The sequence below is a fragment of the Candidatus Nitrosocosmicus oleophilus genome (assembly GCF_000802205.1).
Taxonomy (GTDB): domain Archaea; phylum Thermoproteota; class Nitrososphaeria; order Nitrososphaerales; family Nitrososphaeraceae; genus Nitrosocosmicus; species Nitrosocosmicus oleophilus.
On sequence record NZ_CP012850.1, the window covers coordinates 2,595,217 to 2,652,887 of the forward strand.

At 33.3% G+C, this 57,671-nt stretch carries 49 protein-coding genes, 1 tRNA gene and 2 pseudogenes (1 of these 52 running past the window's edge); 26 read left to right on the forward strand and 26 right to left on the reverse strand.

Going from position 1 to position 57,671, the window contains the following annotated elements; genetic code table 11:
• From NMY3_RS12475 to NMY3_RS12495, 6 genes are all read right to left on the reverse strand, one after another.
• Window positions 1-5: the start of a CAP family protein gene (locus NMY3_RS12475; protein ID WP_196816175.1), read on the reverse strand. The gene continues 784 nt to the left of window position 1, outside the view; the window shows 5 of its 789 coding nt (coding positions 1-5); it begins with the start codon at window positions 3-5; its stop codon lies beyond the left edge, outside the window.
• Between the two features lie 176 nt (window positions 6-181).
• Window positions 182-478, reverse strand: a complete 297-nt coding sequence (locus NMY3_RS16725) for a hypothetical protein (protein WP_231100054.1) — start codon at window positions 476-478, stop codon at window positions 182-184.
• Between the two features lie 201 nt (window positions 479-679).
• Window positions 680-922 (reverse strand): hypothetical protein, encoded by a 243-nt coding sequence (locus NMY3_RS12480; protein WP_196816176.1) that lies wholly within the window; start codon window positions 920-922, stop codon window positions 680-682.
• A 515-nt stretch (window positions 923-1,437) separates the two neighbouring features.
• Window positions 1,438-1,511: transfer RNA gene (locus NMY3_RS12485), tRNA-Ile, on the reverse strand.
• 54 nt (window positions 1,512-1,565) lie between these two features.
• Window positions 1,566-2,216 (reverse strand): TenA family transcriptional regulator, encoded by a 651-nt coding sequence (locus NMY3_RS12490; protein WP_196816177.1) that lies wholly within the window; start codon window positions 2,214-2,216, stop codon window positions 1,566-1,568.
• 154 nt (window positions 2,217-2,370) lie between these two features.
• Window positions 2,371-2,634: a hypothetical protein gene (locus NMY3_RS12495; RefSeq protein WP_196816178.1), complete on the reverse strand. Its 264-nt coding sequence runs from the start codon at window positions 2,632-2,634 to the stop codon at window positions 2,371-2,373.
• 103 nt (window positions 2,635-2,737) lie between these two features.
• Here NMY3_RS12495 and NMY3_RS12500 point away from each other — a divergent pair, with 103 nt between their 5' ends.
• The 5 genes from NMY3_RS12500 (at window position 2,738) to NMY3_RS12520 (ending at window position 4,659) form a co-directional block, all read left to right on the forward strand.
• A complete protein-coding gene (locus NMY3_RS12500) occupies window positions 2,738-2,980 on the forward strand; it encodes a hypothetical protein (RefSeq protein ID WP_196816179.1) in 243 nt (80 codons plus the stop codon).
• A gap of 131 nt (window positions 2,981-3,111) precedes the next feature.
• A complete protein-coding gene (locus NMY3_RS17100) occupies window positions 3,112-3,360 on the forward strand; it encodes a DUF7521 family protein (RefSeq protein WP_425319410.1) in 249 nt (82 codons plus the stop codon).
• Window positions 3,357-3,704, forward strand: coding sequence for a helix-turn-helix transcriptional regulator (locus tag NMY3_RS12510; RefSeq protein WP_196816181.1), 348 nt, complete (start codon window positions 3,357-3,359; stop codon window positions 3,702-3,704). Before NMY3_RS17100 ends, NMY3_RS12510 begins: the two co-directional genes overlap by 4 nt.
• A gap of 96 nt (window positions 3,705-3,800) precedes the next feature.
• Window positions 3,801-4,175, forward strand: coding sequence for a hypothetical protein (locus tag NMY3_RS12515; protein ID WP_196816182.1), 375 nt, complete (start codon window positions 3,801-3,803; stop codon window positions 4,173-4,175).
• 37 nt (window positions 4,176-4,212) lie between these two features.
• Window positions 4,213-4,659, forward strand: a complete 447-nt coding sequence (locus NMY3_RS12520; RefSeq protein WP_231100055.1) for a hypothetical protein — start codon at window positions 4,213-4,215, stop codon at window positions 4,657-4,659.
• Between the two features lie 136 nt (window positions 4,660-4,795).
• Here the strand turns inward: NMY3_RS12520 and NMY3_RS12525 are convergent, their stop codons facing one another.
• Window positions 4,796-6,271 carry a patatin-like phospholipase family protein gene (locus NMY3_RS12525; RefSeq protein ID WP_196816184.1) on the reverse strand — a complete coding sequence of 492 codons (1,476 nt, stop codon included), beginning with the start codon at window positions 6,269-6,271 and terminating at the stop codon, window positions 4,796-4,798.
• 267 nt (window positions 6,272-6,538) lie between these two features.
• Between NMY3_RS12525 and NMY3_RS12530 the strand changes: the two genes are divergently transcribed.
• On the forward strand, window positions 6,539-7,057 hold the full coding sequence (locus tag NMY3_RS12530; RefSeq protein WP_196816185.1) for a hypothetical protein: 519 nt from the start codon (window positions 6,539-6,541) through the stop codon (window positions 7,055-7,057).
• 292 nt (window positions 7,058-7,349) lie between these two features.
• Here the strand turns inward: NMY3_RS12530 and NMY3_RS12535 are convergent, their stop codons facing one another.
• Window positions 7,350-7,856 (reverse strand): hypothetical protein, encoded by a 507-nt coding sequence (locus NMY3_RS12535; protein WP_196816186.1) that lies wholly within the window; start codon window positions 7,854-7,856, stop codon window positions 7,350-7,352.
• An 838-nt stretch (window positions 7,857-8,694) separates the two neighbouring features.
• Here NMY3_RS12535 and NMY3_RS12540 point away from each other — a divergent pair.
• From NMY3_RS12540 to NMY3_RS12555, 4 genes are all read left to right on the forward strand, one after another.
• Window positions 8,695-10,002: an MFS transporter gene (locus NMY3_RS12540; RefSeq protein ID WP_196816187.1), complete on the forward strand. Its 1,308-nt coding sequence runs from the start codon at window positions 8,695-8,697 to the stop codon at window positions 10,000-10,002.
• Window positions 10,003-10,439: 437 nt separating this feature from the next.
• Entirely contained in the window at window positions 10,440-11,975 is a 1,536-nt protein-coding gene (locus NMY3_RS12545; RefSeq protein WP_196816188.1) for an acyl-CoA carboxylase subunit beta, read from the forward strand.
• Window positions 11,976-12,101: 126 nt separating this feature from the next.
• On the forward strand, window positions 12,102-13,625 hold the full coding sequence (locus NMY3_RS12550; protein WP_257719983.1) for an acetyl-CoA carboxylase biotin carboxylase subunit: 1,524 nt from the start codon (window positions 12,102-12,104) through the stop codon (window positions 13,623-13,625).
• Window positions 13,622-14,077, forward strand: coding sequence for an acetyl-CoA carboxylase biotin carboxyl carrier protein subunit (locus NMY3_RS12555; protein WP_196816190.1), 456 nt, complete (start codon window positions 13,622-13,624; stop codon window positions 14,075-14,077). The genes NMY3_RS12550 and NMY3_RS12555 overlap by 4 nt, the downstream gene beginning before the upstream one ends.
• Before the next feature lie 256 nt (window positions 14,078-14,333).
• On the opposite strand, the gene NMY3_RS12560 is transcribed toward NMY3_RS12555, so the two are convergent.
• Together NMY3_RS12560 and NMY3_RS12565 are read right to left on the reverse strand one after the other, a co-directional pair.
• Window positions 14,334-14,999 carry a hypothetical protein gene (locus NMY3_RS12560; RefSeq protein WP_196816191.1) on the reverse strand — a complete coding sequence of 222 codons (666 nt, stop codon included), beginning with the start codon at window positions 14,997-14,999 and terminating at the stop codon, window positions 14,334-14,336.
• Window positions 14,954-16,711 (reverse strand): multicopper oxidase domain-containing protein, encoded by a 1,758-nt coding sequence (locus NMY3_RS12565; protein WP_196816192.1) that lies wholly within the window; start codon window positions 16,709-16,711, stop codon window positions 14,954-14,956. The genes NMY3_RS12560 and NMY3_RS12565 overlap by 46 nt, the downstream gene beginning before the upstream one ends.
• A 405-nt stretch (window positions 16,712-17,116) precedes the next feature.
• On the opposite strand from NMY3_RS12565, the gene NMY3_RS12570 reads away from it, so the two are divergent.
• The 3 genes from NMY3_RS12570 to NMY3_RS12580 all read left to right on the forward strand — a co-directional run bounded on the left by NMY3_RS12570 (window position 17,117) and on the right by NMY3_RS12580 (window position 21,289).
• A complete protein-coding gene (locus tag NMY3_RS12570) occupies window positions 17,117-18,016 on the forward strand; it encodes an NmrA family NAD(P)-binding protein (RefSeq protein WP_196816193.1) in 900 nt (299 codons plus the stop codon).
• A 271-nt stretch (window positions 18,017-18,287) separates the two neighbouring features.
• The gene (locus tag NMY3_RS12575) at window positions 18,288-18,824 is read left to right on the forward strand and encodes a hypothetical protein (protein WP_196816194.1); all 537 of its coding nucleotides are present in this window, start codon (window positions 18,288-18,290) and stop codon (window positions 18,822-18,824) included.
• 278 nt (window positions 18,825-19,102) lie between these two features.
• Window positions 19,103-21,289, forward strand: coding sequence for a sensor histidine kinase (locus tag NMY3_RS12580; protein ID WP_196816195.1), 2,187 nt, complete (start codon window positions 19,103-19,105; stop codon window positions 21,287-21,289).
• Between the two features lie 671 nt (window positions 21,290-21,960).
• Here NMY3_RS12580 and NMY3_RS12585 read toward each other — a convergent pair.
• On the reverse strand, window positions 21,961-22,380 hold the full coding sequence (locus NMY3_RS12585; protein WP_196816196.1) for a hypothetical protein: 420 nt from the start codon (window positions 22,378-22,380) through the stop codon (window positions 21,961-21,963).
• Between the two features lie 330 nt (window positions 22,381-22,710).
• Window positions 22,711-22,896, reverse strand: coding sequence for a hypothetical protein (locus NMY3_RS12590; RefSeq protein ID WP_196816197.1), 186 nt, complete (start codon window positions 22,894-22,896; stop codon window positions 22,711-22,713).
• A 708-nt stretch (window positions 22,897-23,604) separates the two neighbouring features.
• Between NMY3_RS12590 and NMY3_RS12595 the strand changes: the two genes are divergently transcribed.
• Both NMY3_RS12595 and NMY3_RS12600 read left to right on the forward strand, forming a co-directional pair.
• Entirely contained in the window at window positions 23,605-23,814 is a 210-nt protein-coding gene (locus tag NMY3_RS12595) for a hypothetical protein (protein WP_196816198.1), read from the forward strand.
• Window positions 23,815-24,531: 717 nt separating this feature from the next.
• On the forward strand, window positions 24,532-25,041 hold the full coding sequence (locus tag NMY3_RS12600) for a pyridoxamine 5'-phosphate oxidase family protein (RefSeq protein WP_196816199.1): 510 nt from the start codon (window positions 24,532-24,534) through the stop codon (window positions 25,039-25,041).
• Window positions 25,042-25,801: 760 nt separating this feature from the next.
• Here the strand turns inward: NMY3_RS12600 and NMY3_RS12605 are convergent.
• Window positions 25,802-26,092 (reverse strand): hypothetical protein, encoded by a 291-nt coding sequence (locus NMY3_RS12605; RefSeq protein ID WP_196816200.1) that lies wholly within the window; start codon window positions 26,090-26,092, stop codon window positions 25,802-25,804.
• Between the two features lie 198 nt (window positions 26,093-26,290).
• Here NMY3_RS12605 and NMY3_RS12610 point away from each other — a divergent pair, with 198 nt between their 5' ends.
• Window positions 26,291-26,749, forward strand: coding sequence for a universal stress protein (locus NMY3_RS12610; protein WP_196816201.1), 459 nt, complete (start codon window positions 26,291-26,293; stop codon window positions 26,747-26,749).
• 120 nt (window positions 26,750-26,869) lie between these two features.
• Here the strand turns inward: NMY3_RS12610 and NMY3_RS12615 are convergent, their stop codons facing one another.
• Window positions 26,870-27,208 carry a hypothetical protein gene (locus NMY3_RS12615; protein WP_231100056.1) on the reverse strand — a complete coding sequence of 113 codons (339 nt, stop codon included), beginning with the start codon at window positions 27,206-27,208 and terminating at the stop codon, window positions 26,870-26,872.
• 279 nt (window positions 27,209-27,487) lie between these two features.
• Complete coding sequence (locus NMY3_RS12620; RefSeq protein WP_231100057.1) at window positions 27,488-28,318, reverse strand: DUF6920 family protein; 831 nt, start codon at window positions 28,316-28,318, stop codon at window positions 27,488-27,490.
• A gap of 2,164 nt (window positions 28,319-30,482) precedes the next feature.
• Here NMY3_RS12620 and mgtA point away from each other — a divergent pair.
• Window positions 30,483-33,101, forward strand: a complete 2,619-nt coding sequence (mgtA, locus tag NMY3_RS12625; RefSeq protein ID WP_196816204.1) for a magnesium-translocating P-type ATPase — start codon at window positions 30,483-30,485, stop codon at window positions 33,099-33,101.
• 469 nt (window positions 33,102-33,570) lie between these two features.
• On the opposite strand, the gene NMY3_RS12630 is transcribed toward mgtA, so the two are convergent.
• The 6 genes from NMY3_RS12630 to NMY3_RS12655 form a co-directional block, all read right to left on the reverse strand.
• Window positions 33,571-33,765: a hypothetical protein gene (locus NMY3_RS12630; protein ID WP_196816205.1), complete on the reverse strand. Its 195-nt coding sequence runs from the start codon at window positions 33,763-33,765 to the stop codon at window positions 33,571-33,573.
• Window positions 33,766-34,206: 441 nt separating this feature from the next.
• Window positions 34,207-34,623 (reverse strand): universal stress protein, encoded by a 417-nt coding sequence (locus NMY3_RS12635; RefSeq protein WP_196818564.1) that lies wholly within the window; start codon window positions 34,621-34,623, stop codon window positions 34,207-34,209.
• 22 nt (window positions 34,624-34,645) lie between these two features.
• The gene (locus tag NMY3_RS12640; RefSeq protein WP_196816206.1) at window positions 34,646-36,166 is read right to left on the reverse strand and encodes an alpha/beta fold hydrolase; all 1,521 of its coding nucleotides are present in this window, start codon (window positions 36,164-36,166) and stop codon (window positions 34,646-34,648) included.
• Window positions 36,167-36,280: 114 nt separating this feature from the next.
• The gene (locus NMY3_RS12645) at window positions 36,281-36,748 is read right to left on the reverse strand and encodes a CBS domain-containing protein (protein WP_196816207.1); all 468 of its coding nucleotides are present in this window, start codon (window positions 36,746-36,748) and stop codon (window positions 36,281-36,283) included.
• 1,213 nt (window positions 36,749-37,961) lie between these two features.
• The gene (locus tag NMY3_RS12650; protein WP_196816208.1) at window positions 37,962-38,828 is read right to left on the reverse strand and encodes a glycosyltransferase; all 867 of its coding nucleotides are present in this window, start codon (window positions 38,826-38,828) and stop codon (window positions 37,962-37,964) included.
• A gap of 217 nt (window positions 38,829-39,045) precedes the next feature.
• Complete coding sequence (locus NMY3_RS12655; RefSeq protein ID WP_196816209.1) at window positions 39,046-39,441, reverse strand: hypothetical protein; 396 nt, start codon at window positions 39,439-39,441, stop codon at window positions 39,046-39,048.
• Between the two features lie 1,896 nt (window positions 39,442-41,337).
• On the opposite strand from NMY3_RS12655, the gene fbp reads away from it, so the two are divergent.
• The 9 genes and pseudogenes from fbp to hsp20 all read left to right on the forward strand — a co-directional run bounded on the left by fbp (window position 41,338) and on the right by hsp20 (window position 51,586).
• Window positions 41,338-42,423, forward strand: a complete 1,086-nt coding sequence (fbp, locus tag NMY3_RS12660; protein WP_196816210.1) for a fructose-1,6-bisphosphate aldolase/phosphatase — start codon at window positions 41,338-41,340, stop codon at window positions 42,421-42,423.
• A gap of 75 nt (window positions 42,424-42,498) precedes the next feature.
• A complete protein-coding gene (locus NMY3_RS12665; RefSeq protein WP_196816211.1) occupies window positions 42,499-43,188 on the forward strand; it encodes a phosphoribosyltransferase in 690 nt (229 codons plus the stop codon).
• Window positions 43,189-43,465: 277 nt separating this feature from the next.
• Window positions 43,466-43,714, forward strand: a complete 249-nt coding sequence (locus NMY3_RS12670) for a hypothetical protein (RefSeq protein ID WP_196816212.1) — start codon at window positions 43,466-43,468, stop codon at window positions 43,712-43,714.
• 227 nt (window positions 43,715-43,941) lie between these two features.
• A pseudogene (locus NMY3_RS12675) lies at window positions 43,942-45,312 on the forward strand (erythromycin esterase family protein).
• A gap of 422 nt (window positions 45,313-45,734) precedes the next feature.
• Window positions 45,735-46,313, forward strand: coding sequence for a cysteine hydrolase family protein (locus NMY3_RS12685; RefSeq protein ID WP_196816215.1), 579 nt, complete (start codon window positions 45,735-45,737; stop codon window positions 46,311-46,313).
• 294 nt (window positions 46,314-46,607) lie between these two features.
• Window positions 46,608-47,576: a glycoside hydrolase family 130 protein gene (locus NMY3_RS12690; protein ID WP_196816216.1), complete on the forward strand. Its 969-nt coding sequence runs from the start codon at window positions 46,608-46,610 to the stop codon at window positions 47,574-47,576.
• 982 nt (window positions 47,577-48,558) lie between these two features.
• Complete coding sequence (locus NMY3_RS12695) at window positions 48,559-49,029, forward strand: universal stress protein (RefSeq protein WP_196816217.1); 471 nt, start codon at window positions 48,559-48,561, stop codon at window positions 49,027-49,029.
• 211 nt (window positions 49,030-49,240) lie between these two features.
• Window positions 49,241-50,527 (forward strand): glycosyltransferase, encoded by a 1,287-nt coding sequence (locus tag NMY3_RS12700; RefSeq protein WP_196816218.1) that lies wholly within the window; start codon window positions 49,241-49,243, stop codon window positions 50,525-50,527.
• A 525-nt stretch (window positions 50,528-51,052) separates the two neighbouring features.
• The gene (gene hsp20 / locus NMY3_RS12705) at window positions 51,053-51,586 is read left to right on the forward strand and encodes an archaeal heat shock protein Hsp20 (protein WP_320410467.1); all 534 of its coding nucleotides are present in this window, start codon (window positions 51,053-51,055) and stop codon (window positions 51,584-51,586) included.
• 32 nt (window positions 51,587-51,618) lie between these two features.
• On the opposite strand, the pseudogene NMY3_RS16730 reads toward hsp20, so the two are convergent.
• From NMY3_RS16730 to NMY3_RS12740, 5 genes and pseudogenes are all read right to left on the reverse strand, one after another.
• Window positions 51,619-52,194, reverse strand: a pseudogene (locus NMY3_RS16730) (putative PEP-binding protein).
• Window positions 52,157-52,495: a hypothetical protein gene (locus NMY3_RS12725; RefSeq protein WP_196816222.1), complete on the reverse strand. Its 339-nt coding sequence runs from the start codon at window positions 52,493-52,495 to the stop codon at window positions 52,157-52,159. Before NMY3_RS12725 ends, NMY3_RS16730 begins: the two are co-directional and overlap by 38 nt.
• A 297-nt stretch (window positions 52,496-52,792) precedes the next feature.
• On the reverse strand, window positions 52,793-53,956 hold the full coding sequence (locus NMY3_RS12730; RefSeq protein WP_196816223.1) for a site-2 protease family protein: 1,164 nt from the start codon (window positions 53,954-53,956) through the stop codon (window positions 52,793-52,795).
• Window positions 53,957-54,838: 882 nt separating this feature from the next.
• Complete coding sequence (locus tag NMY3_RS12735) at window positions 54,839-55,744, reverse strand: cupredoxin domain-containing protein (RefSeq protein ID WP_231100060.1); 906 nt, start codon at window positions 55,742-55,744, stop codon at window positions 54,839-54,841.
• Between the two features lie 433 nt (window positions 55,745-56,177).
• Window positions 56,178-56,639, reverse strand: coding sequence for a PPOX class F420-dependent oxidoreductase (locus tag NMY3_RS12740; protein ID WP_196816225.1), 462 nt, complete (start codon window positions 56,637-56,639; stop codon window positions 56,178-56,180).
• Window positions 56,640-57,671: the final 1,032 nt, after the last annotated feature.

A 57,671-nucleotide genomic window follows, 5' to 3' on the forward strand; every position in this document is an offset into this window, starting at 1 on the left:
TTCATTGTTGCCACTGCCTTGACATTATATATAAAGCCATTGTTACATGAAAAGGCCAAAGTATAAAATTCTAAATGTATGAAAATTTGAGTTTTCTTATCAATACCTTATCAAGTAATTAATTCAATTGATTTTGACTATCTTGATAGTCCCATTTTAGAGATTTGGTCAAAGTGTTAGCTTAAGATGAGGCTATAGTTACTATGATGATGGAGGATGATCCACAAGAAAGTAATACAATTTTGGACCAAATATTTAGTTCATTAAAAATGTCTAGATTTAAAATAAGGTTCAAGTAATAATGATCAAGATTTACTAATTTGTGACTTACTATTACAGGGGTTATTGTTTTTTTAAATGTAACAGCTTGTCTTCTTGAGTAAGGCGCCGGTGGAGGGATTTGAACCATTGGTTTATAGTAATGCTGCACAATACCTGTATCGTGTGACACGAATATAGAAATATTTATGGATTTCATGACCTTTTGAGTTTCAGTTTCAAAGAACTTTCAGAAGCCATCTAACTCTTTGAAACAATATCTATTGCCGCACTTTGTATTTTCCCTTACCCCTTGAACCTTCCAGATATCGTTTATCAACATTCTAATTCTATCAACCCCAGACTTCGTTGGATGTTTTGCGAGTCCCAAGTAATTACCGTATCTTTTGCTTTTTATTTGTCATAAATTACGCATAATCCAAGAATCGTATATTATATTTTCTCCAAATGATTGACGAAAATCCATCCAGTCTTTAATAGCAAGGTACGCTTCATTAGTAATGAATGATGCATAATATTTACTGGTCTCGATATCGAGAACTTTAATTCTTACTGCAATGATAGAATCATTAAGAATAATAGGTATTATGTCGCCCCATTTAAGATAACTCCAAGATCCGACTCGTCTTCTGGAAGAAATCATAGTTAAAACTATCGGCTCGATTCGTCGATCTGGATACTCTAATAATCTCCTAATTCCTTCTCGTGTAGGTAGACGGTCAATTGAGCATCGCTTTCTCGAAGTATCCCCTTTTTATATTATCTTCCAGTTGAATACCACTCCATTCATTTCGCAATAAAATTTTACAGGTTTTAAATAATTCCTAATCATCTCCACAGATATCTCTTCATCCTTGACTCTTTGGTTCTGGATTGTAAAGAATCTTAATAATCCGTTTTCAACACAATGTCGCCTATTCTTTTGATTCATTTCATAAAGGGTAATGGATTGGGATTCAATCGAATCACCTTGTATATCAAGGGAATTGAGAAATACTTGTAGAGTTTTAGGCTATTGACGTTGCGATCCTTTGGCTCGTAGAGCATAAACAAATTTTTGATACGAATTAAATGTTAAACTTGAATAGAAATATATCGAAGTTGAAATCATCCTTGCATCTACGATAGCCTGGGCCTTAAAAAAGAAGAGATCTCAAATGGGCCCAAGGGGGTTTGAACCCCTGACCTACCGGTTATGAGCCGGTCGCTCTACCAGGCTAAGCTATGGGCCCATTCATTTTAGTTTAAAAATGAAATGAGTGTATAAAGGTTTTGTTTATAACTAATTATGCCTCAAGATCTTGTCCTACATATTTGCTATAAACCGAATCTAATAGATTATTCTGGGCGGCCAAAGAAATTTTGACAGCATTTAGTATTGTTTGGTGTTTGTCTTCAGAGCAATCGTTTAATATATTCTCCCAAACTTTGGCATGATAAATATCAACTTCCTTGTGAATAGTGAAGTAGCGATGAGAATCATCGTCAACTTTATTGTAAAATTCTATAAGCCCTTTGCTCTTAGTTTCACTGATCTTAGGTAATTCTTTTTCAAAAGCATAAAGACTTGCAACTCCCTCTTCGAAAGACGATTTAGAAATTTCTAGTAGACTATCTACAGCTTTTCTCGTCGAGGTTTCTCCAGGATACTCGTTCAATTCCTCTGATCTTACATTTAATGACGATGCAAACTCAATCCACGGTTCAATATGGTCTCTTTCTTCTTGTAAATTGCTCCTGATCAGATTATCATACTTTTCACTCTTGTTATTGATGAGTGTGTTCTCAACAAGTTGTGGCACATTTTTTACAAGTTGATAATATTCTTTTGAATAGCCAGCCAAATGATCTAAAGTAAGCTTACCTTCTTGCCACATCTGGTAAAACTTATGCTTCAACAAACTACCTTTTTCAATCTCAGCATTAATTTGATCCATTAAAAGAGTCATACATTCTATTTTTGACATTTTCCAATAATAAACATTGTGCCTTTGCTATCGTGTGCATAATTTTTAGTGCGGAATTATACATAAATCCATATATGTATAATCTATTCGCTAACTAGATAATAGCCTTAGTGTAATTATAGAGTTATTCAGTTTGTTCTATTATCTCCAGGATAATTTTCTTTCTCTCTATTTCAGCATGCATTTTAAACTCTTGCATTTTTAATCTGTAGTAGACCGCAAATTTCATGAGGTATAGAGAATATAAATGAGGATGTCTCTTCGCAATTCTTCTAACTTTTTTAGTAAATTGAAAGAGTTTAGTTCCCTTTGGAGAATTAATAAATAATTCATCCGATTTTTCTTTTACCTTTGTTTTGGAAAGGTTAGTAGAGCCCTTTTTTGTCATTATCGTAAACGAACCATCAAATAATTACTTGATGTTTAATAACAAAGAATCTAGCTATTTACAAAGTTAGTTCTCTATTTTGATTCTATAGCTTTTTGTCTTGATGGCTAATTACGTAAAGAATTTTGATAATGCCACAGGCTCAAAAGATGCTGGAAATATTCCAACAAATGCAATTGATGTTTATGAACAAACTAGATTCAGCTCTAATGAAGCTGTAGCATATTGGGAAGGAAGTTTCAAAACAGAAGTTATAGGAATTGCAGCAATTGATTTAGGATTATATAGGGCTAAGGAAAGAAAAACACCTATTAATTATACGAGCAACCAGGTCCTTAATCACTAATGTATTACTAATCATATATTAGAAATTTATGATAGTTTGGAGCACGAAAAATTAACTGTGTCTTCATTTTTTTCATTATAACATTTAAATCATAATTACATTTCCAGTTATCAGGTAAAGTTATGGAAGTAATGAATCTCATTATATTAATCCATGTTATACTAGGATTCATTCTCGTTTATTTTGCCATTCGGGCTTATAAGAGGAGTAGGTATGTCCCAATGATCTATCTTGCAGCTGGTTTCTTACTAATAACAATAGGAGATACAATAATCGGTGACTCACTAGTTTTTGCGGATGAAAAAAGTAAAGAGATGATAGAAGAAATAGTAGAAATATTTGGGTTTGTATTAGTAATAATTGCCGTGTTAAAGAGTTGAGCGCTCCATCACCAGAAGATATCTTATCCTTTTTGACAGATAACACTAGTTTAACTATTTTGAAATTTCTTGATGGAAAAGAATACAGTACTCAACAAATTGCATCTAATTTAGAAATACCCTTATCTTCAGCTTATAGAAAAGTAAACAAGTTAGAACAGCTAAAGATAATAAAAAAAACAAAAATTATCCGTAAAATGGATGGAACTGATGAATCATTCTATACATCTTGGATTGATGAAGTCCAAATAAACTTCAAAAACAATAGAATTACTTGCAAGATCAAAAATAAAGAGCACCAAGATAAAATAGTTCGGTTATGGCAGGGCTTCAGACACAATTAAAGCCTCCCAATCTACTTGTAAATATTCTTCTTGACCATTCTCAATAAATTGGAATGATAAGTAGTTTATTATTCCTAAAATAATAGATGTCCCTAAATGACTAACATATTACAAAACTATAGGAGGGTTGCCTTATTTTCAATTCTGGCCATTGTACCGCTGCTTTTAATTTCAAATAGCGTTATATCTTATGGACAAACCAACACAACAAATGCTACAAATCAAACAAGTACCTCTGGTGGTCCAAATAGCGGACTAATAAAATTGATTGATTCTGGTATCTTAATGATAAAGAGTGGTGACAATGAGGGCGCAAAGAAATCATTGTTGCAAGCTGAATCAGGTTTAGAGGACAAACCAAATGTAAGCGGTGCAGAAAAACACATCGAGGCTTCACTAAAAGCCTTAAAAGATAATGATACAAACGGAGCGTTAACTCATGCTGAAGATGCAAAGAAAGGTTTAGCCTAATCTTATTTTTTTGTTTGGTACTAGCAAAAAATAATTTGTGATAAAAATGAATAGAAATTTATTGATAGTTTATGCTTTATGTGGCATTCTTGTAGCCACAGGAATAGTTTATTTTCTTGTTGCATATGGTGAGTATACCGATTGGGTGGAATTACTAAACTTTGGTATCCATGATGAAACTACTGAAAAGCAGGTTGAAATTACGCTATTCATTACTTCAGGTTTAATCTATTTGGGTCTTGTTTTATGGTTGATAAAAACAAGGTTTATGAAAAAATCGCCATACATAGCAGCTATAGTTGTTTCAGTTGCTTTGATAATAACGTATGCCGCTTCAAGAACAGTGGGTGTGCCAATTGTAGGTGTAGAACTCTATGTTGGAAAACTAGACGTGATTTCAAAAATCATGCAGGTTTTGGTGATTGCGCTATCCATTGTAGCTCTGTACAAGATTAAGAGACCGGTGTATAGTTTTACCAAATAGGCATTTAAACATCATGATGATAATTCATAAGAGTGAAGGTCCTGTCATAAATTGATGGATCCAAGCATTTGAAGATACTTTATTTTATCATCCACAATTTGTTGCCAAACACATTCTGTATTCTCAGTAAGAACTGCTATGTATTAGAGAATTCTCTTCTTACTCTAGCAATTACTTCTTTCATCTGCTCCTTGGTCTCTTTATATCCATCTTGTATTAGCTGTCGAATCGTACTTTCCGAAAAGTCAAATGTCTTATTTGAAATAGTATGAGTATCGTTCTTCCGTTCCAAACGAACAACGAAATCAACATCTACCCTACCCTTTAGTAAATCCTTATAACTTACTTGTTCGCCAGTACCAAGATATATAACCCTAGTTTTTTCCTCCAACATTCTTTTTAATACCTCTTTGCTTGCACCCATTTCTTCTGCTAAACTCATTAAAGACTTTGCGAACATAGCAAAATCGGATAAAAGAATTGCGACATTTTCATCAAACAGCGTTCTGTCATGATATATGATATCATTCTTTCTGTCAACAACCCCATCATAGTCAGTAGGAAGATATTCTTGTTTTGCTGGATGAAGATTTATTATACCATATCTGAGTCTGGGAATTTCATGTTCTAATTTCCTAACTCTGATCCAGTAATCTCTGTGAGCCAAGATGGTTTGCCGTAATGGAGTATTAGCTAGTAGTCCACCATCCCAGAAATAACGCAAGTTGGTAGCGCCATTAGAAGTCGGTTGATTATTATCCTCCATGGTTCGGCTGCCATCTGGGCCTTCTTTTACTAACATACGAGTTTCCACATTCAGTTTGGTATAATCATAATTTACTGGGACGGAACAGCTGGCCAAAACGAAATCCGATTGGATACCATCGTCATATCTTATAACGTGTTCAAATGCCCTAATATCTGAATTCTTTGATAAAGAACCATCGGATCTCACTCTACCATATTTTCCGTATTCTGATTTTCTTGTTCCATCTTCCTTCTCGTAACTATCGAAAACCACCGGAGTAGCCTCTTGTACGTCAACAGCAACTAACAAGAGCCTTGGTTCATTATTTTCAAAGCTTGTAGAGATAGGGAATTTGGCAAACTTTTCCAAGCTGTCTTTTAGTGGTTTACTATCATAAAGATACCAAGTATTTGATGGATCAAAAAACCTATTATCTAACGAAGGTGTTTGGGGTACAAATACGTTAGGGACTCCCTTCATAATAAATTCCTTAGTGCTGTAATATCTTCTTGCAGACTCTCCTGAAGCAATTCGTCTATCCAATCTATGCCAAAAATCCCAATAGTCTTTAAAGTGGGGCATATTATCAACCGTTGACTTAGTAGACAGGTATTCCCAAAATTCTATTAGCCTTTCACCAGATCCTTCCCATGTTTTGTTTTCTTTCACATAGCTTACCAATAAAGCAGCGTTTATCGAACCTATCGAGGTCCCAGAAACTATATGAAATAAAGGCTCTTGGCCTCTCCCCTCTCTTTTTAAATATGCTGAAACATCCTCGTTCATAGCCTTGTATGCGCCTGCTTCATAAGCCCCAAGTGAACCTCCTCCTTGAAATATCAAGGCTCTATTTATACTAGACAATAATGTTAGCGCACTACAAGTATATTTATTACATTGCCATTACTATTACTTGAGACTGAACGTAGCTAGATTGCGAGCGAGTAGATATTACTTTCAGATTGATTGTAAATAATGAATAAGGCACTCATAGTGAATCTGATTAAGAGTCTATATCCGTGATTCCAATTGTTACTCCACAGACGATAGATTTTTGATTCTTTATGTATTTATTAAACATCAATTGGAGATGCAACTAAAATTTATATGATATCCGTCTGAAAAAATACCATGGAATTGCTCAACAAAATTGTAACGCTGATCAAAGAGAAAGAACATGAGATGTTGATAAAAAGGACTGGTAGTGAAATCACATTGAATGGTGCAAAGATAGGAATTTCGGACTTAAATATGGGCCTGGCTAACTTCTCTAATAAATTTATTGAATTTGTGAAAACAAATGAAATTGCAACAACTCTTGATAATTGCCAATATCATCTGAGCAAGATAATTTCAAATATGAAAGATAATGATAATTTTAGGCTAGAATGTCAACGGATTAGACTAATGATAATTCTGGCATTTCATCAACTTGGTTCCATTATAGGGACCACGAAAATGACTTCGGATGAGAGTCTAAAAGAACAATTGACAGAGTGGATGAGACATATGAACGACCTAATCAACCATGCCATATCGGTACTGGAACCAGGACCGAAGTTAGTCACTAAAGGCCCGGTCTATGAGCAAATTATGAAGTATCAAGGTTTAACTGAAAAAGATATGCAAGAGGCAATCGATAATTCATGAATTTTGACTTTGACTCAGTGATTCCATTACCTTTCCCAATTAACTTTATTTGTCCCATATTTCCCCTTTCTTCCTGAATTCCATAAATATGGAAGAAGTAGTTACCCGGGTACTTCCACTTTGCTTCAACTATTGATGCATCCCCTGGTGCTACAGAAATGGTTTGGGAATGAATAGGAGGGTTATTCCATAATCCGAAGGGATAAGTGAGGAAATTCCTGAAAATAGTGCTTTCTTGCTAAATATCTTACCGACCCTAACATATTGGATCAAGATCACTAATGCCAAATACCTATTGTTTCTCTGGACCAAAAACATGAATATATTTAATAATGAAATTTATGACGCCATATGACAATACTGAGGCGACTATAGAAGAGATAGTTGTCGCTTCTACTGGTGAATATTCTAATTCTAGGAGCTTAACCATGAGAATGAAACTAGTCACGTTATTTACAATATCAAATACAGAACTAGCAAATAGCATTTTGAGCAAAACTTGCTTTAATTTTTGAAGATTTAATTTTCCCGTTAATCTTTCTGTATATTTTTGTTTGTTATCAAGGTGAAAGAGAACTGCAAAGACTGACTTGTAAGTTAGATAACCAGTTATTACTGTCAAAGCTGAGTTTAGCACAAAATCGACGGAATATTTAGCTGAAATTTGTGCAACGACTAGACTAATTAAGAAGCCCAAAATCCCTGAAATCAATAAGTTCTTATTTAGGGAAAGGGTATTGTAATATTTCAAATAAGTTTTGTGAAGGAACCTGTAAATTTTATCAACTCTCCATTTCACTTATTATCAAGAATATGCAAAATAATATAAAAGTACATGGAATAATTAATGAATTCAAGATATCTTTATCAAAACCATTTTGAACCATACTGCGGAAAAAGACAAGTTTTTTGTGTGACCGTTACTCTAATATTATGAATTAGGGTTTGACTCATAAGATCACGATATCACGGGCTATTGTGTGGCATCCAAGAGCAATAAATAAAATGATGATCATTTCTCTATTGTTTTGGCATTCCTGAGGAATCATACCAAGTAATTTCAAATATTTATTTTCCATGAGTTCTTCATTCTATTATTTGAATTGCAGTTCTAATAGATCAGGAGGATACGTATCTTTTCAATAGTTGTTACATACTCGTCAAGACTTTTTTCACTTTGATAGTCACTATGACTGTAATGATTTATGATTGAATTATTTGCAGGACCCTGTTTGTTGAAAATTCAAAGTTAATAAGATCATGTCAGACTCTTTCTATTCATTATCTATACTATATTAATCCCAAGTGGTAAGACTTCAATTACTTGTGAGGTGACATTTAACATAGTAGTTAGTGTTACCACAATTTATAATATTCTAGTTGTAACTTTATTTTACAAATACATGTAAGTGCACTTGGTGCTATTTAGGCCAGATCCAATCTATGGTGTATTTAGGTAATTGCAAGTGCGATCAGGAGTTCTGTTAGCCAGATGTTGTGAAGAATTAAAATTTTTAATGTGAATCAAAATGAATGCTAACTTTCTTTTTTAATGTATATTATCATTTATAAGATATTCTGGAAAGATTAACTATTATGAAATATTTTATGCGTCAAATGGATACAGTAATTAATTTATGCATCTAAAGACGGGATTATCTAAGGAACAACAAACAATAGTTTTTGCTTCTTGGTTTGGATGGGCCCTTGATGGTTATGATCTAGTCTTAATGTTATTTGTAATATCCTCAGTCAATCAACTTTTTTTTTCGGACAATTCCGCGATGAGTCTATTAGCGACGTTTGCTACATATATTATAGCCCTAGTCATGCGACCTATCGGAGGCGCCCTATTTGGAAATTTTGGAGATAAATACGGTAGAAAAAAAACCATGATGGTAACAATAGTGGGATTCTCAATTGTAACATTTGCTACCGGTTTACTTCCAACTTGGCAAACTGTCGGGATAGTGGCACCGATTCTGCTTATTTTTTTGAGATTTGTCCAAGGATTATTCGCCGGTGGCGAATGGGCAAGTGGATCTGTAATTACCATGGAAATGGTTCCAAAAAAGACGCGAGGGTTGCTCTCAGGATTTGTTCAAAGTGGATATTCATTTGGATTTGTACTTGCGTCAGTCATGTACCTTTTAGTGCTAAATATTTTTCCAAACGATGAATTTGTTGAAATCGGATGGCGAATTTTATTTTTTACAGGATTAATTCCTGGATTATTAGCACTAATAATCAGAGTAAAGATGGTTGAATCAGAAGTTTGGCTGGAATCGAAAGAACAAAGAAAAGAGATACACAAGACACCATTGAAAAATATATTATCAGATAGGGTGCAACGAAAACGAATTTTTCTTGCGTTAATAATTATGACTGGTCTCATGTATTCTTATTATACATCCATCGGTTTCATGCCCGTATTTTTAGAAAATTATGTGGAAATTAACAAAAATGATGTTGCAATCATAATGATCGAGGTAACGGTTGCAGCACTATTGGGCACGGTATTTACGGGCCTCGTAAGTCAGATTATAGGAAGGATGAAAATAATAACTATTTTTGCTATTGCATCTATACTACTATCTGTACCATTACTTTATGGTCTGTTTATTTCCACAAATATTCATGAAAAAATATTTTTTGCATCCTTATTGATTTTCTTATCCGCTACGGCATTTGGTCCAATGCCTGCATTCCTATCAGAAAGATTTCCAACTGAGATAAGAAATACTGCCTCAGGTCTTGTTTACAATGGCGGCTTAATAATCGGTTCGTGGTCACCTATTGTTGCAATAAGTCTTTTGTCCAACACGAAATCACTCTCACCGATCCTTATCCCACTGGTGCTTGCCCTGAATATTTCAATAGGTGCAATAATCCTTCTAATAGGATCCAGATTAAATCCAGATACTCGGGAAGTGAACCTTAATTGACATGATTAACCTTAATGAATTCGGGACGTATTAATCATTTCAAAAGGAGTGATTTTATAGAAATTTAATCTCATTAAGATCATTCTGGCTGGTGAAAGGAAGTCAATTACGGCAATAGATATATGTACAAGCCTATTTTTTACACTCATCCCAAGCATTTTGACTTTAAGCCTAGACGCCAAATGCAATAATGTGGGAATAACACAAGAAATCCGAATCACCAGGGTTTCAAATTCGACGTATAAACCTGGAAGTTAAGTTTCATGCAAAACAACAACAAAACTTATATAAAGACTATCAGAATTCTTTTTTTTAAATAATTGTTAAATTATCTTATTTCATCTGATTTTGCTCATCCTATAATGTTTTTGCAATTAAGTTATAAGATACCAAAAGGATAACGAAAACTCTTTTTATTAAATTGCATAATTTGGATCATGAATTTTTCTGATTTGGAAGCCAAGAGGATAACGCATCTTCTAGGTGGTGGAAAAGAGAAACTAGAAGAACAAAGAAAAAAGGGTCAATTGACAGCAACTGAAAGAATCAATGCATTATTTGATACAGGCAGTTTTGAGGAAATAGATCCTTTTGTAATTCACAATTGTAATGATTTTGGAATGGAAAATAAAAAAATTCTAGGTGACGGTGTTATAACAGGCTATGGAAGAATAGATTCTCGCTTAGTGTACTCTTTTTGTCATGACTTTACAGTTCTAGGGGGTTCACTCGGTCTTAGTTTTGCGTCAAAGATATGTAAGATAATGGATCATGCATTAAAGCAAGGGGTTCCAATAATAGGTATAAATGATTCTGGAGGCGCAAGAATTCAAGAGGGGGTCGAAAGCCTAGGAGGTTACGCAGACATATTCCACAGAAATGTTAGAGTTTCTGGCATAATTCCTCAAATATCTTTGATAATGGGCCCTTGTGCAGGAGGTGCAGTTTATTCTCCTGCTTTGACTGATTTCATTATAATGACAAAATCAGCATATATGTTTGTCACTGGTCCAGATGTTGTGAGACAGGTCACCAATGAAAATGTTACATCTACAGAACTAGGTGGCGCTTCCATACATAATGAAAAAAGCGGTGTGGCTCATTTTGTTGCAGATGATGAATATGATTGCTTTGAAATATTGAAAAAATTGCTTTCATTTATTCCGTCTAACAATCTGGAATCATCACCAAAAGTCAAATCCACAGATAGTTCCAAGCTTCTGGATGAAAGTCTTGATTCAATTCTTCCTTCCGACTCACATATGTCTTATAGTATGGAAAATGTAATTAGAAAAGTAGTTGATAAAGAAGACTTTTTCGAAGTCCAAAAATTATGGGCTAGAAATATCATAATTGGTTTTGCTAGGTTGGATGGTAACGTTGTGGGTATAGTTGCCAATAACCCAGAAATTTTAGCCGGAGTTCTAGATATAGATTCTTGCAACAAGGCAGCAAGATTTGTAAGATTTTGTGACTGCTTTAACATTCCTATAATTACCTTCGTAGATGTTCCAGGTTTTCTTCCTGGTACAGATCAGGAATGGAGGGGAATAATAAGACATGGTGCAAAGCTGTTATTTGCATTCTCGGAAGCTACTGTACCTAGACTCTCAGTAATCACAAGAAAAGCTTATGGTGGAGCATATGACGTAATGAATAGTAAACATATAGGAGGAGATTATAATTTCGCTTGGCCAAATGCTGAGATCGCTGTTATGGGTGCTGAAAGTGCATGTAATATTATATTTAGAAAAGAATTATCTATTTCTGAAAATAAACACAAAAGAAGATCAGAGTTAGTATCAGATTATGAAAAAAAATTTTCAAATCCATACATTGCAGCTTCTAAAGGTTATATTGACAATGTAATAATGCCTCGAGAGACTCGACAGAAACTCATTTCTGCTCTAAATGCTATTAATAGAAAAAGAGAAGACCTACCAAAAAGAAAGCATGGAAACATGCCCATATAAAATCATAGTTTACTATAATTGATCAACCTATTGGTACAAATGCTGTCGCAACGGAGTCATTAGGTAATATACCAAAATTTTTTTGTATAGAATAATTTTAATTTTACTTTGTGACTTAGTTTCAAAATGGAGAGAATACTTTTAGCCAATAGAGGTGAAATTGTGATAAGAGTAGCCAAGACATGCCGTAAACTAGGCTATTCTCCATGCGGAATATATTCTGATGCTGACAAGGATAGTCTGCATATAAAACACTGTGACAGAGTAGAAAATATCGGGGGAAATTTGCCCAATGAGAGCTATTTGAATATGATGAAGATAATTGATGCGGCAAGAAAAATGGATTGTACATTCATACATCCAGGATATGGTTTTCTTGCTGAAAAATCAGAATTTGCTAATTTGTGTAACAAAGAAGGATTGGTGTTTATTGGCCCTTCTGCTGATGTGTTAAAAATTTCGGGAGACAAAGTGTTAGCTAAAGAGATATTATCACAAGTTGCTACTACTGTAGAGGGTAAAGAAGTATCCGATATAAATGAGGCATTGGAATTTGCAAATGAATTAGGGTATCCGGTAATTATAAAAGCTGCAAGGGGAGGAGGAGGAAGGGGACTTCAAATAATAAATACTCCTCACCAATTGACAAAATTATTAAAGTTCTCTATAAGAGAAGCGTTATTAAGCTTTGGTTCAGGCAGAGTATATATTGAAAAATATGTTCAAAATCCAAGACATATAGAGGTACAGATACTGGGTGATCGTTCTAAAGTGATTCATCTAGGAGAAAGAGAATGTACTATTCAGAGGAGACATCAAAAATTGATCGAAGAAACTCCCTCGCCAGCATTAGATAACGCCGCTAGGGAGAGTTTAATAAAAACTGCCGTTGAAATCATGAAAAAAATTCGATATGATAACGCCGGAACGGTCGAATTTCTATTAAAGAATGGTTCATTTTATTTTATGGAGATAAATTCAAGAATACAAGTAGAACATCCTATAACAGAAGTAGTTACTGGAATTGATATAGTAGAACAACAACTCAACATATCATGTAGAAATGGGATGACACTTGAACAAAATGATATAAAAGCCCGTGGGCACGCTATTGAGTGCAGAATAAATGCCGAACATCCTATAAGCTTTACACCATACCCAGGTTTGGTAAAGGATTATACCCCTCCCATTGATTCACGATCGATTAGGATAGATAGCTCGTTATATGCAGGATATAGCATCCCTCCATTTTATGATTCATTAATTGCCAAAGTAATAGTCAGGGCAGAAAATAGAAAAGAAGCAATTGAAAAAATGAAAAATGCTCTATTATCTTTCAGAATTTCTGGTATACCATCAACTATACCTTTTCATTTATCTGCTTTACATGATGATCGATTTCTAACTGGAAATTACGATACTGCCTTTGTTGAAAAATTGAAATCATACTCACAGAAGGATGGAGAAATTGCAGCTTTGGTATTTGAAAATATGTTGAAAAGACGAGGATCGTCAGATGAGTACTTTAAAGAAGACGAATCAAAACAGGATGATGAGCAGAGCCAACAATGGATTTTAAGCAGATATGAAGAATTTCTTAAGTTACAAGGTAATTATAATCTAGAAAATTCTATGAGATGGGTCAAATGAAGCTAGAGGTTAACGGAACAACTTATGAAGTAAAAATACACGGGGATAAGATTCTCATTAATGAAAAAACTATAGATTTGACCAAAATAAAAGAAAATGAAATTGTTATAGATTCAAAGAAGTTTTATCTTGATTTTTATGAGCGAACGGGAATCGGAATGGAGGGTAAACAACAATCTCTCTTACTCATAAATGGCATGGCATACACGATAGTTAAAATAGATACGGACCAAGAAACCATCAAGGAATTGCGTGCACCCATGAGTGGAAACATAATCGATATTTATGTGCAGCTTGGATCATATGTTCAAAGGGGTGAACCTCTTTTAGTTCTTGAAGCAATGAAAATGCACAATGAAATCAAATCCCCCAGAGATGGAAAAATAATAGATATATTGTTCAATAAACAGCAACCTGTAAAAGCAGGAGAAATAATACTAATATTTGATTAGTACTTGCCATCAGAAATTTTGTATTTTTATGACCAGAACCTGCTATGAAGTTTCTTTATATGTGGATTTCAAATAAAAACAAGAAATTATGTCTGAATATAATTTGGTAATCCTAGCAATATAAGAATGACATCAACTATCTTTAATAATCTGGAAAAGGATAGGTTTTCCATTTATGCTTATAACTCGGTCAATCCGAATGGTAGTTTTTTTGTAGATTTCTTCTACTTTCATATTGTGCCGAATTTTGAATGGATCAACTAATCGACATATTACTATTGTTTGTAACAAAGTGATACGTCAAGGGCGTTTGTAGATCGGTCTTGTCGTTATCCACAGTTGTTATCTCAATATCTATATAATAAATCCCCGGTTCTGAAAACAATGGACCATTAATAATGATTTTACCTGATGGATCTGGAACTAAGGCGTTAGTTAGGACATCAAATGTCCCCCCTACCACAATATGAGAATAACCGTTACTTTTTGCCAAAATCACTAATTCTCCCGCATGGGAATGAAAGAATTCAGACATCTTTGTATTGTTCTGATTAGTAATTGCTATTCTGTAAGTAACATGCTGAATTTTTTCATCTGAATTTTGATCAGTTAAATGCATAATTAGCTGCGCATCTTGGCCCGCAATAAGGTTTTTTGGTTCTATGGTAAAATTCATGACTATATTTCGATCTCCAAGCGTAGCTAGTGGAGGTGGAGCTCCATGATGCTGTGCCGATGTGTAATCACATATTGGCACTATGGCTAGAAAGGTGGAAAGGAAGCCAACTAAAATAGCTATTAGTGGTTTACTTAAATTAGCTCTCAAGTCTAATGAGTCTCCTGTTTGGTCAAATTTAATATCGATGTATACAAGTGTCAATTCACTATGACCTTTGCCGTCATCCAAGGATGCAGTGTACAATAATAATTATATTCTCCCTTGGTATCAAATGTGAATTTGTACATACTGTCGTCTCCATTAATTATTCCTGAGTCAAAAATTCCACTTGGACCTTGGTCTGGGTTTCCAGATGTTACAGTATGCGGCATATTTTGGTCAGTATTGATCCAAGTGACTTGCGTTCCCTCTTCTATCTTGATAGATGAAGGGTCATAGAATATCTTATTCTCTGGACTTGATGAACCTGGACTTATTGAAATTGAAAATTTACTGTTACGGTCTGTCTCATTTTTGAGAAATGGAGCCTTTGCATCATCCAACAACTTGACGCCAGACTCGTCACTAGTAGTTAGTTCAGCTTTAGATTCTTTGTCTTGTACATGAAAACTTTCATTTTCTTGTAAGGTTCCATTATTTCCACCTATTTCTTTAGTTGATCCTATATGATCTTCGTCTATTCCTTTGTGTCCACTAGTAGAAATAACTTCTGGAGATTGTAATTTCTTTTGTAATTCATATTGCCAATCAAACATGCTTACACTCCTGGTTAATGGTTCTGAGAAATTTCTAGATTGATTTGAATTAGTTCCTCTAGAAGTGTCATTACTATTTTGAAATTTCGACTTTCCTTCTGCGCTTTCACTACCTTTCCCAACTACCTTTATTTGTCCCATATTTCCCTTTTCTTCCGGAATTCCATGAGTATGAAAGAAGTAATTACCCGGGTACTTCCACTTTGCTTCCACTATTGATGCATCCCCCGGTGCTACCGAAATTGTTTGGGAATGAATAGGAAGGTTATCCCACAAACCTGAGGGATATGTTACGAATGTAGTGCTATGAAGGTGGAAAGATGCAGGTATCGTAGTGCCCAGATTAATTAAATAGATTCGCATTAAATCATTATGATTAATCTCAAGTGGATGATGCACATACTGATCAGCATAACCGTTTATGAAGTAGTAATCTGCATCAAACCCTACTTGATTTTTGAGGTCATATTCACCCATCACCATAACAAATTCTCTTGCAGGAGCGACTGGTTTATCCTTTGGATCTACTATTAGTGCTCCATACATACCCATTCTAATATGTAAGGAAGTTGGAGGAGCATGACAATGATACATTAGTGCACCTGCGGGTTCGCCGGTAATATTGTACAAATATGTCTGGCCAGGCATTACTTGAGGAAGTACACCATCGTTAATGTCCGCATGATTTCCGTGAAAGTGGATAGTATGTGGTATAGGAGATTTGTTTATGTATTTAATAGTTAAATTCTCCCCTTCAGTTAATCGTATGGTAGGACCTGGAACTGTACCATTATACGTCCATGCTTTAACTCTCTTCCCGGGCGCTATGTCAAGATATACTTCTTCAGTAACAAGAGTTATTTGTCTATGGGATGTGCTTGCTCTATCAGAGGTTAAGGTACTATTTTCTGAATTAATATCTTTCTTAGAATCAGATAAGGGATCCGTTGAATTATTTTCAAAGTTGTTCGTATTCTCTGATAGATGGAATTTAGGTAGCTTAGTTTGGTCATACTCTTGTGCAAATACAAAATTGGTAAAAACCTTGACCACATAAGAAGATGATAGACTTGTTATACTTACAATACAAAGAGAGATTAACAAAAGCAGGAAAATTATGCAAGATTTTTTCCTATATGATTTTTCTTTTTGAAAATTTTTATCATAGGAATGGGGTGAAACATTTGAGATTTTCGACATTATTCAGTTAGATCTCCTTGAAGTTTTATCTACTGTATATCTAGTAGCTTTGGTAGTAGACATTAAAATTTTATGATTGAAGCCAGTATATATTTTTGCCTAATAATGTTATACATTGTATAACAAAAATATTTATACTGTACAGCGTATAGCATCCATCATGATTATAAATAAAGAGAGGGAGTTTAATCATCATGACAAAATTCATTTTCTGACATTATCTCTTCTTGAGGACAGAGCGATACTTAAATACATAAAAAGAGAAATTAACCAAAATCAGGACGAGAAAGAAAATCCTCATCGGCGGTTGATAGGTAAAACATCAAAATATCAGAAAAAAACCTAATGGTTCTTAAGGCGCCATGAAAAAACTGATCACGTCACTTTTGGATCTTCAAGAATAAATTGTCTTCGATCCTAGTTACTGGTACAACTGGAGATATGGGACTCCATCTGGTAAGAATTCTTTCGTTGTATGATTGTGACTTCCACATATCAGTTAAATCTATTAATTGTACAAATAATACTATAAAGAAACAGATAGAGGTTTTTCGAAATCTTGGATTATCAAATTTCATTGAGATGGATCTTGCTGATGTCGATACCATAACCTACCAGAAATTAGATGGCATAGAAAAGATCTTTTTACTAACCCCGATAACATACTCTCTAGAATCTATAAGGAAAATCATAACAGAAGCAAAAAGAGCAAATTCGGTTAAGCACATTATTAAATTATCTTCAATGGCAGCCCCCTTGCACCCACCTACTCCCACAGATGCATTACACAGACAAGCCGAAAAGATAATTGAAGAATCTGGAATAAATTATACTTATCTTAGACCAAATTACTACATGCAAAATTTTATACAGTTAAATGGACTTTCAATAAAAAAGGATAAGAGGTTTTTTCTTCCATTTAGTAATTCAAAGGCAAGTTTTGTAGATGTTAGAGATGTATCTGAGATCGCAGCTAGAATACTTCGGGATACTTCCAATAAACACTACAATACTTCCTATACTATTACCGGTGGTCAATCTTTATCTTGTAATACAATCGCAAAGATTTTTACAATATTACTAGGCGAGCCCATAAAATATATTAACATAACAAAAGAACAGGCCCGGATCCGCATGAAAAAATTAGGAATTCAAAAAAACATTGCCGATAGTTTGTTTGATCTATATGAATTAATTGAAGATGGTCGTTTAAGACGCATTTCTCATACTGTAGAAATGATCCTAGGAAGAAAACCAATAACATTTGAAACCTTTGTACGAGATAATTTAGATGCATTCAAATAAATGTCCAGCACTCATCCGAAATGATTTCTTTACTAGTGTAAATATTTCGTATCATAAATGTTCCAGGATTATGACACCCATCTGTCCCTATCGGAGTTTATTTGATCTCTTTCCAATCTTGGAAATTCGAAAAAACCGTTGTGCATAGAAATGAATAAGATTTGTTTATCAAGCAAAGAACATCTGAATCCAGATAACCAAGTTTTTATTAAAATTGATGAACAAAAATAACAATGCATAATAATGCCTAGCAATGTAAACTACCTATTAGATGTCGAAAAATTCTACCACAAATACAGCCATACGGATCCCGACGGAAATTTATGAGAAAATAGAATTTCAGGCCCTAGCTGAGGATAAAACTGTATCAGGAATAATTAACAATATCCTTAGGAAGTATGTATCATGGGATCAATTCATAAGTGACATAGGATTTGTATTTCTGCAAAAGCCCTTTGTACGAAATATATTTGAACATCTTTCCGATGATGATATAGTGAAAGCAGCCAAGACTTCCTGTTACACCGGCATGAGGGATGCGATTTCCTTTATTCATGGAAAAAACGATATCGAGAGTATCGTTGATGTCTTAAAATTATGGTTTTCTGCATCCAATTTTACTAATAAAATAATTCTGGCTGATGATAACATCGAATTTAGAATACAACATAACCTGGGACATAAAGGTTCTCTTTATATAGGGACACTCATTAGTTCTCTATTTGGTGATCTAAATATGAAATCAAACAAAGCTTTGCTAAAAGAGCATTCCTTAATTATCGGATTCAAGTCCAACTTAAAAAAATAACATATTTAACTTGCTCCAATCTTGATTAAAATCATACTAGGATATTCATAACAATTTTCTATTTGAAACTGTAATTTGAAAAAACTTTTAACGTTATTTCTCGAAGCATACCTCGAAACTGAACTTTTAAGCAAATTGTAGTCGATATATTTCATATAGCCTTTATAGGTATATTGATCAAAAGATCTATGTCGGATTATTTTGTTCGATCCAGAATGAAGATCTTGGAGTTTAAAGATGCATTATTATATAATGCTATAACTATAGCAGTTTGATAATTGAAATCTGATAACGTTACTCGAATTCCCAAATCAGAAATTCTATACGGCTCTGAGAATGCTATGAGAAGGGGAATATCATTCATGAAGACTACTAAAACTAGAATGGATATTGCATTCGACAAGAATGCCCCTTCAATAGTAGTTCAAATCCCTGGTTACCGTGACGGATATAAGGACGTCATAAAACGGGGAGCAAAAATAAGGTGTATAACAGAAGTTACTTATGAAAATACTCGATTTTGTAAAGAATTATTGAATATGGTTACTGAATTGCGACATCTGAATGGGTTAAGTGGAAGGATTGCAGTCAACGAATCCGAATACATGACTACGACTGGACTTCAAACTGCAAAACCAATTACAGAGATAATTTATAGCAATGTTGATGAGGTCGTTGCCCAAGGTCGAGATACCTTTGAATCACTGTGGAGTAATGCCTTCCCCGCAATTCAAAGAATAAGAGAGATTGAAAAAGGGACCGAACCAATTTTTACCAAAATTCTTCAAGACGACAAAGAAATCAGAGATACAATATTTAGAATAATAAGAAAATCCAAATTTCTACTTCTATGCACATCAATAGGTGGTATTCAAATCAGTCATGAACACTTTCTCGACATTAATATAAAAATCCTTCGAGCGTACAATGCAGGAAAACATGATGGTATCAAATGGGTCACATCTATCAATGATAAGAGTGACGTCGATCTTGTTAATTTATTTTCTAAATACGGTATGAAAATAAAACATACTTTAGATAGGCCATCAATCAATTTTGTGATAAGTGATAAATATTTTGCATCTACTACGGAGAAAATGATCAACGGGGAAATGATTTCAAATCTTTTGTTTAGCAACGATCCCGTATACTTGGAGCATTTCTCTACTATTTTTAATAATACCTGGAAAAATTCAATGAATTTAAGAGATAGGACAAAGGAAATAAAAGATGCTAACCTATTTAAAACACAAGTCATATCTGATCCTCAAATTTCATTTAAGATGACAAATCAATTTTACGCTTCTGCTAAAAAAGAAATTTTGATAATATTAACCTCTGTCAATTCATTATTGCAGCTAATTAACTCAGGCAGTTTGGAGAAACTAAATGAATTGGGATCCAGAGGCCTTTCTGTAAAGGTGCTAATAATACAGAGCCATAAAATAGATCATCTAAAGGAAATAAAGTTTGAGTATCCACAAATTGAATTTAGGACACCTCAATTCCACTTTCCTGTAAAAAACAGGATTACTATTGTGGATAGAACTAAAACTATTATACAAAAAATTAAAGATGATTCCAAAACAAAAATCCCGCAGACAGAAGGCATCACCACTTACATAGAAGGCGAATTAACAGCTTGGTCTCATACTGCAATTTTTGATACACTGTGGAAACAATCTGAAACAGTAGATAAGTTAAGGAGAATTAACAAACATCTTCAATCCCATGAAAAAATGCAAAAGGAGTACATAGACATAATTGCACATGAGCTAAGAAGTCCAATTCAACCTATCATAGGACTTACTGAATATGTAAAAGAAAAGCTAAAAGATAAAAAACAAATAGAATTACTTGATTCTGTAATTGCAAGCGGGCAGAAGCTAAACATGTTGACTGAAAGTATTTTAGATGTATCTAGAATAGAAGATCATCTTTTCAGCCTGAAAGAAGAAAATTTGGACCTAAATGAATTATTACAAAGCATAATCAGAGTTTTTAAAAAAATATTGAAAAGAAATGAAAAAGTTATTAAGTTTACTTTTTTTGATTCCAAGAGCCCATTTGTAGTACTTGGCGACAGGAACAGACTGGAACAAGTAATTTCAAATCTGATTCACAATTCAATAAAATCAATTACAAGAAAATATCAGGGGATAGATGGTGGAGAGATATTGATAAAGATGGAAAGAAAAAAACCAGTTTTAAGCATCAATCCAACAAAGAGACAAGAAATCGTCCATATAATAATTGAAGATAATGGTGATGGTATAGAACCAGCATTATTACCCAAGTTATTTACAAAATTTACAAAATCTTCGGATGGAAACGGATTAGGCCTATATATTTCAAGGAAAATTATCGAGGCACATGGAGGAAAGATTTGGGCTGCAAATATGAGGAGTGGAAACGGAGCTAAAATTAGTATTAGCCTGCCACTTTCTACCCAGGTCGCAAATTAAGAGTAAAATCTTCTATTCAAGTGAAGATATGGAAATCATAATCTATACATTTATAAACTGATATCAAATCCGAATCACTATGGTCAAGTTTATTATTCTTGTTTAAATCCTTATCAGAGACCAGAATAGTGCACGTGGTGGTTTAGAAAATTCATCGTCAAATTAACATGTATTGGGACAAAGGTATTTCTAATAATAACTAAGGTTGCTACTGAAATATACTCAGGGTGCGTTAACGTATCATTCAATATCAACGTAGATAAAGCTACAAATGATAATTCCACTAGAATTGTCACAGCAATAGATTTAATATTTCCAGATGATGACAGTCTAACTTGTACTAACAAGGAAGATGGAAAAATCAAATGATAGGGGAATGAGTTCAGTTAGTTAACAATCATTTTCTTAGTAAATACAAGATTCAGTTTGTTATCTTATCAGAGAACTATTATTACACAACATTTCTATCTATCCTATGGTATCACATAGGATTTGTTTTCTCTGGGAAAATTAATGATTAAAGGAGAGTTTGGAATGATTAGTTCCATATATCCTGTTCAAGGAAAATTCTTCAGACTTTGTTTAAATCTTTAAAAACAAGAATTTTTAATGTACTAGGAGTTAACACGATTTACTTGTAAATCCAGTTCAGTATCTGAAAGAGCAAAAATTTATGGTAGGATAACTAGCTCTCCCTTCAGGTTGGGGTCATTTTTCGAATAGAAAGAGTAATTACCTGGAGAAATGTTTGTAGCTAGATATTCCGAAAAACTTCCTGGAGTTATTTCTACTGTAAATATTTTGCCATCCATGGGATCCCCTGTACCATTTCCGTTGGTGAAAGTATGAGTTTCTGTCAAATTATTCAAAACTAATAATTCTTCACCTTGCTTTATGGTGGTTTTCATCGGACTAAATATTGGGCTCCCTTGGTCATCCGAAGTTATCATTATTACTGCAGATATGGGTGTTGAATCCGCTTCTGAATGGCTCCCTTGAGCATAAACCTGAACAGTTGCATAGGAAATAACACCTATGATCGATGATAAGACGATAATAGAAAACAATATCTGTCTTGGTTTTTGGTCCATAAAAATATCTTATTAATTCTCGTATAAAAATCTACAAAGAAGTTGAATGGACTGTTTGGTTTTTACTAAATAAATGGTAGCAGATGATTTAGCTCCTTAAATAATTAGGTTCACAGCATGTAAAGCAGATAAATTCTTGCTAGAAAGTTATTCTTTAGTAAGAATTCACAAGAAGTTCTATCAAAAATAAAAATGGCGGAATTTAACTAAGGCAAATCTGTGGAGATGTCACTTAATGATGAAAGAGTTTCATTCAAATCTTTGTTTGCTGTAGACCATACAATCAGTGTTTGTGTATCTCCTGTGCCTTTTTGACCTCCTCTTAGGTCCTTAAAGTCGTATATGATCTAGTATTATTCCTGCATCATTGTTTTGTTTAACGTAAGTGTCCATATCTTGTGTTGGGGCAATTATGACCCCTATAGTATCTAGGCTGGTAGAGTTTATGGTAGTATTTGACGAAGTAGACGTGAATACAGTCATATGTATATTTTCAAACGTAATAGAACCAGTCATAGTTACACCAGGATCGCCTTCTACTTAATAATTAAATGATCCAGGATTGTTGAAGGTGAATGATATAGAGGGTTGACTATCAATTATTGCGCCTGTATTAAACACCGTATTACTTTATGCGCCTTTAACATCGACCGTACGCTCATGACCAACATCGCCATTAGACCAAAGCACAGTAGTTCCTGCGTTAATAGCCACATTGTCTGGAACCAAATGTTGATCTAAAAAAAGTTTCATTTTCTTCACCTTCTTGATGATGACTTTCATTTGGGATAAGGATTACTAGGGTTTTAATATTGTTAATATTGTTACCTAGTGTCATTGTTTTTTATCGAACATACGATTAGCGTTAATATTTGGTTGTATAATATCAAATGCATTTGTACTATTACCTGACGAATTTTGCTGTGCAGAAACATTATTTGCAAAGATCGATAACATCAGTAACAAACCAAAAATGCACCAATCAAACAGAATATGTGAGTAGTTGATTTGTTGTTGCTAAACATTAAGATTCAAATGGTCTTAACATCAAATAAGATAATGGACTATTTTCACTCAATAAGAATTGTGGATAGAACTATATAATACCATTCTGCCGTGAAAATTCCATCGTTTATACCCTAGCCGTTCTCTATCTTAATTTAGACATATCGTGATAAACCAAAACGATAAAGGTAAAGATAAGAATATATTATAACCCGAGACATGTCTTACACAATCTTTAAGACTGACAATATGGCAAAATGTGCGCATCATTTAGGCTTGATGCTTACATCCAGACAGGTTAATCATGCTTGTCTGGATGCAAAAGCCATATTTTCAGTTTCCTATCAGTTGCTCAGTCCTAATGGTCAATGGATCATTACAAAAATGGGTATGGATTTCACCATGGTTGTTGCTACAAGGAAGAAATAGAGATTTCTGACAAAGTTAATAAAAAAAATTAAGTAGAACAATAATAGTGAGTAGGCTCAAATTTCTGTTGGGATACTAGTAATACCTTTTTCAAATTCCTCCAGGCTTAGTATTTCACAGGTTATAACCGCGTCTATTAACAAACATTGGCTTCGCACTAATTATTACAATGGTGATTTTGATTATAATTTCATGTTCCTGCAGAATACATTCGACTTTAACGTTTTGATGGTTTTGTCTGCAGTAATTTCTATATTGGTTGGAATTCTGTTATTTTTTTGACAAAAAAATAGTTCTAGTTCCTAACAGGTTTTTGTTCAGTCAATTCCTTTGTGTCTTTGGTAGCACTTGTAAATTGACATTATTACATATGAACACTAATGAAAAATTATGGTAACAATCAATATGGCAGCCATGGTAAGAAACCTAATATCTGAGTCTAATTAGTAAAACTGACATTCAAAATACAACTTTTGCTTCAGGGTAACTCGAGAATATTGTATATTCAAATCAAATTGGTAGATCTGCTTAATCTGATTCACATGGTAGTCCTTATAAAAGGATTTAGAAGGTATAGTATACATATGATTTCCAAGAAAATTACTTGAGATATAATACCAAAATCTATTGTTGAGTCTTAAATTCGGAGGCGCTAGAATCTATTAACAGTATGTTTTTAATCATTGAATATCCAATACTCTAATTATGTGGGGCGATTTGGACAAAAATCAGATTGACGGTTTTCTAAAATCAGAATTAATAGGAAGATTAGGTTGTTTTGATGGTAACAAAATGTATGTTGTACCTATAACTTACGCTTATAATAATGGATATATTTATGGGCATACAAAAGATGGCTTAAAAATTCATATGATGCGAAATAATCCAAATGTCTGTTTTGAAATTGATTGGATGAAAGACATGAACAATTGGAAAAGTGTGATTGTTTATGGAACTTTTGAGGAATTAAAAGGGGAAGATGCTAATAACGGATTGGAAATTCTAATGAAATCAATCATGTCTAATTTAGATAGAAAATCCTATCCGACTGAAGCATCTGATCATGAAAATCATGGTATTGAAAATTATGCATTTCAGCACTCATTTTTATCCCCATTCTTACACAATAAGAATAATGAAATTTTTGAAATAGTGGTTTATCGAATAAAAGTGAATGAAGCTACAGGGAAATTCGGAAATAATATAGAATCTACTGCTAATAATTAGAATATGATCTTTATTTAGTTCCAGACTTTGGTGTAGCAAATTTTCCCAGTTTGAATTTTTCAATCTTTGAAATAAAGTCAGTTTAAAACTTAGAAAATTATGAACTTGTGATCGAGATAGTTTCTTCTTAATTATAGTAAGGATATCTCAATCAACCTAATGAAATCTAGCAGCTAGAAGAATTGAATCCATCCCACTAGTAGATAATTATGCTTATATGATTTGAAAATATCAAAAGTTAGCCTTTTACGTAGGCATGACCTATAGTATAGATTGTTAGCGATATGAAAAAGTATTGCTGTAGAGAATTACACCAACTAGAAGATGATTCCTGGGAGAGAGGGTTTGGAGTCAACATAATTGAAAAAAACAAGGTAGAGATATTCTGCATGGATGATGCTGGTTATCCCAAGCGTATAGATGTATATACATTCAATTACTGTCCCTTTTGTGGCAATAAACTGTAATCAAGTCAGTGAAAAAAACCAAAACATATTAAAACTTAACTTATCTCCCACAAGATTCTTCAGATCAATTTTAAATTAATTCCTTGTGCTTTTAATTATGAAATGAAAAGTCAAATTACATTCAATCCTAATGAACTTACTTTGATATCCATCCTTGCAAAATCTTACTATTATTATTGCCCTAGTGAACATAAAAATGTAGATAAATTGTTATTCATTTACTTTATCTATATCCAAAGTCTATACTAGAAATGACCAAACCTAATAGATTTTTAAAAACAGTAAAGACTCTATCAATTCGTAATTGCCTGGGTATTATGACTTTCTAGTGAAGGTAATCCTTTTTTGTAGTTTATAGTTATGTTTTCCCCTTGTTGGTAAGGGCAACTATCAATGGACCTAGGTACGCCATCCGATGGTTCGACTATGCATGTTTCACCTTGTTTAATTTGTACTGTTACACTCTCTTGGATACTTGAACTAAAAAGTTGAGTTAATGAGCCCCCCATAAGCATAAAAACTACGACTACTCCGGCTATGACAAAAAGTACTGCAAGCCATTTGGGAGAAAATTCAAAATCCATGATAATACATATTCTATTGGGCTAAGCTGTAATTATAATGTTCCATTTAACAACTTTACTTTGGTTGATTAACAATGAAACAAAGCAAGCGACAAGGCAAAAACAGTTAAAGTTTCTGTTCTATAAGATATCATTTACAAGTAATGATTTAATACGTTTATTTAACAAATCGTATAGTGGAAATTCAGGACCGTAATAATGATTAAAAACATATTAGTAACAGATGATGGGACAGAGGTTTCAAATAGGGCATTTGAAGTTGCGTCTGAAATTGCTAAACCCTGTGACGCACATGTAACATTGCTTTATGTAGTAGATCTTATCGAGGATCCAAATACCATGATATTTGGCAACAATAAGGACCTTATTGAAAAGGCCAAATTGATGAATCTAAAGACATCAAAGGAAAACCAATGGATTAAAAAAGTACAACAAAATATCAATAAGTTAAACCAACAAAATATAACTTCTGAAAGCATTTGCCTAACTGGAAATGCTGCTGAAAAAATTCTTGAATATGCATCTACTAAGAAGGTAGACATGATTGTTAAGGGTAGTAGTAACAGACTAAAAGGTATTTCGAAAATAAAAGCACTTGGTAGTGTTACTAGAAAGGTATCGGAGTTGGCAGACTGTCCAGTTCTTATAGTGCATTGAACAACCCACTTTTTTGTCAAACCTAATACTAGGTAATAAATAGACTATCGATAACAAATAGTCTAGTTATTGGTTGAATTAATTAAGGGTGAAAGTAGTTGCCATCATCATATACTCTTTCTATTTTCTTCTAACTTCTGGTATCAAATTCAAGATTAGTTCATAAGATGCATACTTTTCTACAAATTCTCCACCTCTCTGTATTTCTCTTGTGTTTGATGAATAATTTGCATGTGTATCATGTGAAAGTCGAACTAGTGTTACGGCATTTAGATCCTCTGGATAAATCGTGATGCAATCAGGACGAGTCTCATTTATCATTTTCATGATTTGTTCATAATTACAACAATTGTTGGTACGTTCGGATATATTATCTGGTATGCATGTTAAGTTAAAATATTCAACATCTTTTCTTCCCTCCAAGATGCCATGTCTAATTTCAAAATCCTTTTTGGCCATAATGGATGTAATTTGATCAAATATAATCATTTTTCGGTTTCCAATATCCTTTTTGGTAGTGACTCCAGGTTGAGTTTAAATGATGGGACTCTAACTGTGACAATCTCATTCCTTAATATCCAAAAGATATCTTAACAAAGATTTTGTCGTTAACCATTCAAATTCAGCATTTAATGAAGAGAAACACAGGTTTTGAAGAGCTCAATACCAACAATCATCGCTGTTTCATCGTAATTTCGTTTAATCTATTTAGTTTGTTCAACCCGAAGTAACTCATTGTTAATCACCTTCACAACTATTTACAGGACAATCATAACGTATTTCAGTCATAATAAATTTTGCATAACTAAAATTTCCAGCTTGAGTATTCCATGCTACCTCAAGAGCCATTGGAACCATGGTGTTCTCTATTGCGGTATAATCTGAATATTGACCAAACCATTTTTGATTTACGTATAAGTTATTTATAGATCTAAATCGATTACCTTCCATCCGTGTAATCTCCCCCTTTTCGTTAAAATAGAATATCAGGCTGACTGTAAGTCCTGCAAATTTAACCACAGCTCTTGCAGAATTCAAATCTATTTCTTGCCAATGGAGATAATCACTTGGCAATAGTGCCGTGGGAAATAACGGTGCTTCGCCTAACCATCTCATCAGCTCCCCGCTATCCAGTTCTCTACCCTTAGGTGCATCAACTATTGTGACAAATGACATTAACTTTATCTGAAAGTTACCTTTTCCTTCAACATATTCATCCAACCCTGTTATCCAGATGAATGGCAACAATTGTATTTTGCCTACCCACACCAATCCAGGTTTTTCGATGGAAAAGTATTCTTCCCCCTTAATGGGCATCCATTTTTGATTTTCATTCTGTCGAAATTGCCCCTCATGTTTTAACTTTACATAACTAATATAGTGTTGTCCTTCTTTTAAAGAATATTTGAAATATCGTTGAACGGGTACAGGCAGATTTTTTATCTGATCAAAGGTAAATTTATTATCAGATATATTTTTGGATATGCTATAAAGCTTTTGGATATTTTCTTTTATACTGGAATCAAACAATGTTTTAGATATGCCTGTATAAATGATAAGTCTTGACACATTGAGTTGAGAATGATAAATATTGCCATTTTGCAGCCTTTCATTATTTGTAATGGTTTGTCAAATAATTAATTTTATGTTTACTAAATAATTTAAAATTTACTAATGATCATGGATTAGTTTGAAAGGACATAATTTAGAACCTTTAATATTTTCCATCTTTTAGGTGTTTTACATCGAAGGTTTTATCCATCTCTTTATGAATCGTATTGAAATCCCAACAGATCTCGCGTGTCTAATAGCCATCTTCCTCTTCCGAACCCTGCCATGAGGAACCAATTGACCCAATCCTTTGAAATTAAATCTTCACTCATATTTAATGTAATATATCTTACATTATAAAAATATACTTACAATACGTATTATAAATTACACAAATATGACGTTAAAAAATAATTAATGTCAACTTTGTCCATACAAGTAACCCGCGAATGGGATAACCAGAACTAAATTATACTGTCAATTCTGTAATAACCTACGTACTATCTATTTCCTGTTCCTTTATTTATCGTCACAGAAAATAGAAATTACTTATCGTACTGTTTTTTCATTATTTTCTTTTTACGTGTACGACTATAAGTGAGAAGAGTGCAACAGCAGCTTTTGTAGAACTAAAGCAGTAAATATTACCAATATACTCAAATCGTTGCCAAAACTACCCTACGTCGATTTACCATTCAATATGATTAGATACAATTCTAACTTTTTTATATTTTATAGAACCTGTAAAATATCAATTCATGTTGTCTAAAACATATGAAAATCAAAATATTTCTCCATCCACTTCGGCCAAAAGTGTAACGAGAAAATTCAAAAGATATTATAGGCTCTAGATCTGAAAGATTCAGAAACACATCCAGATATAGCCTTAGAGATTAATGGAGACAGAATATTTTAGTGCTTGCCTTTTATGTCTGGCGCTTTTCCAACTATTGATTTTCATTGTTCTAAATGCAGAGAAGTTATTCATTATGGTTCTAAAATCATAAAGCCAATATCATGAAGCTTCAGGTAATCGTACTCATCTCGAGTAATATTAAATTGCAATTTTCCAAAAACATGGTCCCTAATTCTAGGTACACCGTCTAACTCCTCAAGTAATCTGTGAGCTTTGTATGCTTCGAATACTGAATAATAGTCGATCTTCATTAATACAAATAATGCTAGAATTAAGATTTACACGTTTCTAAAAATCTCATTATTTAGACCAGGATGAAAGTAGAAAACCAATAAAATATTTTACGTTCATCACTTGAATAGATTTATTCATCAAAACATTTAATCACAAATACCTATTAAATCCTGCAAGACTATGGTTTTTTCTTCCTATAACGTCCTGAATCCATTGAACCAGACCCTTGTAGGGGACCTTTTTACCCGGTTCGTTATAGTCCTCCGTGCATTTGTTGTGTTTTTTCATCAATAGTATAAGCAAAAAGCTTTTTGACATGCTACTAGGCTTTGCAGTCAGCATCATGTTGACTGTCAGTTGTTTTTCTCTTTCTTTTCCATCTATAATGCCCTTATCTTATTCCGATGATTTTTAATATTGAATATCTCTATCTGATGGAATTAACATCCGGGCACCTAAACAAAAAATTACGTTTTTGTTTCTATTGGGAATTGTTTTTCTTAATATAATCGAAATGAGTTGTAATGGAAAATGCTTAAGGTTCAAAGCAAAAAGAAATCATGATAACTCCTCTAGATATAAAGAAGGACAAAAGAGATGCAGTACTTGTGAGATATTTATTAAATGGGATAATGACTCTTATTTTCCTTGTTGTAACTATAAACTAAGAACAAGATCCTTCCGCGGTTGGGAAATAAGACAGAAATACAGGGAACAGACTATAAAGATGTATTAAATAGTATAGTATCTACTTTAGATCCAAAAAATTAGATAGGTAAATGTGACAAAAAAAAGGCGGCATTCAATCGAAGAAGGATTATCATAAGTTAAACCTGTATTAGGTATCAATCATTATTAGAATGTTAAATGCTGACAATTCCAAGATTGAATCCTCCAGTTTAGCTCTGCATTTATAACATATGAAAAATCAATTAACATTCCTTAAATCATTTAGATACATTAAATGCTGAATTTACCTTCTTTATGCGATACATCTATTTAGTTATAACATAGAGAGTAATTAGACTAACTATGACTTTCGATAAAAAAGTCAAGCAATTGGAATTTTGGAGTTACCCTTTAAACGAATTAGAACAAAAATTTCAAACTTCAATAGAAAATGGTTTATCCTCCGAAAGCGCTGAAAGTCGATTATCCTACTATGGAAAAAATACGCTTAAATCTAGAAAGAAGTCTAACTTGTTATTCTTATTGGCATCCCAATTTAAAAGCCCGATTATATTAATTTTTATCTTCACCTCTTTGCTATCGTTATTTTTAGGTGAGATAGAAGATGCTACATTGATCATTACAATTATCATCATTAGCGGAATTCTAGGATTCTGGCAAGAGAGAAGTGCAATTAATGCCGTAGATAAACTTTTAGAATTTGTTCAGTCAAAAACACTGGTTTTACGGGATGGTATCAATATATTAATACCCTCCATAAATATTGTTCCAGGCGATATAATCACACTATCTGCTGGGGATAGTATTCCTGCTGATTCAATTTTAGTTGAATCCAATGACCTCTTTGTGAATGAGGCAACTTTAACAGGCGAAAGTTATCCTGTAGAAAAATCTATTAAAGTACTTCCTAGCGATACTTTATTACGAGACAGAGTCAATTCCGTTTTCACTGGTACTTTTGTGGTAAGCGGCAAAGCAAGAGCTTTGGTAATTAAGACTGGTACTAACAGTGAATTTGGAGAAATATCAAACATTCTAAAGTATAAAAATCCAGAGACTGACTTTGAACACGGTGTTAGAAAATTTGGATATTTTCTTGTAGAAGTAACATTGATGTTGGTTATTTCAATCGTCTTAATCAATATTTATTTCGGCAGGTCTATCTTAGAATCCTTCTTATTTTCTTTGGCATTAGCCATTGGACTCACACCTCAACTGTTACCTGCAATTATAAGTGTAAATCTATCTCATGGCGCAAGAAGGATGGTGAGAAATAAAGTAATAGTGAAAAGACTTGCGGCTTTAGAAAATCTCGGCAGCATGAATATCCTTTGTTCAGACAAAACTGGAACGCTAACAATTGGTAATGTACAGCTAGAATCAACAATTGATATAGACGGTAATTCAAGTGACAAAGTCTTATTATACTCGTATCTTAATTCAGCATATGAAACTGCATTTACAAATCCCATCGACAAAGCGATTAAGGACTATTGTTACAACAAGTTTGATCTGAAAGATTATGATAAGATTGATGAAATCCCATATGATTTCATAAGGAAAAGACTTTCGGTACTCGTTTCATATGACAATAAATCCTCCACCGAGTACACTGACATTAACAAATATTCATTCATAGTAACTAAAGGTGCACTCAATAATATTCTTGAAGTTTGTTCCACTGCAGAGAGATGTGGAAAAATCGTTGGCTTGTCAGAAGTGAGACAAGAAATCACTCAACGCTATGAGGAACTGGGAAAACAAGGGCTACGTGTCTTAGGATTGTGCTACAAGAACTTTAAGGCGAGGTTACAGCAAGATAATATTCGGATAGATAAAAAAGATGAAACTGAAATGACTTTTTTGGGTTATATTGTCTTTTTTGACCCGCTCAAAAATGATGTCATCGAATCTATATCTAAGCTACGAAGATTAGGTATTTTGGTTAAGATAATAAGCGGAGATAACAAATACGTGGTTGCTAATCTAGCTAAGCAAATAGGGATGTTCAATTCAACGATTCTTGTCGGCCAGGAAATACACAGGATTAGCTTCGATGCACTGGTAAATAAGGTTAACGAAATTGATATTTTTGCGGAGATCGAACCCAACCAAAAAGAACAAATAATTTTGGCGTTACGGATCTCTGAAAAAAACGTGGTTGGGTATTTGGGAGACGGTATTAATGATGCCACAGCAATTCATGCGGCAGATGTAGGAATATCTGTAAACAGTGCTCCCAATGTTACCAAAGAAGCTTCAGATTTTGTGCTTTTGGAAAAGGATTTAAGTGTTTTAGCAGAAGGAGTGATCGAGGGAAGGAAAACTTTTGCAAATACTCTAAAATATGTATTCATGGCTACCAGTGCCAACTTTGGTAATATGTTTAGCATGGCTGGAGCCTCTCTATTCTTGCCGTTTCTTCCCTTATTACCTAAGCAGATACTACTAATGAATCTATTAACAGACCTTCCCGAAATGACAATATCTACTGACAACGTTGATCCTGAGACTATCGCCAAACCACGCCGCTGGGATATAAAATTTATTAGAAAGTTTATGATTGTCTTTGGCTTGCTTAGCACTTTATTTGATCTAATCACTTTTGGGATTTTACTATACTATTTACACCCCGGGTCTATTGAGCAATTTAGAACTACATGGTTCTTAGAATCAATTATTTCTGCTTGCATTATCGTCCTTGTTATTAGGACTGCAAGACCAATTTTTAAAAGCAGGCCAAAAAGATACTTGATATTATCTACTTTAATTACAATCAGCATAGTGATGATATTACCTTATACAGCTATAGGAAAGGCTTTTGGATTAACTGAAATACCTGTATCGTTTATGATAGCCATAGGGTTGATTGTTTCTGCCTATGCAATTTCTGCGGAAATAATAAAAAGAATTTTTTACAGATCAGTTAATAATTATAGCAAACATTTACCCCTAAGATAGAATAATATTATATGTCTCAAATACAATTAGGCGAGCTATCCATCTGCACAAATAGCAATTTTAACTGTGTAACCTCGGTCAACTTTTAGCATTACTGACTAAATAGATTATCCATGACCTACTTTTCTTATTATTGTCTAAATCACGCCGGTTGTAAAAACTTATCATATTCTGGACATTTAAAGATACTCATATGAAAGTAGAGGCTATCATCACCCAAAATATTTTGGAATGGTAAGATTTTTTGACATGTTATGCAAAATCATAAATCTAGATTGAAAATGACAACTAAAATTATAAGTCCTATGCCCTTTCAATAACGAAAGCAATATTTGGCATAAGTTTTACCTATGTATACAACATCGAAATTATCTAATCATCTTTGAGTACAATCAAAATAACCAGTGTTGTAGAAAAAGCGATCGATATTTTAACACAACATAAGATAGAGGAAATCAAAGATCATAGACTAGGAAAGGATTCCAGATGAATTACTTGAGAATGTAGTAAATGTTATCACACCAAAAAGAAAAGTTTGAATAGATGATTTGATAAAGGAAAGAACAGACTCGACAGATATTAAGAAGGGAAAACCTATTTGTGAAGCAATTAAAACGTTTCCTGTCTTGAATTTGTTTGTAGTAAATCTACTTATTCCTATCATCTTTGTGTTCATTTGGATTTTTCTGGATCCTTCCGATGGATAAGATATTTATCGATACATCATATTTATCAGCGTTTCTTTTTTATAATTATGATGATCAACGCTATATAGTTAATAAATCATCATTGAAATAGGTCTAAAGACTTTGATAAGTGATATTCCTGTTTTTGTATCTTACATTTTAAGAAATTAGGTAAATATCTAGAGAAATGATTTTTGATAATACTTTATCTGCTACTAAGGGCATTAAATGACTTGGTCATGTGATGAGCTTTTTCCAAATGTAAAAGATACTACCCTCATGCATGTTTTGGAATAACCCTTAAGTGAATTATCTATGTGCTTAATTGTTTCTATGCATCAAAACAAAGAATGAATTTTTCGAATGGAATGTCCTAATTAATGTATTTTCAAAGCAGATCTGAAAAAAACCTGAAACTTTCATCTTATTATTACGATCGGACATTGCACAGATTCTGATACCTTTCTAGATACACTGCCTAGTGCTTTGATTTTTGCTAGCCCGTGTAATCCATTACTTCCGATGATTATCATGTCAACCATATTGTTATTGACATATTCTATAATCTTATTAGATGGATCTCCAAAAAGAATAGAATATTCAATCTTGATTCCCTCGATGTGTTTGTATGTTTGAATTTTCTCAATAATATCCCCTTCTATCCAATTCCTGATTCCTTGGTAAACACTTGTAATACACTTGTCTAAAGATTGGGTTTTTTCATCCTTATGTAAGGAAGTCATCTTATCTAAAACAGACTTTGTAAGAGGCAATTCTTGGATTACATGAAGTATTATTATTCTGATCTTTTGTCTTTTTGGATTACCTTTGAATATCGTTTTTGGTTAATCCATATTTTCAATTTGCTAAAATCCAATCAGCAACCTCAGGCCACAATTGACTATGTGCAGAGCCGCTTATGCATAGTCCGACATGGCCACCTTTGAATTTAATCATTTTTTTCGTGCTACTAGATACATAATTCTCTATTTCCATTGTTGAAGCAGAAGACACGAGATCATCATTTTCAGCAACAATTGTTTGAATAGGTACATCTATTTTGTGTAGATTAATTACCTCATGGTTTAGTCCGATGCTATTTTTCACAAGGGAATTATTCTTGTAGCACTCATTTACAATATCCTTAAAAAGTTTACCTGGAATATTCGGTGTATTGTAAAGCCAACCTTCAACGGATCTAAAATTATCCATAAATTCTGTGTCGTTATACTTCTTAATCATTGTAAGATATTTATCTACAGTATATCTTACCGGATTGCGCATTATAAATCCTATATCTAGGACTTGTCCGTTTAGGTGACCAAACTCGTCAATTATCTTGTCAGTATCAAGATTCTTAGCCCATGTGGAAAGAATAGTTTGATCTTTACTGGAATCAACAGGTACTGCTAGAAGAGTTAAATTTCGTATGCTATTATTATTCAAGGAAGCATAACATAGTGCTATGATACCTCCCCAACAATATCCAAGGATTGATATTTTCTTCGAATATTTAGAATTTTGATCAATTCTATCACTGCTGCTATTTTCTGGGCTAGTTTTATAGGTCAGAAAATTTTTCGTATTTGCTATTTCTAGGTTCATTTGATTCTCATCCATGTTCATTTTGTCTCCTAGCATATTTACCGACTTAGATATCGAGGTTTGATTTTGAATGGATTGAACAGCATCTCTTACATACGCTATGTAATCAAACAGGGAAAGCTCATTATATTTTGAGGTGGGATAACCCCAATCAAGCAGGTAAACATCTATACCATGGGATAAAAGCGATTTAACAACGCTTCTGACGGGGTTAATATACATAATATGAAACTGATTAATTGGGGCATATATTATTAAGAGAGGATTTTTGCCTTCAATAACCGGTGACTTATCATCGCCTATAAAATGCATTAGTCTTGTATTATCTTTTTTATAAGATATTCTAAACTCTGAGACTACTTTATCTTTTCTGCGAGTATAATAAGAATTCCAATTGTTTGTAATGAATTCATAAATATCTTCAAAGTATTGGATAGGATATCCTTGGGCTTTTAGTAACTTACGGAACTCTAAATTAGACTCTACATAGTTCGACAATAAAGATGAAAATTCTTCTGATTTTAACAAATCATTCAATTTTGTATCAGTATTTTTTAACCATTCTTCATACAATTCTTCTGATGGTAACATACATCGTAGATTATCGAAAACTTCAAAATTTTTATATTCTGCAGCCTGTTTCTGGCACTCTCGTATTGCATCGAAATAACTCTCCGTATATGCCTGATTATACTTTGACAATATTTTGGTACCCCAGGTAAGTGCTTCAAAGGCGTTTGTTAGCATATCAAAGTACATAGAGAATGGAATCATCGTCTAAGTCATATTCCGTTGAAGGCCATTTAAAGATTAATAAAGTACGTTATGTTGACTTCTACCAAACATATCAATGGCGTATTTTCATTCATTTTCCTTAATAAACACCATTTATTCAATGAAAGTATTAATAAACCAAAAATGTGAAATATCCTGTTTCAATTGATTTTCTGGAATTGGAAGGTTACTTGCTATAACCGTAGAGAGCAAATCTTTGTTTTCAACTAAATATCTAAAGATATCTTTATCTGTCAAAATTCCTGCCAATTTATCATTCTCTAAAATGATAACTCTTCTTATTTTTCTCTCATACATCAATTTCATAGCATCTGCAATAGTAGCTTTTGATGAAAGTGTGATTAAAGGATGGCTCATATGTTCTCTTACAGGGACTACCATCTGATGTGGCTGTAACATACCAATTGTCCTAATGACGTCTCTTTCGGTAATAATTCCAATGGGTTTTCGGGTATTAAGGTTGTCTACAATTACCACGCAGCCAATATTATTATTAGACATTATTCTCGATACTCCAATTAAATTTACATTCTGTTCAGCGACTATGATATTTTTGTTCATTAAATTTGTGATCCCAATGGAATCAATACTCATATAGTCTTGATATAATACGTTTATATAAAAATACCTTCTTTCTGATTTGGTTGTATTTTATTATTATTTAAAAACTAGGTTAATGTCAGGGTTATCACTAAGCCACTTTGCATTATACTAATTTAATTGATCAAAAAAATTTTTCTAGTATAAAGATAAGTGATATGAATGGACGAGAACATTTGCTCTTTCCTCTAAGTGGTCCTTAATGTGTAAAATTTTATTCGTGAAGATTAGCAATAAGTGGACTTTGAGTGATTATTGTTATAGTTATATTGGGGTCATTACTAAGGTTTAGGATACTCTCGTGGATGTTCCTTATAACGTACCCTAGCACAATAGTGAATTTCAGGAGTTGCTTCTGTAAAAAGTATTACAATTTCTTTTCTATCCTTCAATAATCTAACTACATCTTCAGTAATGGCTTGTACTAATCTAATTTTTTCTCGTTAACTTTTCCCGCTATACATCTATATAGCAATGCAGGTATGGATATAATTCATCATGGATATATAGGATCGAAGATAGCAAATTGCATAGGCAATACCAATACCATTACCAATAACAATACCAATAATAATTACAATCGATATAAAGGTGATGTTCAAACGGGATGTTAAAGGAGTATAACTGTTGTTATGGCTCCTGGGCATGCCCAAAGTGGAAAAGCTAATGGTATTTACTCCGGGTTCATTAGACATATCCCTATCAAATTACAAGGATCCATGAATAAGTAATTCCGCTGATATTATGAACAACAACATCCTGCCTGCAATCATAACGCTCGCTATTGTAATCCCAAAATGTTAGAATCTGAGTCCCTGCTATTGCAAATATAATCAGTAATGCACCAGTAGTTATTACAACGGTCTTGGATATTCCATTTCGATCTATATTGGTTTTCTTTTTGGTAATAGTAATAAAGAGTGGATGGTGTCTATAGGATCTCTTACAACAAAGAGTATAATAACAGATCTTAAAACATCCATTCCGAATGTAGTGAGATAATAAGTAATATCTTGTACGAGTAATATGGATTCATTCATAGCAATTCTCAATAAGATAGAAAGTGGTGTCAAAATTTTATTCTCTATCCCTTAAGAAAATGTTTAACTGGATTGGAAGCAAAGAAGTAGTAGAGAACTATATAAATGCATTTACTCTTTTTATGCAGTAATTTCTAGAGTACAACGTTTCTATAGTTATCAAATCTGTTATACTTTACAGCCTCATTCAACACAGTGAAGGAGACCTGTTCGGCCATTCTACGTAGATTCCCAACCTCTTCTCGATATGCATCAAGGGAAGTATGATCTTTATATCCCATAAACACTTCTTTTATCTTAAATCCATTCATCAAAGTTTCAATTAGCAACCACACATCAATTCCCCAGCCGTCAGGCGTTTGACCCGAACTATTATGTTCTATCAATGTAGACCAGACTTTCATTGCTGCACACACTTCTCCGCTTAATGGTTGCTGAAATTGGGGAGCCTCTGGAAAAAAAACTTCGAGCATTGGTCGTGCAATTAGTTTAGTCACAGCTCCATCTCTGGGATGTCTATCGTAATATCCTCTTGTCATATCATACCCTTCTTTAAGTATCGGAGCAACTAGCAGATCGACCCAATCTCTTGAAAGATTTTTGATATCAGAATCCAGAAAAAGGGCTAAATCATATGTGTTATGATTTTTAATATTGGCTTCGGAATCATTTGTATGACTTGTACTTTTGTTTGAATATTTGCCATACAATGCTTCCTCTAAACCGGCCCTCATAGCGATTCCCTTGCCTGGATATTTTTTTATAGGTTGCTGTATAACCGTTGTTCTTTCTAACCTTTTTGCGATTTTGATCGTATTATCGGTGGAAAAACCATCAACGACTATAACATCTGGATCATAATTGCTTTGTCTGACCTTTGATATCGCATTTTCGATGGTAGCCTCTGAGTTCTTTGCACAAAAAATTATTACTAATTTGGGATTAACCGACCTATCTTTAGGACTTATCTCTTGTTTTGATTTTTCTTCGGTCTTTGACATATTCTTTGATGAGTAAATGGATTGTTATAAGTTTCTGTACCTATTATATAATAGTCCCTGGTTTTGAATATGTAGAGTTATAAACTACAAGACCCTGAAAATGGAATAAATCTTGCACTAGATGTAAATAAGGTCACAAACATCTTTGTTGCTGAGCTTTTTCTATCAGTGTTATTAAATATTTAAGGAACACAACCTGTTAACAGTGGTCAAATGCTCAGAATTTGTTTTTATTCCATTCAATGATTTTCTCTACTCTAGCTATCTCTTCTTGTAATTTGTTGATCTTTAATTCATTGAATGGAATAACTGAATCGAGTTTCCCTCTAATTTCCTTTAATTCCATCAGATATGAATTTAAGATATCTTTTACTACGTTCTTTTCATAAATTTGAACATAATTATCACTATAACTTAATACAAAACTATCGTATACAGTATCTAATTTAGCCCAAGCCTCTGTGATTATTTCCTTGATAAAAGTCTTATCGGTTAATCGTTCAACCATTATTCTGGAAACCTCTTCTTTTTTAAAAAGAAAAGCGTTTTTGATTGATTCGTTATATTTATAATCATTGGAATTAGGTACAGACTTTTCGGTATCCTTAGTCATTGCCCTCCATATTTATCTTATTTTCACTTAAATACTTATTGTCTATGTTACGACTCCACTTCATATTTTGAAAATATAGTCTCTTTTTAAGTACCAGAAGTAGAGGCCTTTAGAGTTTAATTGGCTCTGCATTGTATTTGTAATATTCAGCTCTCGCGTGGGTAACCATCTGAAAAGATTATTTCAGTTATTTACTCGAGATCATATCTCCATCTGGAACCGGATTCACAAGTTGCAGTTAGTCTGAAGAAAAATTCCGAAGAATATTGTAGATAAGATTATTTAAAATTAGGAGCAGAGTATATTTGGCTCGAGGTTGTTATTGAGCCTGATGAGTGGCAAATTCTCATACTTACTATATTATAAGAAAATAAGATGTTTATTGTTGAAGAATTCATAGGAAACGAGAAATAATTACTGAATTTATTAGTTAATACCCAATGGTTCGGGGATACTCAAATTAGGATCGTCATATCCATTCCTCCTATAAGAAATGAACAATCTGAAAAATTATTAGTATATCAAGGATAGAATTGAGAACCTTGATTTCTTCCCGTCTAAAATAAAAAGCCAAAAACTAAGATGAATGAAATTGTCTGCTGTTCTTTGTTGGGCCTCATTACAAGGGCATACAACCAATTAAATGAACAGACTGCTTTAGCTTCCTCAATATCTTCCAAGTATAACTTCTAATAGATAAATCAAATTTAGGGGCTTAAATTACTATGTAAAGATAAATTAGAGCAGTCCTCACAATTCCGATGTGCTCTGCAATAGACTTAGCCTTTATGATACGGAAAAATTCATGAATCTCATCCATCTTTGTGAAATACGCAATAATTTGAATTTGCTGTAAGTTAAATTTTTATATCATATCTACTGAAGGGGGACGTTCTCACAGGACTATTTTCAGTAACCTTGATTTGGTAATAAAGATAGATGATTATGATATTATTTATATATATATCATTAGTCATGAGTTTATTTGCATATATGATAAAATAGAATTGAAATGTATTCATCAACATTGAAGTAGTTAACTTAAAAAAACTTTACAATATAACCAATATTTTAATTCACTTACTAAATGTTTTGATAATAGTCCTTTTCATACAACTAGTTACAAATCTTTTCATTAAAGTTTTCTTTAATTAAATCCTTTCTATCTACTAGTCCAATAGTCTAATCATTATTTTTTCGTCGATTACTGGAATTATTTCAAAAACCTTCTTGGTGATTATCTTGAATGGTTCACAAGTCAATTTGTTGATTTATGGCTGCGGGATTTCTTGCCGTCATATCCACTGTCTTTAATATATCAAGATTCTTAATTTCTTTAATTGCATAAAGTACAATGTTAATAGTAACCATACTTATTATCTTCCGCTTGTTATTTATGACTGGTATCGCATTAATTGAATTTAATACAATTCTTGTTCAAAATTCTAAGACGGTAGTATTTTCTTTAGCAACTTCATTATCTACCGACATTCAATCCACGGCTTTCACATCCTGATTGTTCACTTCAATAGATAAAATTATTATGGATTTATTAGATTCCTAATTTTAGAATTAGTTAGTTTTATCGTTCAATATCTTTTAGCACACAACTCTAATTTTTCTATATTAATAGAATATCGACAACGCGGGAACCAATTAGATCTGTAAAAATTTTCGATTAAAAAACCATCGGTAACAGATATCGCCATTATTATATATAAAATTTCATAGAATATGATAAAGATAAGTAGAATCCTAAAGAAATAAACAATAAATTTCCCTCACACCTTATTCAAGTAAATCTTATGTCCAATTAATTTTACCTTGAAAATAACAATTTGGCCTATTTATGAGATCGACAAATAAAAATACCATTATCTGCTTTATTACTTGTTTATGGCAAAGATAACAATTTCTGCGATCAAGGCAGATGTGGGATCTATAGGAGGACATACATGTCCCAGCGAGGCGCTAATTCAAAAGGTAAAAGATCTTGTAAAGTCCGAATCAAAAAATCTGTTAATAGATCATTACATTGGATATACGGGAGATGATATCCACATTCTTATGACTCATAGACATGGAATAAGTAGCAAAGATATACATAAAATTGCTTGGGATTCATTTACTGAAGGAACAAAGGTTGCAAAAGAACAAGGGCTATATGGAGCAGGACAGGATCTTCTCAAGGACGCTTTTTCAGGGAATGTTAAGGGAATGGGACCTGGAGTAGCAGAAATAGAATTAGAAGAAAGACCAAGTGAAGTCTTTTGTATTTTTGCAGCAGATAAAACTGAACCCGGTGCTTTTAACTTTCCTCTTTGGAGAATGTTTGTCGACGCAAGAAGCAATACTGGGCTAATAATCAATGAAGAACTAGCAAAAGGAGTGCATATGAAAATCATGGATGTGATAACAGGAAAGATTGCAGATCTAAAGCTATGGAATGATAAAGCAGAGGTTGAAGCAGCTCTTATGTACCCCGGCAGATATGTAGTCGATTCAGTCTTATCTCACAATGGAGAACAAATAGTATCTTGTTCTACCGATCGATTGCATAATATTGCAGGAACGTATGTTGGGAAAGACGATCCGATTGCTATTGTAAGAACACAAAAGAATTTTCCAGCAACCGAGGAAGTCGGTAGTGCTTTTAATAATCCTCATATAGTCGCAGGGAATACGAGGGGAAGTCATCACATGCCTTTAATGCCTGTAAAGTTAAATTCAGCGGCCAGTATCAATTACGCTATACCTATTGTTTCTTGTCTTGTATTTAGTATGCATAATGGAAAATTAGTAGGCCCCCATGACGGCTTTGGAACGGTGGATTGGGACTATCAGAGGATGTTAGCCTCTGAAAGGGCACAGATGATGAGAGTTCAAGGTTTTGTACATCCAGCGACACTTGTTCCAGAGGAATTAGAATATAACAAAGGCTATGAAGCAAGGATGGCAAGACTTGGTGAAAAGTTCAAATAACTAATTTTTTGAATATTACCTTTGTCTATTAGTTTGAAAGTGCAACTTTATTATTTGTATCCGCATAATAAAGTTATGAATACGCTGTTTAGAGATCGAATAGATGCTGCACAGATGCTCGCCAGTAAAATAGAAAGTTATCTAAAATATGAGCATAAAAATATTGCTTTTTCATATAAGGAACTTGTAGTTTTGGCAATACCACGAGGAGGTATCATTCTTGCAAATGTAATTGCATCCTATTTTGATTGCGACCTCGATATAATAGTTTCAAGAAAAATTAGGCACGAATTAAACAAAGAATTGGCAATAGGAGCTGTAATGCCGGATGGAACGGTATTTATAAACGAACGAATCATAAAAATTGCCCCAATTTCTCAAAAATATATAGAACAGGAAATTGAGTTTCAAAAGAAGGAAATTACCCGACGACTAATTGAATTTAGAGGGACCACTTCTTATGCTGGAAAATTAAATGACAAAATTGTGATCTTAGTAGACGATGGAATAGCAACGGGAGCGACCATTATTGCATCAGCTCAGTGGCTAAGAAAAAACTATCCTTATAAGAAATTAATTATAGCAGTTCCGGTAGCACCCGCTACATCTGATACTGTTAATGTTCTGAGCAGAATTGCAGATAAAATGATTATCTTGTATACTCCAGAAGAATTTTCAGCTGTTGGTCAATTCTATCAAAGATTTGATCAGGTAGATGACGAAGAGGTAAAAGAGATTATGAGAAAGTATCTTTTTGACGTATGATTTTACTATGTGTAGTGAGGGATCTAAAGAAGAACTCTTAAAGAAGATGCATTTGTCAATAAATTGAATAGCAAGGTTGATTTGCTAAATTTTATACCCTTTGTAAAATATCAGTCATTTTGAATATCTATAGGCGTAATTCACTTGATGATTTAGATTTGAAAATCTTTTGATAATATTAATTTTTATTGTCAAAGAACAAAATGCAAATCATTGTTTAGCGCACAGAATAACTTTTACTAAAAAGTATATTTAAAAGAGCGTCATCTTGATAAATATGGGTGAGGAATACGATATCGGCGACAGTTGTCATCATTTTTGTCCCTCCCCTCCTGAAAAATGGAAGACTATGATATTTTATATATATCTCCATTCATCTTCACCTTCAGAAAAAAGGATTACAGGATTGACTACTTGTAATAACGATGAAAAGATAATCAAACCTATTAATTTATTCTCGAGTGACTTAAGAAAAATTGACGTTGAATTAAAAAACATGCACAGAACATGGAGTAATATTGACTAGTAATACTTCGCTATTACGTTTAAACATATCTTAATGCGAACATACGGGAAACAAGATATTGTTTGATTTAGATAATACTTATAACAATTACTCGAGTCTTAAAATAGTATCATAATAGTTCTCACTTAGCGAAAGAGGTAAAATCAAATATCTTAATTGGTTTTTTCTTGTTCTCTTTGTTTTCCTTATAAGTTTGTTAGTTCCCAATACAATATTAGGGATAATGGATGAGCATACAATTTGGTTATGATTCTTTGGAGAAACCAAAAGATATAGATTTCTTATTGGGTAGAATTGGTGATTCTGAATACGTTTTATTGGGGGAAGCATCTCATGGTACTTCGGAATTTTACCAATGGCGTAGTGAAATATCCAAACGATTGATTAAAGAAAAAGGATTTTCATTTATTGCAGTGGAAGGGGATTGGCCTGACTGTTATAAAGTAAACAAGTATGTAAAGGGTATTTCAGACATTTATAAAACTGCAAAAGACCTGCTCCATTCATTTAATAGATGGCCCACGTGGATGTGGGCAAATACAGAAATGGTAGAGTTAGTCGAATGGTTAAAGGCGTATAATAAAGGGATCATCCACGATGAGGATCAGAAGGCTGGGTTCTACGGATTGGACCTTTACAGTTTATGGGAATCGATGGAAGAAATAATTCAGTACCTTAAAAGAGTCGACCCTTTACTATTACAAGATGCCATAAAAGCGTATAATTGCTTTGAACCTTATAACAAAGAAGTTGAAGCGTATGCTCGAGCAACAGCATTTGTTCCTAAGAACTGTGAAAAGGAAGTTATTGATATGTTAGTAGCATTAAGAAACAAGCATACTTTACACTCTAAGAACCAAGCAAATAAGGAAGAATACTTTAATGCGGAACAAAATGCAATAACTGTAAAAGATGCCGAAAATTATTATAGAACAATGATTAGAGGAGATGTAAATTCCTGGAATTTAAGAGACACTCATATGATGGATACTTTAAAAAGATTAGTAGCTTATCATGCTAACGGAAGCAGTAAAAAGAAACCCAAAGCTATAGTTTGGGCTCATAATACCCATATTGGAGATGCAAGGTTTACTGACATGTCGCCTTCAGGGATGATAAATATTGGACAACTTGTCAGAGAAAAGAAGGGAATACAAAATACTGTTTTAATCGGGTTTAGTACCTATGAAGGCACAGTTATTGCAGCCAGAGAATGGGGAGCAAGAATGGAAATAATGAATGTTCCTCAAGCAAGGGAAGGAAGTTGGGATTAGATTTTACATAATCTTAATGAGGAATTGAGTATTAAAAAAAGAGATAGAACAATCGTTTTTGATAGAAATTCTTATATTAACGGGCTCTTAAAAAAGACAAATGATAATCCTATTTATGATGAAAAGTATGAAAATCGAGGGCAAAGGGCCATAGGAGTAGTTTATAATCCTCAATATGAAAGATATGGAAATTATGTTCCAACTATATTATCTTTGAGATATGATGCGTTATTATTTATTGATAACACTAATGCTCTATATCCATTACATATTAAGCAGGTGGAGGATAAGGATCTTCCAGATACCTTTCCGAGAGGAGAATAAAAGAGAATACGTACCAAGTCGATTGTAATTAGCTCTCCATGACATAGATCCAAACACTAGTTTTAACTGCATAGTAACAAATATCGTTACTCACATTTCATCTGTCTATAATCGTTCCAGGCATTCCTAAAATATATAGGCTAATCAATTGCTTAAGATAATGCGATATGATGTCCTAAACCTTTTATTTAGGAGTAAAAGATCATCAAACGTTAAACAGCTATAGAACAAACAGGCTTACAAATTGTACCTCAAAATGAGAGATAGATGGCCATAAGTTTTTAGAAATAGCCAAAAGGGATAAAGTGTTATCCTGTTTGTTTTATAAAAAAGGAGGAATACAGGTTTGAGAATGATTACCCGGTATTTGCGAAAATATAAAGGGTAAAATATCTAATAACATATATATCAAGTAGATTAAGTTGTCACGTCATGCAATTTTAGTAATAGATATGCAGAATGATTTTGTCAAGGGTAAACTGAAGTGTGAAAGAGCATCAAAAATTATTCACAACATACAAACATTATTAACAGAGGCCAGAAAAAATGACATTCCAATATTCTATTGTATAGACGAACACCTACCAATAGATAACTATGAACTTGACCTGTGGGGACCTCATGCTATGAAAGGAACAGAAGGTCAGAAGATAATTGATGAACTTAACCCTACGGATATAGATTATGTTATTCCAAAAAGAACTTATAGTGCATTTGACGGAACCGGCCTTGATAGAGCTTTAAATGGATTATATGGAGGCAAAGGTGTTGACACGGTGATAATTACAGGATTGCATACAAATATCTGTGACAGGCATTCATCATATGACGCATTTACAAGAGGCTTGAAGATAATAGTAGCAGAAGATGGTGTAGAAGCATTTACAGAAGAGGAACATCTGTCAGGACTAGAATACATTAAAAGAATGTATGGCGCAGATATAAAAAAAATAAACGAGATTATCAAACTTTTCAAACAGACGGGTCAGGATCTAAAATAGAGAAATAGAAGGCGTAAATCATCTAAAGTATATTTTGGAAAATTGTAATTCAACCCCTACCTCTATTATGATAACACCTTGCAATGAGATTCAATATTCTGAATTCAAGGATAGTAACAGTTCATTTATGTGCTCTAGAGCCTATGCCATAATACTTTCTATAATCAGGAAACGTAACTTAATATAATTAGACATCTATCACTTTAAATGGTGTATTCTCTCTCATTAATCTCCTTAGTCTTAGCACAGCATTATCTCAAAACACATAATATCTGACATCACAATAATGTCATTATGGACGATGGCGTAATCCTAAAAAGATATCCAAATAATCCCATACTTCTTCCCAATATTAATAATTGGTGGGAGAGTCGAGCTGTATTTAACTGTGCCGCTCTATATAACGGAAATAGGATTCATTTGTTGTATAGAGCCATCGGTGAATATGAGAATTATATATCAAGAATAGGATATGCTTCAAGTAGTGATGGCTACACCTTTAATAGACGCAATGAAATAGCTTTCGATCCGATTTTAGAATATGAACAATTTGGTATAGAGGATCCGCGATTATCTCAAATTGAAGGCCAAACTTATATCACATATGTTGTATTATCAGAACATCCCAAAGCAGGGCCAGGAGTATCAACTGCATTAGCAGCGGTATCCAAGGATTACTTGAATTTTGAAAGATTGGGTATAATTACAAGCGAAGAAATGGATAACAAAGATGTGGTTCTTTTTCCCGAGAGACTTTCTTCAAATTTAAACAAAGATGGTAAATCATACTTCTGTTTACATAGACCGAGTTCTTGGATTGGCAAAGCATATGGCATTGATAGGCCTAGTATTTGGCTTGGTGAATTATCAACTTTGACTAAACTAGAACACCACACTTTACTTATGAAACCAGAGTTTAAATGGGAAAATTTAAAGATAGGCGCTGGACCACCTCCTATAAAGACCAAAAAGGGTTGGTTAGTGATATACCATGGTGTGAGTATAGATAGGGTTTATAGTGCTGGCGCTGCACTTTTGGATTTAAATGATCCAGGTAAAATAATTTGCAGATGCAATAAGCCGATTTTGACACCTACTACAGAATATGAAAAATATGGTGATGTGAATAATGTAGTATTTCCAACCGGGTTGTGTAATATTGAAGGAGAATTATTCATTTATTACGGAGGCGCTGATAAGTTCTGTTGTCTTGCTACAGTCGAGCTTAACGATCTCTTAGAATACATCTTTCAAAACAGTTGACCATGCATTAGAGATGTGTTTGATAAAAGCATAGAAGGCAGGCCAATAGTAACATTAAAAAAGCTACGAAAGACTATCACTTTATTAAGAACCAATTTTGACCACTCTTTTCTGCTATCGTTATAGAAACTATTCACTTAATACAATAAATTTTTTGTAATTTTCAGGTTGTTTGTTTAAACTTTTTTTTAATATAATTGTTTGGCTCATTCCATTTTCGGGCTCTGCTTACTTTAACAAACCTTTTAGCTTAGTGCTCCATCTATTTTTTTAATATCCAGAAATAAAACATTATCAGATATGTTGACTATGGATTACATTTGTCCTTTTCAGGATTACCTTTAAGAAGAGTCCAATAGACTAGCATGCATATTCAAGCGGAACCACAGTTCCATTTTACTAATGGATTTAAAAAATATAAACCTAATATAGTGAATAGAATAAAAAAGAATCAATTAGGTAGTCGAAATTTTGAGCAAAGTTGGTTTGAATTAAGTATGGATATATATACACAGAGTCAGAAAACAGTCGAATTCTCGCACTAACTATATTAAAAGAAGTAAACAGGCTAATACCATAAATGTTCACCTCATACTTAGAAAGGATTCGTGCAAACCATCCGATTTCCACGGTTGCTGGAACATGGTACCCTCAAGCCTGCGAGTTTCTCAAAATAAATCAATAAATGTTATTCTTTTTTTCTGGGGAAAGGTATCATAGAAGAACTATGCTAGAACAAGTCAAAGATTTTCGATGATTTTTTCTTGCCGAAAAGAAAAGTGCAAATCAGAGATTGTCAAATAATAGATTAAGGTGCATCCCTATTATCATGTCAAAAACACTGGAACTTAACTTTACATAACCTGTTTGTAGTAACAGAATATTTTTTATCTCATACTCTAAATATTTTAGAACATTCAATATTAATCGATTAATTAAAAAAATATACAACTATAAATACAAAATTTGATATATTAAAAGTATGGCTACAGGTAAGCCTAGCATCTTGGTTCCCTATGACGCCACTGAACTTTCTATAAAGGCGTTAGACAAGGCCATCGAAATAGCATCGAGGATGGGTTATGAGATTCTTTTGTTGTATATTATAGACGATACTAGATTTTGTCCATCAAGAATGGAAAAGTTTATTTCAAACATCACTGACCTTGAGAAAACCAAAAAATATCTCGTAAATCTAATTAAAGAAGGCGCAGAGAAATGCATGACAGAAGTAGTAGGCAAAATTAAAGAAAAAGAGTTATTTGTCAAATACATTATCCGAGTGGGGCACCCCGATGATGAAATCCTTGAAGTTTCTAAGAACCCAAACATACACTTGATAGTAATGGGTTGCAGTGGATCATTCAAGAAAAGGCATAACAGAAGAGGGGTAGGAAGTATTTCTAGATGGATTTCAGAGGTAGCATCCTGTCCCGTGGTTTTAATGCGCTAAAAACATGAATTTCTAAAATACACCTGTGACCGTATCTATCTCTATCAAAAAAACACTTTGTACACCTTACTGTCTATTGTAATAAATGGAATTCATTTTAGTCAAATCCACAACAATTAAATTCAGAAGGCAGACTGAAGTTTTATTTTATTTGTGTACAAAGATGAAATTATTAACCAGTATATCCAATATTTAGATGTAATAGAAGGTTGTGAGCGCTGAATTGGATCCTAATGTGCTGATGATTTCTACTGAATATCCTCCAATTCCTGGTGGTGTGGGACGATATACAAGTAACTTAGTCAATAGCTTAAAAAAAATGGGAGTGGAAGTTTATGTTTTATGTAATGAGAAAGGTCATGGTGATTATTTTGGCCTTGATCCTTCAAATCAAAATAATTCACAGGTAATACTAAACGTTATTGACAAATTGAATCCGGATGTTGTGCACGTCCAATTAGAGCACGGTTTATATGGGTTGAAACAAAGATTTAGAAATAAGTCAGGCAACTCTATTACTAATATAGAATATTTCTATGAAAAATGTCCCATTCCTATAATAACCACGTTTCACTCTGCATACCCCTTTAGACAGTGGTTAAAACTATCAAAATTATTATACAATCAAGAAAATTATGCAAATACGAATTCAATTAATCCTTTCAAGAAAATCAATGAATTCATGGTATCCCTGTCAACCTATTATGAGTTTAAGAAATCCAACAAAATCAAGATGGAAAAAAGTAGTTCCAATATTGTATTTTCAGATTATTTAGGTCATCTGATATCAACTGGAATAGTCATGACTAAGTCGATCTCAAAAAAGAACAACTTGTTTGTTGTTTACCATGGTGCAGAACCTACTTTACCTGTGCCTCTAGAAAGGAAATTGGCTAGAAAAAAGTTTAATTTACCAGTAGATAAGAAAATAGGATTACTCTTTGGATTCGCAACAGACACCAAGGGATGGGACTTGTTAGGATGCCTAAATATTCCCCATGACTGGATTATAGTGATTAACCAATCAAAAAACCTTTATGGAACAAAAAATCATTCGACAGTCACAACAATTGAATATTTAGATCACAAAATCAAAGGGTATGCTAATAACGGAGACCAGAAAATCATCAATTTAAATCAAGGTTTTTTAACAGACATGGATCTCTCCACTTTGCTTTATAGTTCTGATGTTATCATTCTACCGTATACCGTGACATCTGGTTCAGGAGTTCTTTTTGATGCTCTAGCCCATGGTCTTCCTTTTATAGCAACTGATTTGGGTTTTTTTAAAGAGTTTGAAAAAAAGGGCCTTGGTATTACAGTAAAAAGAAAACCAGGTGAGTTTGAGGGTGCCCTTAAGAGATTGGAAGCAGGTTACTCGGAATATGTTCAAAAAGTTGAAGAGTTTAAACCAGAGTTAATATGGAATAATATTGCACGTCAACATTTAAAAATTTATAGCAAATCGATACTGGATAGAAGGATAGGAAATGTTTAGTGTGAATACTGAATACAAAATACGAAACAATTGAAATGATATAATTGGTACGGGCTGGAGAATCAAATTTTACAGGCAGGAGAGGTATATGCCGGCTTCATTTGGTATAGCCTACAAACGAGTAAAGATTAGATGATACCCTAATACTTGTTATAAGTAATTAGAAAAACAAGTTAATTAAGTATTTTTGGTCGTCTAGTGTGATAATTAATTAATTTTCCAATTACTAGCAATCAGCAAACAAATCGATATTAAATTCTGAACCTCAGGGCTAGAAATCAAAAATAGAGAATTTATTGTAATTTATTAGATTCAAAACAATAGAAAAATATCAAATATTAATCTATGACTCTTCGATTTTATCCATTGCACCTTTTTGAAGCACATGAAAATAGTCATTGTTATATAGAAGATCACGTCATCTAATAAAATGAGCATCTGGGATTCTTACCATGACGAATGGATGAAAAGGTTTTTTGGAAAAGATAGAGAATAAAATGGCTAAAACACAGTTATTTTGATGACATACTAAGAGACTACGACGATATGAGAAACGAGATGGAAAAAATGTTCCAGGAGGAGCTTAAAGATATAGAAACTAAAGCGCCTAAAGAACTTGTAAGAGAATATACTACTCCGGACGGAGCAAAAGTGAGAGAGGTAGGCCCCATTGTGTCTGGGTATTCGATGACAATAGGTGCTGATGGCAAACCCCAAGTAAAAGAGTTTGGAAATGTAAGACCTTCGGCATCAGGAACATCTCCTATCCTGAGTTCTGAAAGAGAACCTCTTGTTGATATAAGTACGAATGATAAAGAGATAAAAGTAGTAGTAGAAATGCCGTGTGTAAACAAGGAAAATATAAAAGTAAATGCTTATGACTCCTCAGTTGAAATAAGTACAGACGATCCACAAAGAAAGTATCATGAGGTTATTGATTTACCTCCAGACGCGGATATCGAAACTGTATCTTCTAAATACAATAATGGAATACTAGAAATTGTCTTCAATAAGAAGCAACAATCAAAACCGAAAGGTAAGGAAGTAAAAGTGGAATAAAACATTTTTCTTTGCTAATAAAATAGAGTTTTCTATCCCACTTTTTCTTTAGTTTTATCCAGTCTTTGTTCTTCTTCAAAGACCGTTGTTGATATAGTTTCAATTGCATCTCGATTGCATGAAATACTCTTGATACCATATCTAACTAGTATTTGAGCCATTTCAGATTGACTGCCACTTTCTCCACAAATAGATGTTTCCACTTCAAAACGATTACAGACATCGATTACCATTTTTATGCATTGCAAAACAGCAGGATGATATACCGATGATAATTTGGCTCATCTCTCGTTATTTCTATTGATGCCTAAGACTAAGTGAGTAAGATCATTGGTGCCGAAGCTAACAAATGATATTACCTCGTTGTATATGTCTTCAATTATCATAACTGCAGATGGAGTTTCAACCATTATACCAATTTTTTCGTCAAGTTTTGAAAAATCTTGTCTGCAAATTTGTTTAGACTTGATATCTTTTCTACTGATATGACAAACGGAAGCATCACATACAGATAAGTGAGCCCTTCATCATGCAGTCGTTGCCGTTAATTCAGTTCTTATTAAAGCAGGTTCATCTAGGCTTCTGCGAATTCCATGCCATCCAAGCATTGGATTTGATTCTATGGGTCATCTTCACCTCCGATGAGATTCCTAAATTAGTCTGTTCTTGCATCAAATGTCTGACCCAAACCGGTATTGGATAAAAAATACTAGCTATTGGTTTTATCCCGTCAATTAGCATTTGAAGATATTCATCTAATCGATTTTCTCTCATCAATTTAGCAGGATGTACCTCAAATTGCGAGATCATATGCTCTAATCGAAGTGAACCTACTCCATCTGTTTTTGATTGTACATCATTGATAGTATTAACAAATACAAGATTTATTTTTATTTTTGTTCTTAACAATCCGACTGAGCATGCAAGGAAAACTTAGGATTTTCTAAGAATCCTAGTTTCGTCTGTCGATCCCTATCGAAGTACTCCAATTCTTAGTATATTGATATGTCAGGTTATAACAAATTTTGTTAGGATTTATTGATAATTCATAAACCTTGCTAGATTACTATTTTGCATTTTACGGCAAGTAATATGGCTCTAATAATAGACATATAATGATATGATACTGCTATTTCAAAAAGAAATAGGTTTAATCATGATCCGTCGAAACAAGCAACAAGAAAGTGTTCTGGGATTCAGATTAATTTATTGCGACTGTTGAAAAAAGGATTTTTGCTCATCCATTGCTTCGATTATATCTGTTTTACTGACAACCCCTTCCAATATATCCCTGTCGTCGCAAACTAGAATCTTGTCCTGATTTTCTTTAATCATTATTGATAATGCCTTTTCAGCAGTATCGTTGACTTTTAACAACTTTATTTTATTCTTTGGGAACATTATATCTTTTACATTGATAGTATCTCTTTCATGTTCTGGAACATTTGAACATCTTTTGAGGGTTACTATACCAACTACCTCATAGTTTAATTTAGTTACTGGAAAAGAACTTTTCATATAGATATTGAAGTAGTTTTTAATTATCTCATTAATTGTTAAACCATCGGAAACGGAAATAACATTAGTTTTCATTAACTCGTGCAATCTTATCTTGGATAAAATCTTCATGATGTCATACTGATACAAATAGGTTTCCGCTCCGTTCTGCAAAAACCACCCGATCAATATAATCCAAATTCCACTAACAAAAGATCCAGACAGTATTGTCAATATTCCCAGTCCAAAAAATACATATGACATAATGACACCAATTCTTACAGCAATTCTTGTAGATTTGTCATAATTCTTATTCCTGCTAAAAAGGACTGATCTTAAGATCCTTCCCCCATCCATCGGAAAAGCTGGAATCAGGTTGAAAATCCCTAGAATTAGATTTAGAAAGGAAGCATAAAAAAGGATTCCATTTATAATGATTAGTATCGTTTTAAAAGATTCATCAAACGACGACATTATTATGGCGGTGGTAATCCACCAAAATATTGCAAAAAGAGCTGACAAAACAAGGCTTACGGCAGGACCTGCAATTGCCATTTTAAACTCTTTATTAAAATCTTTGGGTTCTTCCTCAATATCTGACACTCCTCCAAAAATAAATAGGACTATTTGTTTTACTTTAATTCCATACCTACTCGCTACTATAGAGTGCGATAACTCGTGAATTAAGACAGACAGAAACAAAATGACGGTTCCTATTATACTCATTATCCAATATTGCATTGGATTTAAACCCGGTGAGTAATGAGGCATAAAGCCATATGCAAGAGTCCATGTAATTAAAAAAAATACCAAAACAAGTGAATAGTGTAATTTGATTGGAATCTGGTAAATTTCTGCTACCTGTAATGACATTTAATATAATATTATATTAAATCTGATATAATAACAAGTCAATCTTTTAATAAGATGCGAGAGAAATAGTATTTTAAAAAGTATGAATCTATTTGTTGATGTCTCTGCATATGTTTAGATCTTAATTTGCATATATTAACAACTATTCCCTTGTGCTTTAATACATTATCAATTCCTAAATATGGGCTTTGGAATAGTTTATCGGATTTTCGTTAACATTTAATACTTCTGTTTCTATCTTGTCTTATGAGCAATATTTTTTTCAATAATACCATAACTTAGTATGCTTTTATGTACGACTACCTATCTGAATAATCAATATGAACCGATGATCAAACGTTAAATAGTGTCGCAAGTAATCATTAGTCTAATCGCTCAAAATCCGCCGATCCACATCAGATTTTTCATCAAATCAACGCCTGCTGATTATAATATGGAATATATTTTTAGTTCAGTTCGAATTAAAAAATAATTTCTTGTGCTCTTAAAAAAATAAAAGATACTGGAATTTGATAATAATCATGAACCAACTTTATAATTTATTTTTCCTCTGAGTTTGCTGAAATGTCCGGAAGTATATCTTTTATCGAATCGCGAGAAATCTTCTTTCTAGGTCTACTTGCTAATTTCTTTGGTCCGAAAACGGCGCCCATGATCACATTTGTATTAAAAAATATTAAATGTTATCTTTTTCGTTTTTCCGTATATAACTGATAACAGGTTTCATCTAATTTACTTACCGCGATTTTGGTTGTTTAATAGATGTCAAAAATATTCAAAACAAAAAGCATATAGATGTGTTGTGCTGAGATTGCTATTTTCAAATTAAAAATTTGAGCTGTTCTAATAACAAATAATTGAAAAAATTGGATAGAATACATTTCAAGAAACAAGTTTCAATCCGAATTCGTCTGTTATGTTATCCTCGACCATATCATTCCCAATTGAAACTATTTGGGCTCTGATTGTATAGTTGCTATCCTCAAAATTTCGTTCAACATGGTAAGCACCCGTGTTCGGATCCGATACATCAGGACCATATATGTTTGTTTTATTCATATTACTGTTAGAGATAAACTCGACATGAAGATTATTTTCGCCTATAACTTGAAAATTTTCGTTGAATATTGTTTGATTATTGTTGTCGTTGTCTACTTTAATATTATAGACTAACGGAGTAGAGCGGTCAACTGCAACACTTAGAGGCCTAAAGTTAAATAATGTTCTTTCGTTTTGTGTCTGGTTTATTGTCCAATCCACTATAGTCCAATTACCATTCCTATAGACGGGCAAAAGATCTGCTCCGGATGTCAATGTAAAGTGATGTCCCATTTCAGCGGCCCCACCCACATGGATGGATCCAGTCATGTATGGATGAAATGTACAGTGATAGGTATAATCTCCATTGGTATTAAAGGTCATCTGATAAAAGGCACCAAACGGCATAAATCCCGAGTTAAACACTTGTCCTGAGTTGGTAGCGTTAGGTACTCCACTTGTTACTGTATGCACTTGGCCCGGATCATCATTGAACCATGCGACTGTTGTATCTATAGGTATAGAAATCTTTGGTGGGACGTAATGGAGAGCCCCTTCAGAAGACACAGCACCAGCGGGTATATCGATTATATATGAGGGTAACACTTTTTGCGTTGCCGGCAATGGTGAGAGTCCTAATTGAGCAAAGGAGTTATTCCAAAAAAAAATATTAAATATCAAGATAGTAAGCACTAGAGAAAACAAAGAAAAAGAAAGGATTTTCCTATTTGGAATTTGACTAGCAAACATTTCTATTAGAATTGACAGTAGCAGTATAACTTAAATACGTTTTTGTATAACGCGGTGCGAACAATAGAACCATGGCACTCGCGGTAGCAGGTTAGTCCATGGCATGAGAAGAAATCTGGCCAAGGTGAATACACTTATTTCTGAATCCTTGATCGGTGTTTTGATGAAATCAAGATCGCAAATACATTATCTACAGATTATGAATTCTAAATAAGGTGTTTCCGTGTTACTTATATGTATCAGTAGTAAAAGATGAGACTACCCCATTTAGTCTTAGAGGATGCTTATCAAAAGATCTGGTTTTTATTCATATTCTTTTTTATCGAGTACCACCAAGACTCAAACTTTGTCGCTATACTATAAAGAATCTGTTATTCTTGGATCGCTAAACGTTTAGGATTATCGGGATCCAGATTGTTAAAAGGAGTAAAAATTATGGCCTCATCATTTTATTTTTTTGGAACTGTTTAGATTTTTTCACATTAAATTTGCCTTCAACAAAGACGGGTTCATCGATTCCCCAGCCCCATTTTTTAGTAGGTTTTATTCTTATATATGTAGATTGAGGATGGTTTGTATTAGACATGTAACCCCCTTGACGATCAATGGTGTCTGTCATCCCATAAATTCTGATACCACGGGGTTCCCAAGGATAGGTATTCTTTAAATCATCTATCACTAGAGCAACTTTATTATTTTTTAAAACGTTTTTGTATTTGGTAGATTTTAAAATATTAATTCCTCCAACATAAAAATATTCACCGTCAAAATCAAAACCTACGGGAACAACGTCTGGTTGACAACTAGCAAGATCCGATGGGGAATACGAACAGGATGTGGCAATTCTTGCGAGCCTTTGTGATTTAATATACTCGATCTCTTTATCAGTAAACAAATAATACCGAATGATTTTTAGATAGCATTGCATTTAAAATTATTGTTAGAATAACTACATCACCTCTTGCTAGTCCCTCTTGTAGTTTAATCCAAGTTATCTAAATATTGTTAGTTATGCTGACAAAAAGGGAATTAATAATGTAACTAACTTCTGATCCAATTCCAGTCATAAAATGGATGAGATCGATATTAGACACAAAGATGGATACAGGGAATTAATTAGAACCGCAGGATTTCACTATTGTTATCAATTCTTATTCCCTATTTTTCGGATTGACTTGCTATAATTTACTGTTACCTTTTATCTATTATCAAATTAGAATCAAGTATGAATTTAATTCTTGCGGCATCAAGATCGGGACAAGGTTAGAAATGAATACGATAATAAATATAATTGAAGAAATTCTTTTTCCAATATCTGAAATCAAATTGAAGATTTATAAATATGGTAAGGTTTTCGCACTGATACATATCATCAAAAAATTGAACCAGAAATCGTCATCTTCCTTCATATCAGGAATAGCATTTATCTATCCCAATGATCGATATTGAACAAATATTGGAAAAATTATGACATCAGGTAGGACTCAGTTAATAAATCAATTAATTAATTGAGTACATATTTATCTCGATTAATGAATTCTTTTCTTGTTGTAATTGGTATGAGCTGTAATGGAATATGCATGAGGTTCAAAGCAAAAAGAAATCATGATGTCCCATCCAGATATCACGAAGGCCAGAAAAGATGTAGTGTTTGTGAAATCTTTATCAAATGGGACGAAACTTATTGTCCATGTTGTCACTATAAATTGAGAACAAGGTCATTTCGCGGTTGGGGAATGCGGAAGAAATACAGAGAAGAGACCTTAAAACGGTATTAAATATTTTACAGATTAAAGCAGTATTAACAAAACAACTGTAAAAAAAGACCTTACCTTTATCGGATGAGTTAATGTGAGGTAAGGTAAGGTACTCAAAGGCTAGGTAATAGTGTTGAACGAAATGAGTACAATTGCTCCATTTCATAATC

Coding starts and splice junctions, on each gene's coding strand:
- NMY3_RS12655 (WP_196816209.1), bottom strand. CDS start 39,441: ATGACTAAGGATACCGAAAAGTCTGTACCTAATTCCAATGATTATAAA.
- NMY3_RS12480 (WP_196816176.1), bottom strand. CDS start 922: ATGATTTCTTCCAGAAGACGAGTCGGATCTTGGAGTTATCTTAAATGG.
- NMY3_RS12515 (WP_196816182.1), top strand. CDS start 3,801: ATGACTAACATATTACAAAACTATAGGAGGGTTGCCTTATTTTCAATT.
- NMY3_RS12615 (WP_231100056.1), bottom strand. CDS start 27,208: ATGGCCAAAAAGGATTTTGAAATTAGACATGGCATCTTGGAGGGAAGA.
- mgtA (WP_196816204.1), top strand. CDS start 30,483: ATGACTTTCGATAAAAAAGTCAAGCAATTGGAATTTTGGAGTTACCCT.
- NMY3_RS12490 (WP_196816177.1), bottom strand. CDS start 2,216: ATGGATCAAATTAATGCTGAGATTGAAAAAGGTAGTTTGTTGAAGCAT.
- NMY3_RS12735 (WP_231100060.1), bottom strand. CDS start 55,744: ATGTTTGCTAGTCAAATTCCAAATAGGAAAATCCTTTCTTTTTCTTTG.
- NMY3_RS12530 (WP_196816185.1), top strand. CDS start 6,539: ATGGAATTGCTCAACAAAATTGTAACGCTGATCAAAGAGAAAGAACAT.
- NMY3_RS12640 (WP_196816206.1), bottom strand. CDS start 36,166: ATGATTCCATTCTCTATGTACTTTGATATGCTAACAAACGCCTTTGAA.
- NMY3_RS12695 (WP_196816217.1), top strand. CDS start 48,559: ATGGCTACAGGTAAGCCTAGCATCTTGGTTCCCTATGACGCCACTGAA.
- NMY3_RS12595 (WP_196816198.1), top strand. CDS start 23,605: ATGTCTTACACAATCTTTAAGACTGACAATATGGCAAAATGTGCGCAT.
- NMY3_RS16725 (WP_231100054.1), bottom strand. CDS start 478: ATGAAATCCATAAATATTTCTATATTCGTGTCACACGATACAGGTATT.
- NMY3_RS12650 (WP_196816208.1), bottom strand. CDS start 38,828: ATGTCAAAGACCGAAGAAAAATCAAAACAAGAGATAAGTCCTAAAGAT.
- NMY3_RS12565 (WP_196816192.1), bottom strand. CDS start 16,711: ATGTCGAAAATCTCAAATGTTTCACCCCATTCCTATGATAAAAATTTT.
- NMY3_RS12585 (WP_196816196.1), bottom strand. CDS start 22,380: ATGGACCAAAAACCAAGACAGATATTGTTTTCTATTATCGTCTTATCA.
- NMY3_RS12645 (WP_196816207.1), bottom strand. CDS start 36,748: ATGAACAAAAATATCATAGTCGCTGAACAGAATGTAAATTTAATTGGA.
- NMY3_RS12495 (WP_196816178.1), bottom strand. CDS start 2,634: ATGACAAAAAAGGGCTCTACTAACCTTTCCAAAACAAAGGTAAAAGAA.
- NMY3_RS12665 (WP_196816211.1), top strand. CDS start 42,499: ATGAATACGCTGTTTAGAGATCGAATAGATGCTGCACAGATGCTCGCC.
- NMY3_RS12670 (WP_196816212.1), top strand. CDS start 43,466: ATGGGTGAGGAATACGATATCGGCGACAGTTGTCATCATTTTTGTCCC.
- NMY3_RS12630 (WP_196816205.1), bottom strand. CDS start 33,765: ATGATAGGAATAAGTAGATTTACTACAAACAAATTCAAGACAGGAAAC.
- NMY3_RS12555 (WP_196816190.1), top strand. CDS start 13,622: ATGAAGCTAGAGGTTAACGGAACAACTTATGAAGTAAAAATACACGGG.
- NMY3_RS12575 (WP_196816194.1), top strand. CDS start 18,288: ATGTCGAAAAATTCTACCACAAATACAGCCATACGGATCCCGACGGAA.
- NMY3_RS12540 (WP_196816187.1), top strand. CDS start 8,695: ATGCATCTAAAGACGGGATTATCTAAGGAACAACAAACAATAGTTTTT.
- NMY3_RS12545 (WP_196816188.1), top strand. CDS start 10,440: ATGAATTTTTCTGATTTGGAAGCCAAGAGGATAACGCATCTTCTAGGT.
- NMY3_RS12550 (WP_257719983.1), top strand. CDS start 12,102: ATGGAGAGAATACTTTTAGCCAATAGAGGTGAAATTGTGATAAGAGTA.
- NMY3_RS17100 (WP_425319410.1), top strand. CDS start 3,112: ATGAATCTCATTATATTAATCCATGTTATACTAGGATTCATTCTCGTT.
- NMY3_RS12500 (WP_196816179.1), top strand. CDS start 2,738: ATGGCTAATTACGTAAAGAATTTTGATAATGCCACAGGCTCAAAAGAT.
- NMY3_RS12690 (WP_196816216.1), top strand. CDS start 46,608: ATGGACGATGGCGTAATCCTAAAAAGATATCCAAATAATCCCATACTT.
- NMY3_RS12605 (WP_196816200.1), bottom strand. CDS start 26,092: ATGGATTTTGAATTTTCTCCCAAATGGCTTGCAGTACTTTTTGTCATA.
- NMY3_RS12590 (WP_196816197.1), bottom strand. CDS start 22,896: ATGACTGGTTCTATTACGTTTGAAAATATACATATGACTGTATTCACG.
- NMY3_RS12730 (WP_196816223.1), bottom strand. CDS start 53,956: ATGTCATTACAGGTAGCAGAAATTTACCAGATTCCAATCAAATTACAC.
- NMY3_RS12610 (WP_196816201.1), top strand. CDS start 26,291: ATGATTAAAAACATATTAGTAACAGATGATGGGACAGAGGTTTCAAAT.
- fbp (WP_196816210.1), top strand. CDS start 41,338: ATGGCAAAGATAACAATTTCTGCGATCAAGGCAGATGTGGGATCTATA.